The 57671-nt window shown below is 42.1% G+C and carries 58 protein-coding genes and 1 pseudogene (1 of these 59 running past the window's edge); 24 read left to right on the forward strand and 35 right to left on the reverse strand.

The features are described 5' to 3' along the window. A partial coding sequence (locus M595_RS07255) for an endonuclease dU (RefSeq protein ID WP_023065507.1) occupies window positions 1-238 on the forward strand: 238 nt, incomplete at its 5' end. 29 nt (window positions 239-267) lie between these two features. On the opposite strand, the gene M595_RS07260 is transcribed toward M595_RS07255, so the two are convergent. From M595_RS07260 to M595_RS07270, 3 genes are all read right to left on the reverse strand, one after another. Then, window positions 268-561, reverse strand: coding sequence for a hypothetical protein (locus tag M595_RS07260; protein WP_023065569.1), 294 nt, complete (start codon window positions 559-561; stop codon window positions 268-270). A 168-nt stretch (window positions 562-729) separates the two neighbouring features. Further along, window positions 730-1854, reverse strand: coding sequence for a cupin-like domain-containing protein (locus M595_RS07265; protein ID WP_023065542.1), 1125 nt, complete (start codon window positions 1852-1854; stop codon window positions 730-732). 187 nt (window positions 1855-2041) lie between these two features. Continuing rightward, on the reverse strand, window positions 2042-2902 hold the full coding sequence (locus tag M595_RS07270) for a sugar kinase (protein WP_023065573.1): 861 nt from the start codon (window positions 2900-2902) through the stop codon (window positions 2042-2044). Window positions 2903-3026: 124 nt separating this feature from the next. On the opposite strand from M595_RS07270, the gene rsmI reads away from it, so the two are divergent. Then, entirely contained in the window at window positions 3027-3884 is an 858-nt protein-coding gene (gene rsmI / locus M595_RS07275; RefSeq protein WP_023065518.1) for a 16S rRNA (cytidine(1402)-2'-O)-methyltransferase, read from the forward strand. A gap of 58 nt (window positions 3885-3942) precedes the next feature. Here the strand turns inward: rsmI and M595_RS07280 are convergent, their stop codons facing one another. Both M595_RS07280 and M595_RS07285 read right to left on the reverse strand, forming a co-directional pair. Then, entirely contained in the window at window positions 3943-4446 is a 504-nt protein-coding gene (locus tag M595_RS07280) for a hypothetical protein (RefSeq protein ID WP_023065577.1), read from the reverse strand. 488 nt (window positions 4447-4934) lie between these two features. After that, complete coding sequence (locus M595_RS07285; protein ID WP_023065527.1) at window positions 4935-8252, reverse strand: HEAT repeat domain-containing protein; 3318 nt, start codon at window positions 8250-8252, stop codon at window positions 4935-4937. Between the two features lie 151 nt (window positions 8253-8403). Between M595_RS07285 and M595_RS07290 the strand changes: the two genes are divergently transcribed. Next, window positions 8404-10260, forward strand: coding sequence for a pentapeptide repeat-containing protein (locus tag M595_RS07290; RefSeq protein WP_023065510.1), 1857 nt, complete (start codon window positions 8404-8406; stop codon window positions 10258-10260). A gap of 10 nt (window positions 10261-10270) precedes the next feature. Here M595_RS07290 and M595_RS07295 read toward each other — a convergent pair whose 3' ends face one another. The 3 genes from M595_RS07295 to M595_RS07305 form a co-directional block, all read right to left on the reverse strand. Beyond that, entirely contained in the window at window positions 10271-10729 is a 459-nt protein-coding gene (locus tag M595_RS07295) for a hypothetical protein (RefSeq protein WP_023065535.1), read from the reverse strand. A gap of 105 nt (window positions 10730-10834) precedes the next feature. Next, window positions 10835-11299 (reverse strand): hypothetical protein, encoded by a 465-nt coding sequence (locus M595_RS07300; RefSeq protein WP_023065545.1) that lies wholly within the window; start codon window positions 11297-11299, stop codon window positions 10835-10837. Between the two features lie 181 nt (window positions 11300-11480). Continuing rightward, a complete protein-coding gene (locus M595_RS07305; RefSeq protein WP_023065502.1) occupies window positions 11481-12155 on the reverse strand; it encodes an MBL fold hydrolase in 675 nt (224 codons plus the stop codon). A gap of 324 nt (window positions 12156-12479) precedes the next feature. Between M595_RS07305 and M595_RS07310 the strand changes: the two genes are divergently transcribed. Next, a complete protein-coding gene (locus M595_RS07310) occupies window positions 12480-13961 on the forward strand; it encodes a site-2 protease family protein (protein ID WP_023065506.1) in 1482 nt (493 codons plus the stop codon). Window positions 13962-14026: 65 nt separating this feature from the next. On the opposite strand, the gene M595_RS31065 is transcribed toward M595_RS07310, so the two are convergent. The 3 genes from M595_RS31065 to M595_RS07315 form a co-directional block, all read right to left on the reverse strand. Next, on the reverse strand, window positions 14027-14176 hold the full coding sequence (locus tag M595_RS31065) for a serine/threonine protein kinase (protein WP_023065489.1): 150 nt from the start codon (window positions 14174-14176) through the stop codon (window positions 14027-14029). Between the two features lie 15 nt (window positions 14177-14191). Next, complete coding sequence (locus M595_RS31070) at window positions 14192-14350, reverse strand: putative serine/threonine kinase (RefSeq protein WP_023065532.1); 159 nt, start codon at window positions 14348-14350, stop codon at window positions 14192-14194. A gap of 72 nt (window positions 14351-14422) precedes the next feature. Further along, window positions 14423-14899, reverse strand: coding sequence for a DNA phosphorothioation-associated protein 4 (locus tag M595_RS07315; RefSeq protein ID WP_023065540.1), 477 nt, complete (start codon window positions 14897-14899; stop codon window positions 14423-14425). A 170-nt stretch (window positions 14900-15069) separates the two neighbouring features. Between M595_RS07315 and lhgD the strand changes: the two genes are divergently transcribed. Then, window positions 15070-16257, forward strand: a complete 1188-nt coding sequence (gene lhgD, locus M595_RS07320) for an L-2-hydroxyglutarate dehydrogenase (protein ID WP_023065492.1) — start codon at window positions 15070-15072, stop codon at window positions 16255-16257. 77 nt (window positions 16258-16334) lie between these two features. After that, window positions 16335-16436, forward strand: coding sequence for a cytochrome b6-f complex subunit PetM (gene petM / locus M595_RS07325; protein WP_009783294.1), 102 nt, complete (start codon window positions 16335-16337; stop codon window positions 16434-16436). A gap of 256 nt (window positions 16437-16692) precedes the next feature. On the opposite strand, the gene M595_RS07330 is transcribed toward petM, so the two are convergent. Then, on the reverse strand, window positions 16693-18087 hold the full coding sequence (locus M595_RS07330) for an NACHT domain-containing protein (RefSeq protein ID WP_040483741.1): 1395 nt from the start codon (window positions 18085-18087) through the stop codon (window positions 16693-16695). A gap of 221 nt (window positions 18088-18308) precedes the next feature. Between M595_RS07330 and M595_RS07335 the strand changes: the two genes are divergently transcribed. Then, window positions 18309-19058: an SH3 domain-containing protein gene (locus M595_RS07335; RefSeq protein WP_023065557.1), complete on the forward strand. Its 750-nt coding sequence runs from the start codon at window positions 18309-18311 to the stop codon at window positions 19056-19058. 126 nt (window positions 19059-19184) lie between these two features. Then, window positions 19185-19811 carry a 4Fe-4S single cluster domain-containing protein gene (locus tag M595_RS07340; protein ID WP_023065525.1) on the forward strand — a complete coding sequence of 209 codons (627 nt, stop codon included), beginning with the start codon at window positions 19185-19187 and terminating at the stop codon, window positions 19809-19811. Window positions 19812-19831: 20 nt separating this feature from the next. Here M595_RS07340 and M595_RS07345 read toward each other — a convergent pair whose 3' ends face one another. After that, a complete protein-coding gene (locus M595_RS07345) occupies window positions 19832-20557 on the reverse strand; it encodes a M15 family metallopeptidase (RefSeq protein WP_023065560.1) in 726 nt (241 codons plus the stop codon). A gap of 126 nt (window positions 20558-20683) precedes the next feature. After that, window positions 20684-21979 carry an adenylosuccinate lyase gene (gene purB / locus M595_RS07350; RefSeq protein WP_023065516.1) on the reverse strand — a complete coding sequence of 432 codons (1296 nt, stop codon included), beginning with the start codon at window positions 21977-21979 and terminating at the stop codon, window positions 20684-20686. Window positions 21980-22394: 415 nt separating this feature from the next. On the opposite strand from purB, the gene M595_RS07360 reads away from it, so the two are divergent. Then, window positions 22395-23396: a bestrophin family protein gene (locus M595_RS07360; RefSeq protein WP_161809810.1), complete on the forward strand. Its 1002-nt coding sequence runs from the start codon at window positions 22395-22397 to the stop codon at window positions 23394-23396. Here M595_RS07360 and M595_RS07365 read toward each other — a convergent pair. The 4 genes from M595_RS07365 to M595_RS07380 all read right to left on the reverse strand — a co-directional run bounded on the left by M595_RS07365 (window position 23376) and on the right by M595_RS07380 (window position 26467). Beyond that, window positions 23376-24092, reverse strand: coding sequence for an ROK family protein (locus tag M595_RS07365; protein ID WP_023065488.1), 717 nt, complete (start codon window positions 24090-24092; stop codon window positions 23376-23378). The genes M595_RS07360 and M595_RS07365 overlap by 21 nt on opposite strands. A 66-nt stretch (window positions 24093-24158) precedes the next feature. Next, entirely contained in the window at window positions 24159-24797 is a 639-nt protein-coding gene (locus tag M595_RS07370) for a YqiA/YcfP family alpha/beta fold hydrolase (RefSeq protein ID WP_023065530.1), read from the reverse strand. Then, window positions 24790-25590 carry an endonuclease/exonuclease/phosphatase family protein gene (locus tag M595_RS07375; protein WP_040483743.1) on the reverse strand — a complete coding sequence of 267 codons (801 nt, stop codon included), beginning with the start codon at window positions 25588-25590 and terminating at the stop codon, window positions 24790-24792. Before M595_RS07375 ends, M595_RS07370 begins: the two co-directional genes overlap by 8 nt. Before the next feature lie 115 nt (window positions 25591-25705). Next, entirely contained in the window at window positions 25706-26467 is a 762-nt protein-coding gene (locus M595_RS07380; RefSeq protein WP_023065564.1) for a pentapeptide repeat-containing protein, read from the reverse strand. Window positions 26468-27040: 573 nt separating this feature from the next. Between M595_RS07380 and M595_RS07385 the strand changes: the two genes are divergently transcribed. Together M595_RS07385 and M595_RS07390 are read left to right on the forward strand one after the other, a co-directional pair. Further along, window positions 27041-27844 (forward strand): hypothetical protein, encoded by an 804-nt coding sequence (locus M595_RS07385; protein ID WP_023065543.1) that lies wholly within the window; start codon window positions 27041-27043, stop codon window positions 27842-27844. Between the two features lie 36 nt (window positions 27845-27880). Further along, on the forward strand, window positions 27881-29236 hold the full coding sequence (locus tag M595_RS07390; protein ID WP_023065541.1) for a flippase: 1356 nt from the start codon (window positions 27881-27883) through the stop codon (window positions 29234-29236). A gap of 111 nt (window positions 29237-29347) precedes the next feature. Here M595_RS07390 and M595_RS07395 read toward each other — a convergent pair whose 3' ends face one another. Then, complete coding sequence (locus M595_RS07395) at window positions 29348-29590, reverse strand: DNA-directed RNA polymerase subunit omega (RefSeq protein WP_023065549.1); 243 nt, start codon at window positions 29588-29590, stop codon at window positions 29348-29350. A 73-nt stretch (window positions 29591-29663) separates the two neighbouring features. Between M595_RS07395 and M595_RS07400 the strand changes: the two genes are divergently transcribed. Next, window positions 29664-29927, forward strand: a complete 264-nt coding sequence (locus tag M595_RS07400; RefSeq protein WP_023065501.1) for a hypothetical protein — start codon at window positions 29664-29666, stop codon at window positions 29925-29927. Window positions 29928-29996: 69 nt separating this feature from the next. On the opposite strand, the gene gcvP is transcribed toward M595_RS07400, so the two are convergent. Next, complete coding sequence (gcvP, locus tag M595_RS07405; protein WP_023065539.1) at window positions 29997-32975, reverse strand: aminomethyl-transferring glycine dehydrogenase; 2979 nt, start codon at window positions 32973-32975, stop codon at window positions 29997-29999. Between the two features lie 361 nt (window positions 32976-33336). After that, on the reverse strand, window positions 33337-33726 hold the full coding sequence (gene gcvH / locus M595_RS07410) for a glycine cleavage system protein GcvH (RefSeq protein ID WP_023065517.1): 390 nt from the start codon (window positions 33724-33726) through the stop codon (window positions 33337-33339). An 83-nt stretch (window positions 33727-33809) separates the two neighbouring features. Here gcvH and M595_RS07415 point away from each other — a divergent pair, with 83 nt between their 5' ends. The 4 genes from M595_RS07415 (at window position 33810) to M595_RS07430 (ending at window position 37096) form a co-directional block, all read left to right on the forward strand. Further along, complete coding sequence (locus tag M595_RS07415) at window positions 33810-34643, forward strand: alpha/beta hydrolase (protein WP_040483745.1); 834 nt, start codon at window positions 33810-33812, stop codon at window positions 34641-34643. Window positions 34644-34725: 82 nt separating this feature from the next. After that, on the forward strand, window positions 34726-35088 hold the full coding sequence (locus M595_RS30075) for an SH3 domain-containing protein (protein WP_023065559.1): 363 nt from the start codon (window positions 34726-34728) through the stop codon (window positions 35086-35088). A 151-nt stretch (window positions 35089-35239) separates the two neighbouring features. After that, the gene (locus tag M595_RS07425; RefSeq protein WP_023065508.1) at window positions 35240-36241 is read left to right on the forward strand and encodes an ABC transporter ATP-binding protein; all 1002 of its coding nucleotides are present in this window, start codon (window positions 35240-35242) and stop codon (window positions 36239-36241) included. A 249-nt stretch (window positions 36242-36490) separates the two neighbouring features. Continuing rightward, window positions 36491-37096: a superoxide dismutase family protein gene (locus M595_RS07430; RefSeq protein WP_023065553.1), complete on the forward strand. Its 606-nt coding sequence runs from the start codon at window positions 36491-36493 to the stop codon at window positions 37094-37096. A 70-nt stretch (window positions 37097-37166) separates the two neighbouring features. Here the strand turns inward: M595_RS07430 and M595_RS07435 are convergent, their stop codons facing one another. The 4 genes from M595_RS07435 to bioB all read right to left on the reverse strand — a co-directional run bounded on the left by M595_RS07435 (window position 37167) and on the right by bioB (window position 41832). Further along, on the reverse strand, window positions 37167-39428 hold the full coding sequence (locus M595_RS07435; RefSeq protein WP_023065485.1) for a PBP1A family penicillin-binding protein: 2262 nt from the start codon (window positions 39426-39428) through the stop codon (window positions 37167-37169). A gap of 86 nt (window positions 39429-39514) precedes the next feature. Beyond that, window positions 39515-40024 (reverse strand): signal peptidase II, encoded by a 510-nt coding sequence (gene lspA, locus M595_RS07440; protein WP_023065496.1) that lies wholly within the window; start codon window positions 40022-40024, stop codon window positions 39515-39517. A gap of 48 nt (window positions 40025-40072) precedes the next feature. Next, the gene (locus M595_RS07445) at window positions 40073-40657 is read right to left on the reverse strand and encodes a biotin transporter BioY (protein WP_023065481.1); all 585 of its coding nucleotides are present in this window, start codon (window positions 40655-40657) and stop codon (window positions 40073-40075) included. Between the two features lie 29 nt (window positions 40658-40686). Then, a complete protein-coding gene (gene bioB, locus M595_RS07450; protein ID WP_338041639.1) occupies window positions 40687-41832 on the reverse strand; it encodes a biotin synthase BioB in 1146 nt (381 codons plus the stop codon). A 256-nt stretch (window positions 41833-42088) separates the two neighbouring features. Here bioB and pstS point away from each other — a divergent pair, with 256 nt between their 5' ends. The 5 genes from pstS (at window position 42089) to pstB (ending at window position 46846) form a co-directional block, all read left to right on the forward strand. Beyond that, window positions 42089-43237 carry a phosphate ABC transporter substrate-binding protein PstS gene (pstS, locus tag M595_RS07455; RefSeq protein WP_023065482.1) on the forward strand — a complete coding sequence of 383 codons (1149 nt, stop codon included), beginning with the start codon at window positions 42089-42091 and terminating at the stop codon, window positions 43235-43237. After that, window positions 43233-43418, forward strand: a complete 186-nt coding sequence (locus M595_RS29140; RefSeq protein ID WP_445974337.1) for a zinc ribbon domain-containing protein — start codon at window positions 43233-43235, stop codon at window positions 43416-43418. Before pstS ends, M595_RS29140 begins: the two co-directional genes overlap by 5 nt. Window positions 43419-44017: 599 nt before the next feature. Continuing rightward, window positions 44018-44974, forward strand: a complete 957-nt coding sequence (gene pstC / locus M595_RS07460) for a phosphate ABC transporter permease subunit PstC (RefSeq protein WP_023065514.1) — start codon at window positions 44018-44020, stop codon at window positions 44972-44974. 78 nt (window positions 44975-45052) lie between these two features. Further along, on the forward strand, window positions 45053-45943 hold the full coding sequence (gene pstA, locus M595_RS07465; protein ID WP_023065491.1) for a phosphate ABC transporter permease PstA: 891 nt from the start codon (window positions 45053-45055) through the stop codon (window positions 45941-45943). 84 nt (window positions 45944-46027) lie between these two features. Further along, window positions 46028-46846: a phosphate ABC transporter ATP-binding protein PstB gene (gene pstB, locus M595_RS07470; protein WP_152983544.1), complete on the forward strand. Its 819-nt coding sequence runs from the start codon at window positions 46028-46030 to the stop codon at window positions 46844-46846. Window positions 46847-46951: 105 nt separating this feature from the next. Here pstB and M595_RS07475 read toward each other — a convergent pair whose 3' ends face one another. After that, window positions 46952-47122, reverse strand: coding sequence for an NblA/ycf18 family protein (locus M595_RS07475; protein WP_023065520.1), 171 nt, complete (start codon window positions 47120-47122; stop codon window positions 46952-46954). Window positions 47123-47349: 227 nt separating this feature from the next. On the opposite strand from M595_RS07475, the gene M595_RS07480 reads away from it, so the two are divergent. Together M595_RS07480 and M595_RS07485 are read left to right on the forward strand one after the other, a co-directional pair. After that, entirely contained in the window at window positions 47350-47943 is a 594-nt protein-coding gene (locus M595_RS07480) for a phycobiliprotein lyase (RefSeq protein WP_023065548.1), read from the forward strand. A 543-nt stretch (window positions 47944-48486) separates the two neighbouring features. Next, window positions 48487-49248 carry a phycobilisome rod-core linker polypeptide gene (locus M595_RS07485; RefSeq protein WP_023065547.1) on the forward strand — a complete coding sequence of 254 codons (762 nt, stop codon included), beginning with the start codon at window positions 48487-48489 and terminating at the stop codon, window positions 49246-49248. A 167-nt stretch (window positions 49249-49415) separates the two neighbouring features. Here M595_RS07485 and M595_RS07490 read toward each other — a convergent pair whose 3' ends face one another. From M595_RS07490 to M595_RS07515, 6 genes are all read right to left on the reverse strand, one after another. Further along, window positions 49416-50015 carry a TerD family protein gene (locus M595_RS07490; protein WP_023065528.1) on the reverse strand — a complete coding sequence of 200 codons (600 nt, stop codon included), beginning with the start codon at window positions 50013-50015 and terminating at the stop codon, window positions 49416-49418. Window positions 50016-50158: 143 nt separating this feature from the next. Next, the gene (locus M595_RS07495) at window positions 50159-50728 is read right to left on the reverse strand and encodes a TerD family protein (protein WP_023065503.1); all 570 of its coding nucleotides are present in this window, start codon (window positions 50726-50728) and stop codon (window positions 50159-50161) included. A 44-nt stretch (window positions 50729-50772) separates the two neighbouring features. Next, window positions 50773-51342, reverse strand: coding sequence for a TerD family protein (locus M595_RS07500; RefSeq protein ID WP_023065565.1), 570 nt, complete (start codon window positions 51340-51342; stop codon window positions 50773-50775). Between the two features lie 302 nt (window positions 51343-51644). Then, complete coding sequence (gene def / locus M595_RS07505) at window positions 51645-52172, reverse strand: peptide deformylase (protein WP_023065505.1); 528 nt, start codon at window positions 52170-52172, stop codon at window positions 51645-51647. Window positions 52173-52177: 5 nt separating this feature from the next. Then, window positions 52178-53446 (reverse strand): HhoA/HhoB/HtrA family serine endopeptidase, encoded by a 1269-nt coding sequence (locus M595_RS07510; protein ID WP_040483747.1) that lies wholly within the window; start codon window positions 53444-53446, stop codon window positions 52178-52180. 15 nt (window positions 53447-53461) lie between these two features. Continuing rightward, window positions 53462-53683, reverse strand: a complete 222-nt coding sequence (locus M595_RS07515) for a hypothetical protein (protein WP_023065537.1) — start codon at window positions 53681-53683, stop codon at window positions 53462-53464. Between the two features lie 230 nt (window positions 53684-53913). On the opposite strand from M595_RS07515, the pseudogene dnaA reads away from it, so the two are divergent. Further along, window positions 53914-55273, forward strand: a pseudogene (gene dnaA / locus M595_RS07520) (chromosomal replication initiator protein DnaA). Window positions 55274-55660: 387 nt separating this feature from the next. On the opposite strand, the gene M595_RS07525 reads toward dnaA, so the two are convergent. The 3 genes from M595_RS07525 to cysS all read right to left on the reverse strand — a co-directional run. Beyond that, the gene (locus tag M595_RS07525) at window positions 55661-56650 is read right to left on the reverse strand and encodes a hypothetical protein (protein ID WP_023065556.1); all 990 of its coding nucleotides are present in this window, start codon (window positions 56648-56650) and stop codon (window positions 55661-55663) included. Between the two features lie 362 nt (window positions 56651-57012). After that, window positions 57013-57195 (reverse strand): hypothetical protein, encoded by a 183-nt coding sequence (locus M595_RS07530; RefSeq protein WP_023065568.1) that lies wholly within the window; start codon window positions 57193-57195, stop codon window positions 57013-57015. Window positions 57196-57348: 153 nt separating this feature from the next. After that, window positions 57349-57671: the 3' end of a cysteine--tRNA ligase gene (gene cysS / locus M595_RS07535; protein WP_023065566.1), read on the reverse strand. 1123 nt of this gene lie beyond the right edge of the window; only the last 323 of its 1446 coding nucleotides appear in the window; its start codon lies beyond the right edge, outside the window; its stop codon occupies window positions 57349-57351.

The following is a 57671-nucleotide window of genomic DNA, read 5'->3' on the forward strand; positions in this document are numbered from 1 at the left end:
GATAGAACAGGCGCTACGACGTTTACCTGATGCAGACAAACGACTGCAAATTTTGCGCCGTGCGGGTCAAATTCATGCTTATCCGCCCTTTTTTTTTCAGGTTTGCGGTGAAGAACCGTTGGTGATCGCTCACGCTTTAGAGCGGTTGACAGATTGTGGTAAAGTTCCAGAAGCTCTGCGTTTGGCTCATTTAATTGGTGCGGCTGTGATCACAGGAGAAAGCGGCAGCCAAGCTTAATTGATAGAGACTCAACTGAGGTCAAAAACTTATCCTTTTTCGATAGGTAAATAATTCCGCACATATTGCCAGTGCTGATCTCCACAATGGGCTTTCAAAATATCTCGGGTTTTGACACCAATTACTAATTCTCCTTCAGGGGTATAAGAAAAGTCTTCGCCTGCTTGAATGCCGTTATTTGGGGTTTGGTTGAGAAGATTGAGAGTTTCGGCAACACAAGCTAGGGAATGATGTTCCTGTATCCAGTCGCAAGGGTCAGGAATATCATCGACAGGGGATTTGTACTCGTAGGTATTATTTTTTTGAGAAGATGGTGAAAACATTGCGATTATAAACCTCAGATTTGCAAAATGGCTTACAGTTGACCATAGAATGCCTATTAATCATAATGACTAAAATCTGATCAAATCATCCGTGATTTAATGCCCCTTATGTCTTGATCTTAGCTGAATATTTTATTGATCGAGATCACAACTGTTAGGGGGTTTCAACTAAGTTCGACCAAAGTTAGGATTTTGCCAGTTGTAATAATTAGGAAAAACAAAATTGGTGAATGATACGGAAATACTCACATCTAATGCTCTGACATGATGCCACCAACCAACCGGAATAAAAATGACTTCTCCGGGTTTTAAAATCAGTTCAATGGGTTTAATATTTCGGTAGAGAGGATATTTGTTAAAGTCGGGATTTTCGGGATCAACTTGACTAAACACACCCACATGATTGTAGAGAAAGGGAGTTTGACGAGGGGGAATCAATAAAACCCGTTTTCGACCCAATACTTGAGCTAACATTAAATTAACAGGATCGTGATGTAAGGGGGTAATCGTTCCGGCTGAACCAAACCAAAAAAAGACTCGCCGTGAAGTGTCTTCGGGGTTGAGATATTCGGGGAAAACTTCGAGATCATTCATTAACCCTTTTAAATCTTCTCGATCTAAATTCTGATTATTCGCAACCATATAACAATCATTACTTTCTCCTTTCTCGACTATCCAATCTATATAATCTTTAAGTAATACTTTTTGCCGATGTTTTTGGACATTGAGTTCATACTCAGGATCACTATTGCGATTGGCTTGAACTTCTACTGTTGCCGTGCCATAATGTTGTTTGAGATACTGGGGATTCCAGAGATTTAAAGCTTTCCAGTTGTTCATTATTCCTGTAAAAACTACAGGTTTGTTTTGAGAATAAAACTCATCTAAAAATTCATCTCTATAAAGACTCACTCGACGTTCAACCGTTTCCGCTTGACTGGAAAGCATCGAGAGTTGCTGCTGAATTTGTAGAATAGATTCCAACTTTCGCAACTGTTGAACAAATTGATCTCCGGCTTGATAATAAGGATGATTGGGGGCTTGCGCGACTTCTTCGAGGGCTAACTTCACATCAATCCCATGTTCCACCATTCGCTGCACTAAAACTTCATCAGGTTGATTTAATAACTTATTAATCACCACCCAGGTTTTCCAGGAGTCAGACACTTGAGGCTGAGGTTCAGCGGGTAAATTTAATTGTTGGGCTAACCATTGAAGACTGACTTGTTGTTCATCTTCTAGGGTGATTTGCAAAGGCGGGAGCGTAATTCGCAGAGGTTTAGAATCTGTCATTTTGGCTAAAAAATTATCAATTTTAAAAGGACTAACTGTATTAATTTACTGAATTTTAGTCTAATTGTTTATCATTATTTTTCTATTTTGTCAATCTATTTTCAGTCCGGGTATCAATCCTCTACTTTAGAGGTTACACCCAGAAGAACCCTTTGTGATCAACGGGAAAAAATTTTTCACACAACTGCTAAGACGATTTGATCCATTGACGAGTTCCAAAAGATTGACAAGAACAAGCAGCAATTTCAGCCGCAGCTTTTAATGATTTCACAAAAGAACTTTGCAAAATAAAATGACAAAACGCCCCATGAAACACATCACCAGCCCCTAACGTATCCACCGCCAGAATCGGCGGAATTTGAATTTCACCCTCTCGGTTTGGGCTACGATACTGAATGGGTTGATTTCCTTGGGTGCGGGCAATAAACAAAATATCCATGTCATAGAGATAGGCAAAAACATCAGCCGCAGTTTGACAATCAGGAGGATAAAAATTAGCCGAACAAATGGCATAATCGACATAGGGTAAAACCATTTCAAACCCCGGTTTCCAACTGCCACCATCAATAACAACCGGGATTTCCTGTTCTCGGGCTAGTTTCGCAATTTGTTGACTGACTTCCATTTGATGCCCGTCAATTAAGACAATATCAACCCCATCTAAACAATTTTGAGGTAAACTCTCAACAGAGACTTGTGATTTAACGGCGTTAATTGAAACAACCGTGCGATCGCCTGTTTTTGGAGTCACTAAAATAGAAGAAACCGTTGGCGGTTCGCTGCGAGTTGGGTCTAAATCTGTTAAAATCACATTTTGTTGGGTTAAATCCGCTCGAATCAGTTCGCTGATTGGATGAGTTCCTAGCACGGCTAAAAGTTGAGCCTGATTTTTAAGAAAACTAAATGTAACTGCCGCATTAGTTGCAGGCCCCCCTGCTGCTACCGTATAATCAGAAGCGACAACTTTTTGATTTTGAGCTGGATATTCACTGACCCCATAGAGGAAGTCTAGCGTCACTAATCCAACAAATAGTCCGTTGTGAGTCATATTAACACCCAGAAATATTTTCCCTATCTCAGTGTTTAGCACTTTTGTCGGAATTTAGCTGTTTATGGGTTACTAATTGTGATTAATTGAAAATTTTTGTCTGTCCTTTGTGGGTTGGAAATAAATGGAAGTTAAACCAGGAACGCTTTATGTGGTGGGAACACCGATTGGTAATTTAGGTGATCTAACCTTTCGAGCGGTTCAAACCCTAAAAACTGTAGATTTAATCGCCGCAGAAGATACCCGACACACGGGTAAACTATTACAACATTTTCAAATTCAAACTCCACAAATAAGTTACTATGAACACAATCAACATCGCCGCATTCCTGAAGTCTTAGAAAAGTTGCATCAGGGAAAAGCGATCGCCATTGTTACTGATGCGGGAATACCGGGAATTTCTGATCCAGGATATGAACTGGTGAAAGCTTGTATTGAAGCAGAAATTGCGGTGATTCCGATTCCGGGGGTGAGCGCTTGTTTGACGGCGTTGAGTGTTTCGGGTTTAGAAACAGATCGATTTGTATTTGAAGGATTTTTACCGACAAAAAACAAACTTCGACAGCAACGTTTGCAAGATTTGCGATCGCAATCTCATACTATTATTTTATATGAATCTCCTCATCGTGTACGACAAACGTTACAAGATTTAGCAGAAACTTTAGGAAGCGATCGCCAGATTGTATTTGGGAGAGAGTTAACCAAACTCCATGAAGAATTTTGGCGAGGAAGTCTAGAAGAAGCGATCAAGCATTATGAAAATCGTGAACCCAAAGGTGAATTTACTCTCGTTGTCGCCGGAAAAATTCAAGAAACACCAAAACTATCAGAAAGTGCAATCAAAGCCGAATTAGAGGCATTACTGCGTCAGGGATTAACGCGATCGCAAGCCAGCCGTCAACTGGCTCAAAATATCTCCCTTCCCCGTCGTGAAATTTACCAACTTGCACTCACTTTAGAAGAAGAAAATACTGAGTTATAGGTGAGGTTAAACTGGAGTCAACTGATCCTAAAATTGAGGGTTTAAAGTTAACGATTCTTTATTTTCCCACCATCTGACGATAACCCAGATATCCAATCCCTAAAATCACCGCAATAATCACAAGAAAAGTTGAAAAGGGAAAAGCCGAGAAAAAAATGATTCTAATCCGTGATAAAATCCAAGATAGGGCGAGAAAAGATCCGGCTAAGAAAATAAATCCTTCTAAAGTTCTAAATGCAGGAATAAAGTCTAAAGGCATTCTTTGTTTAGAGATCCACAAAGAAGTAAACAGATAATAAGGAGGAACAATTAGCAATACAAAATCCGCCTGTTTCACCACTAAAGACCATCCTCCGGTATTCGTCGCATAGGCTAAATATCCGACCCAAAATAACATCGTAGTTAATGCCAGCCACAGGTTAAAACTCAAGAGATAGGGTTCTTCCCAATACCCAGGAATGATAAAACAAATTAGCCACGTTAACCAGGGGGCAATCAGGATCAAAAAGATGATCAAATCGCGGTAATTAACGATTTGGGAGAATAAAGCTTCGAGAGTCATTGTTATGGTTATTTTACCCAGTATTTCTATTCTATCCTCTCAAATTCAAGGTCGCTAATCTTACCCGTTCAAGCCTGTTTCAGTTTTCTGGAGGGTTAAATGTTCTCATCCGCATATGATTGATAGGGAGGTGGGGAGGTGGGGAGGTGGGGAGAAAGATGTGTAGCATTATTTTCCGTATTTGATATAACATGAAAGACTTCAATCAACGTAAAAATGGGGATTATAGCAATAAGAAATCATTTGTAAACGACATTGCCCCCCCTTCCCCCCAACATTGGGGGGTGATCTTGATTACTTTTTTACAAATCAGCTAACATTGCTATAGCAGTGTGAAATGATTCGCAAAACTCCAACTCGTTCAAAGCCCCCAGAATTGGGGGTTTGGGGGCGAGATAATTTGAAAATTATTTCCGATTGCTATATATTTAACGATTAACTTCTTTAGAATTGTTATCGGGAATGGGGATGAACATAAATTTGACAATTCATTCACTCAACAAATTCCACAACGCATCAATTCCACTGCCAATAGATTCAGAATCTTGGTGTTGTTCTAGCCAGTCAATAACAGCAGGAAAAACAGCATCGGATTTTTTACCCAACTCACCCAAAGCAGACGCAGCACTCCTACGCGGATAAGAATCTTCATCGGTGAGTGTTTTCAGCAGGGCATCGACCACCGTTTGTGAACTGTTGCCCAACTGACCCAAAGCAGACGCAGCCCCGCCACGCACATCAGAATCTTCATCGGAGAGTTTTTGCAGCAGGGCATCGACCACCGTTTGTGAACTATCGCCCAAATCGCCCAAAGCATAGGCAGCCCACTCACGCACATGAGAATCTTCATCGGTGAGTGTTTGCAGCAGGGCATTTATAACCATTTGTGAACTGTTGCCCAACTCGCCTAACGCAATGGCAGCACTCCTACGCACATCAGAAGCCTCATCGGAGAGCGTTTTCAGTAGGGCATCCACCACCATTTGTGAACTGTTGCCCAACTCACCCAAAGCAATGGCAGCACTCCCACGCACAAAAGAATCTTCATCGGAGAGTGTTTGCAGTAGGGCATCGACCACCGTTTGTGAACCCTTACCCAAAAAACCCAAAGCAAAGGCAGCACTCCTACGCACATCAGAAGCCTCATCGGAGAGCGTTTTCAGTAGGGCATCCACCACCATTTGTGAACTGTTGCCCAACTCACCCAAAGCAATGGCAGCACTCCCACGCATATCAGAAACTTCATCGGAGAGTGTTTGCAGTAGGGCATCTAACACCGTTTGTGAACTGTTGCCCAAGATACCCAAAGCATAGGCAGCCCATCCACGCACATCAGAATTCTCATCAGAGAGTCGTTGAAGCAGAGTATCTACTAACGTTTGTGAACCTATGCCTAATTTGCTCACAGCATTGGCAGCTTTCCAACACATATTATAATTCTCATCAGTCAATCTTAGTAGTAAGGCATCTACTACAATTTCTGAACGATTTCCTAATTCGCCTAAAATTTCTGCGGCTGTCGCCCGCACATCAGAATCTTCATCGGTGAGTTGTTGCAGTAGAGTTTGAATAACTTCCTCTCGTTCTCCTAACTCGACTTGATATTTCTGCAAACGATATTCATCAATTTGATCACTGTGTTCTTTCAACAGTTGCAACGCCTGGGTTTCAAACTCAGTTTCGTAGAGACTGCACAGAATTTTAAAAACTTGCTCACTGACTCGGTTTCCAACTAGCTTTTCATGTTTAATTTCCAACCCTACTAACCGTTCTAAAACGTCTTCAACCAAACCACCATCCGCCACTTTTAAACCCTTCGGATATTCAGCCAAACAACACCCCGCAAATAATAAATCCCGATGCAGCCATTGTTCATACTCACTTCCCCGATTTAAAATTGCCCGAATTGCTTTGGCGGCTTTCTTCGGTTTTTGTTGAGAAATTAACAACAGCAAAACTTCTCGCCAATGGGCATCGTGAAGACAGTCTTTAATCGCATTTAAAACAATCTCAAAATCGTCCTCATTATCGGCTTGATAGTTAACGTCTTGGGCGCAGAGATATTCTTGAAACGTCTTGTGAACAAAAGCATAACAATCTTGACCCTGTTCATTTAACAGTCCGGTTCTATCCCGAATAAACTCAATAAATCGTTCCGCTTCTTGCTTCGCCTGATACCGTTCAATTTGTTTGAGGGTTTTGATTTCTCGACTCAACTGTTCGATCAATTCCTCCCGATCAATAACAGTACCGCCTTCGTTATCCCCGGTATTTCCCTGAGTATGTATCCAAAACGCCAACCCTTCCATCAACCGTTGCAAATCATCTAATTCGAGATAGTTCAGAACGGTATGATTCGAGAGTTCTTTGTTCGCATCCCAAGAGGTTAATAGGGTGTCAACCGCTCGTTGATAAAGTTTGTAGCGTTCTTTCGGTAAAACCGCCTGGTAGCGATGAATCAATGCAATTATCGTTAATAATAGGGGATTTCGTGCCAAGAGTTTAATCCTGTCGTTACCATCGAGCGCTTTTCTGAGGCTATCTTTGCGGCGTTCGGCTTCGGTTTGATCTTTGAATCTGCTCTCATACCAGTTGTTAATAAACTGCTCAATTTTCTCATCATCAAATCGTTTAAGTTCGTAGTGGGGAAACTCCTCAGTTCGGAAAAAGTCGCGCCGATAACCCGCCGGACGAGAGGTAATAATGGCGATATTTTTATCGTACTGTCCGAGAAAGTTTTCAATCCGCCTAACGATGTCAGACCGTTTACTTTCGTCGGCAATTTCATCCAGTCCATCTAATAAAATTAAAGTTCGTCCGTCTTCTAGCCAATATTCAAAAAATCCAGGTGAGAGCGTTTTTACAGACATTCTCTTTTCTGCAAATTGTTTCGCAAAATCGAGAATACCGAGATTCGGGTGTTGGGAAAAATCCCGCATCCGAATTAAAATCGGCAGCCAGTCAACGTTAACATCCAGGCCCAAAAGTTCGGGTCGGTTTTGAGCTAACATCACCGCAAAATAACTCACTAAAGTTGTTTTTCCTGAACCGGGCGCACCCAATAAAACGGCTTTTTTTGAAGAAAATTCTGTTAACAGTTCGGAGGCTAATAATTTTCGACCTGATGAATTTTCAAACAAGACTCGTTCGCGCTGTTCTTGGATTAATTCGGCTTGACGGCTACCTGAAATTAACCACTCCCCTAAGTTTTTTTGAGTCGAAATGTCTTCAACCACATCCGGCATCACAAAAATTTGCGCCAATTTTTCTGATTGATCAACCTCTTGTCCAGGAACAGAAATGCCCGCAAATTTAACATCATCAAACCAATTTTCGAGTTGTTTAAAATAGTTCTCTTTGGCAACTTGAAACTTTAAATAAGTTGAAGTTTTCTCAAAATAAGCCTTGACAAATTGCTCGATCCAAGGTAAAATATCAGATGAATTGAGAGGTATTTTCGAGGTTGTTGCTTCTTGTTCAAAGACTTTAGCTAAAAACGCGATATCGGGTTGACCTTTCTGACTCAAAGGTTTTTGTAATTCCGCCTGTACACCCGAATCAGCCAATACCCGTTCTAGAAATTTAGAAACTCCATTTATTCCGTCAGGACTGACTCGATAAAATAACCCCTTTTGGGCAAGATTTTGCTTTTTTTCCCAATCTTCGGCTACTTTTAAACCGGACGCGATCGCTTTTTCTATATCTGTTTTATTGAGTGTCTTTTTAACCTGTTCTGTTGCTCCTTTCCAGAGGAGATCTCCGACTTTTGGGACAACCCATCCAGCGACAGTAGTGATCGGTTCCATCTGATTAACTTTTAGCGACCTACTTCTACTTTACTCAAATCATCACTGATTTCTGAGATAAATAGATTCAAGTTGATCCGCTATTGTTGTTGAAGAAGGGAGTATCGCCCTCCTGACTGATCGCCCAACTTTAGAAATCAAGCACAGCCCCATGAAAGGCCAACAGGTGTCGCAACTCTATGCTCAAGGTCGCAGAGACTTTCGAGGTCAAAACCTCCGCCATCAATCTTTTCAAGGTCAAAATTTGTCGGGTGCAGACTTTAGCTATGCCGATATCCAAGGAACAAACTTTAAAGGCACCGCCCTGTTGGAAGTGAAGTTTCGAGGGGCAAAAGCTGGACTTCCCAAGGCTTGGGTTGTCATCCTCTCCGGGACAGCCTGGTTGTTATCAGTTTTCTTGGGACTGTCTTTGGTGTTGGTGGGTTATTTTGTGTTGTTGTTTTTCAATATGTCCACTCCTGAAGACGCGAACACGGGTTGGGCTGCACTGGCTTTAATGCTGATCCTGGTTTTTATAGGTGGACGTCGGGGAATTGAACGGGGTTGGGGAGCGTTTATCGATACGATTGAAATTGCGATTGTCGGGATTATTATCGGGGTGATATCTGGACTGGCGAATGTTGTCACGTTGCTCGGTACTTTAGCCATTGCGGGGGTGTTAGCGGGGTTTGCAGGAGCGATCCTGTTTGCATCAGCCGTGGCTTTTGGGGTGATTTTTGCGGTGACTAAGCGTCTGGCTTGGGTGATGAGTCTGACAAAGGTGTTAACGGTGGCGGTGACTGCGAGTGCGATCGCGGGTTATATTTCTGGTGGGGTGAGTGCAATGGCGATCGCAAGTGCTGTTTTTGTGACGTTTTGGTTTGATTATATTGGTTGGCAGGCGATTCAAGGCAACAAAAAATATGTTTTAGTTCACAATTTAGCGGTTAATTTAGCGGCGATGGGAGGAACAAGTTTTCGTCAAGCTGATTTAACAGATGCTAATTTTATTAATGCTAATCTTAAAGGAACTGATTTTCGTCAAGCTAAACTGATCCGAACTCGTTGGCGAGGAGCGAAACAACTCGATCAAGTCCGAGGCGGTAATACTTATTTAGAGAATGCACAAATTCGGGAATTATTACAAACAGGTCAAGGTCAAAACCAGAATTATGATTTTCAAGATTTGCGGGGACTTAGCTTACAAAATGCGAATTTAGCCGGGGCGAGTTTTATCAGTGCCAATCTCAGTTTTACGAATTTACGCGGGGCTGATTTATCGAAAGCAAAATTGATTCAAACTAAATTAAGTCAAGCTAATCTGAATGGGGCTACTTTAACGGGGGCTTTTATTCAAGATTGGGGAATTACCCTCACGACTCAACTGAGAAATATTACCTGTGATTATTTGTTTTTACGGCTTCCGTCTGAAAAGAGTAATGATCCGAATCCCTATCGTCAGCCGTCGGATTGGAATCGAACTTTAAATCCTCAAGAATTTACGGCTTTAATTCGTTCATTTTTGCAAAGTAAACAAAGTTGGTATTCTACTATTTTAGATTCGGCTAATGATAACGGTTCGGAGTTTTCGGGAAAAATTTCTCAAGTTTCTCTCAAAGGAGAAGAAGAATATGAGGAAATTGAAAAACAAAAAAAATCTCAAAGTTTATCGGTGGAAAGGGTTAATCTGGAAACGTCTTTACAACGGGATTTACCTCAAAGTTTAACCGTTTCTGAATCTATTTTAGCACAACAACCTTTACCTCAAAACTTAGCTGCTATTATTTCAGTGATTGAACAGTTTATCCAAGAAATAGAAGCAGTTTATCCGATTAATACAACGTCGGAACAGATGAAAGCCGCAGCAGAAATTGTCGAACAACTGGAAAGTGATCCGATTTTAAAACAGAGTTTAATTGAGACTTTAACGCCTAAAAATGCTGAACAAATTCAACAAGTGATTAATCGTCCTATTGGTTATTTTATTATAAAAGCGATTCAATCTTGGCGAGATAATACAGGTCTATAAACTCAGCTTTTTAACTCCAGTATCCTCGAATGAGTTGGGTAATAGCCAAGGTTTCAAGCATCAGATAAGTAAAAAGATTAGCCTTGAAAAAGGATTGATGAATTCTTGTTTTTTCTACTTCTTTCAACACAATATAGCCAAGGGCTAATTCTAATAAAAAAGAGACGAAAAACATGGGGATGAGTGTAACGATCAGTTCTAAGGGTAATAAGGGAAAATAAAAAGGCAAACAACAATAGATTGAACCCGCAATTAACAGCAACAAAACTCCGATAAAAGTCGAGATTAAGTTGGTACTAAAAGCAATAGAGATGGAACGATAAATTTTGAGTTTGAGTATTTTTCTATGAATAAAAGCTTCAATAAAAATAATTGGAATCAGTAGAAGAACTTGATAGAAAATACTCTGAGTAAAAAGCGGAACTCCAGAATTTGCGAGATAAACCGATGGGAGTGTAAGATACATCATCGAGTGTATAGCTCAAAACAGTAGGGCGCATCAAATCGGGTAAATATTAATCGAAATTAACTTAAGATAACCCACTGATACACCCGACCAATCCCCTAAAAAAGCTTAAAGAACTTGATGAGTATAACTGTGTTGTTTAACATTATCCTCTGCGCTAACAATTCGCTCAGAATTTAAAATTCGTTTCCGTTCTAAGGAATAGTTAAACTCTTGAAAAACTGTCCCTAAAGCAATATGAGATTGAGCATTGGGGCGACTTTTATAAGTTCGGGTGGCGGAGATCAACCTTTCTTTGAACTCATCGGCTAATTGAACTTCGGGTGGAAATTCCGGGGGAATTTGTACAGTATCGCCCGTGAGAACCGCTCCTATTGTTGTTGCACAAGCTTTTTGATAAGAGGTGGGAATTCCTTTGAGTATGGCTTCTAGGGCGGCTGAGGGAATGGGTTCAATAATTTCGACTTGATGAACTTCCCCTTCTTCTTTGAGAAAGCAGGTGGCTAAACCGATAATCACGTAGTCATCTGTGGAAATATCTGGAGCGTTAGGATAGGTTGTCGTTGAAGTCATAGGGTTTGGTCAGATTTCAGAGAAATATTATCGAGGTAAATTTATTTAATCGTGTGATCGCTAAACTCACAAACTGTATTTTACCAAAGTTTGGATCAGATCAAGCGAAAGAGGAGACAGAAATACACTGAAAAATATTGATAAATCTTAACAAAAGTCCAGAGAACAAAGATGAATCAAATTACAATAATATTTCTGTCTGTAACAACGCCTCTAAATCCAAACTCGCAAGTTGATCGTAGGCTTGGTCAATCACCCGTTTACCGCGTAAGGCGCCAGTATTAGCCCCAGGACAGATAAATTGCAGGGTAGACTGTGAAAATTGCTCAATTAAGCGTTTAACACTCTGAATTTGTCGTGGCCAATGAAAGGTTTTCGCGGTGCGTAGCGGGACAGGTAAACCCTGAAGATTGGGTAACAAGTGACGGCCACTAAACAAGATCCCGACCTGGGAGTTAGAGTATAAACAGGACGAACCGGGAGAGTGGCCGGGAGTCCAAATCATTTGGCTGTGAGGAGTAAGGGTAAATTCCTGTTGAAACGAAGTAACAGTGGCTTCGGGAATCAGATAAGCCTCTTGTTCTTGGATGAGGAGATGACATTCTGTGGCTTGCTGAATTTTGCGGGCGTTACCGATGCTTTCGCGATGAGTAATCACTAACCAGTCAAGTCCACCCTGTTGTTCAATAAAATTCCGGTTAACCTCATCCCAAGCGGGAGTATCGATTAAAATATTTGTCTGATCTTCGATCAAAAAGTACGCTGTTCCCCCTAACGTCTCTCGGTTGGGAGAAAAAGCCCAAACATTATCCAAGATAGGCTGTGGGGGTTTAGAAACGGGTCGGGACTCTACCATAAAAATCAATGCTTCGCTAAACTCAAATGATGGGATGAAACTGTGGGTCTCCAAGCCAGAGTGATAGTATCTGGCACTCAACACGCTAATCTAGAAACAGGCAATCGTCATCCCAAGCTAGAATAATCAACTTATGGATTGTATTTACAGGCATTGTATCTGTTTCCCCCTTGATCTCTAACTGATGAACTCAAGTGGGATAATAGCATAGCAGAGAATTTAGTCTAAGCATCAGTTTGAGTTAATGGCTGCTGGTATTTGTTCAGTCTACTCATTTTAATTGTTGATTTTAGACTAGGTAATTAGTCGCAGTAAAATTAGATCATGCTTCTTTGGTTGTGGTTACTCCTTTTAGGGTTGATAACGTACTGGATTTTGCGACGGGGTGTGGCTCGCATTACCCGTACACCGATTTGGATTTTGTGGCTGGTGATGATGACACCTGCGCTGATTTGGAGTACCTGGCAGCTTGTCTATGGTGAACAGAAGCGCATTCCCCCGGAATTGATCATCATCCCCTTTATTGTTTGTCCTTGTGTTTACTGGTTCCTGGTTAAACTCGGACGCCAAAGCCCACCTCCAACTGATTCGTCAACGACATCGACTTCAGCAATGACTTCTGAACCGACACCAAAATCACCACCGCCTCGTGTGATCACACCCGCCGAAGAAAGTCAACTCCGTGAATGCTTTCCCTGGTCAGTTTTTCCCCTACAAAAACTAGAACATCGGCCCCAAGCGGTCATTTGTCGTGGTCAAATCCGCTCTAACCCTGAACTGGTCTACCAAACGATTCGAGATCAAATTAAGGCTCGGTTTGGCGATCGCTTTATCGTCGTCTTTCAAACGGATTTGAATGATCAGCCGTTTTTTGCCCTCGTTCCCAATCCTTTCCTCGAAAAATCCAAAACAATTACTCGCAATGACTTCTTAAATCGACCGATTCTGGCTTTGGCGTTGTTGGTGATTACAGTTTTTACCACAACAATGGTGGGAGTGAAAATGACAGAGATCTCTCCAGAAATTTGGCGATCTGATCCGAGTTGGTTACTGAAAGGATTACCTTATGCTTTGGCGTTGATGGCAATTTTAGGGATTCACAAATCTGTTCACTATTTGGCGGCTCGATATTATCAAATTCGCCCCACCTTACCTTATTTTATTCCCGTGCCGTTCTTTCCCGGGACGTTTGGGGCGTTTATGCAAATACGATCACCCCTTCCCCACCGTCGAGCTTTATTTGATGTCAGTATTGCTGGCCCTTGGGCTGGATTTATCGCCACGTTACCGATTTTGATTTGGGGATTAGCGCATTCAACTGTGGTTCCAATCCCACCCGATGGTACAGGAATTTTTAACGTTAATGCCATTGATCCGCGTTTTTCGCTGTTGTTAACGGTATTGAGTAAGTTAATTCTGGGAACACAATTGACGGCGACTCATGCGATCGATCTTCATCCGGTGGCGATCGCGGGTTATCTGGGTTTAATCCTCACCGCGTTTCATTTCCTTCCCATTGGTCTTTGTGATGGGGGTCACATGATTCATGCGATGATGGGTCAACGAACCAGTATGGCGATTGGTCAAGTTTCTCGCATCTTAATTCTCGTTTTGGGATTCACTCGTCAGGAGTTTTTATACTTAGCCATTATCCTGTTTTTATTACCGCTTAATGATGAACCTGCGTTGAATGATGTTAGCGAATTGAATAATATTCGAGACTTTATCGGTTTGCTGACGCTGGCTTTATTATTGGTTATTCTTTTACCTGTTCCTCAAACAATTGCTCAATGGTTGAATTATTAACTCGCAGAAAAAGCACCAACCCTAGTCAGGTTTATATTCAATTTCATCTCGTTAGCTGTTTTTCCCTATTTGCCATAAGTTTGTGCTAAATGTTCTAACAGTAAGCGATGAATAAAAATATAACCCCCTCCCACTTGTTTAAAATGAGCGTATAGACGAGGAATTTGATCAGAATGACCTAATTTATCTAAAACTTCTGCTTCTCGCTGAAACAATTGTTGTGCCTGTTTTCAGGCTGCGGGTTGATGAAATTGCGGTTGAAACTGTTTAACAACACAAAAGGGATTTCCGGGTAAATCGTGATCGCGTGCTAAGTAGGTTTTCCCAAAGCCGCCACTTCCTAAGAAACGAATAATTTCAGATCGTTCTCGCAGTTGTTTTCCCAGCATTCTAATAAGATGTAAGACGGTATTTTAATTTTGACATAGAAAAACTTGAATTGAAATCGTTGAATTCAAATTTTAATTCAAAAATCGAGTTAAATCAAATTCTTGAGCGGGTGCTGATTGAGTATCACGATCACGTTCTGACATCAGCAACAATAATAATCGATCTGAATAATCCACCGCCCCGCGACATTCTTCTCGCAAGACTTCTAATCCCCCATTGGCATATTCTTCAAAAATTGCCGCCCGTTTTTCTTCAGAGTCTGTATCAAAAGGAGAAAGGATTTGTGGATCATTAATTTCTAAAAAGGCGATGAGTTTAATCACCAAATCATAGCCGCGAGAAATAAAAACCTCTAAAGAAATGGGTGACGGTTCTCGCTTAGAAACTGCTTCTAGAGGAATTCGTTTTTTGTGGCGTATTCCTAATGTTGCTGCAAATACCATCACATCGGCGTAGGTTTGAAATGGGCCTGTTTTGCCCTCAGATTCAGTTAAGGCTTTGACAAAATCTGCTTTATCCTTTGCTACTCGAATTCGATTAAATGCCATGACATTTACATTTAATTGAGCATTGACCGTTTGATCTTCCTCTAATATTATAAGTGACCTGAACTTGACCCGCAATAGATTATTAAATTTTACGCCGACAACTTGTTAAAAACTAGATTAAACGGTAAGATAAAGTTTAAAATTGTCAACCTGATTAAGTTTGTTAATTTATGTATGATTTTGTAATTATTGGAGGCGGAATTGTTGGTTTATCAACGGCAATGGCTTTAGGTCAACGTTATCCTCAAGCTCAAATTCTGCTGTTAGAAAAAGAAAACCATTTTGCTCCTCATCAAACGGGAAATAATAGCGGTGTCATTCATTCAGGAATTTATTATAAACCTGGAAGCTTAAGAGCCAAGCTTTGTCGAGAAGGCTGTCAGTCGATGGTAGAGTTTTGTCAAAAATATAATATTGAGTATGATGTTTGTGGTAAAGTTATTGTTGCCACCGAACCGGAAGAATTACCTCTCCTCGAAAATCTCTATCAACGAGGTTTAGAAAATGGTCTTGAAATCCAAAAAATCACGGCAGAACAGGTCAAAGAAGTTGAACCCTACGTCCAGTGTTTAGCCGGAATTAAAGTCAATTCAACGGGAATTGTTAACTATACTCAAGTTGCCCAAAAATACGCAGAAATCATTGCAGAACGAGGGGCAAAACTCCAACTTTCGACAAAAGTAGAGACTATTAAAAATACCTCAGAAGGGGCAATAATTCAAACCAATAAAGGCGAATTTAAAGCTAAATTTTTAATTAATTGTGCGGGACTCTATAGTGATAGAATTACTCAGTTAGGTGGAGTCAAACCCCAAGCTAAAATTATTCCCTTCCGAGGTGAATACTATGAACTCATTCCTGAAAAACGCCATTTAGTTAAAACTCTAATTTATCCAGTTCCAAATCCCAATTTTCCCTTCTTAGGGGTTCATTTTACCCGGATGATTGACGGGAATGTTCATGCTGGGCCTAATGCTGTTTTAAGTCTGAAACGAGAAGGCTATAAAAAGACTGATTTTGACTTTGCAGATACCGTTGATACACTGACTTATCCGGGGTTTTGGAAACTCGCCACCAAACACGCCAAAGATGGCATTGAAGAAATTATTCGCTCTTTTAATAAAGCGGCATTTGTTCAGAGTTTACAACGTTTAATCCCTGAAGTTCAATCAGAAGATTTAATTCCAACTCATGCAGGAGTGCGGGCGCAAGCGTTGAAAAATGATGGCAAACTGGTGGATGATTTTTTAATTGTAGAAGGACGTAACGCCATGCACGTTTGTAACGCTCCCTCTCCGGCTGCTACCGCTTCCCTAGAAATTGGGAAAGCTATTGTCGAGAAAGTCGCAAATGTATAATGAGGAAAAAAGCTTGACCAAAGGGACACTAAAATACTAGATTTAAAAAGGATAACATCAAGGAGAGATCAAAATCTATGGCTGGTGAAATCATTTATGTTTCAGTCTTGTGCTTTTCTATCGTTTTAGTCGGTTTAGCAGGTGGCTTTCTGTTACTCAAGCTTCAAGGCGGAGAATAAGTCTAGTAACTTAGCTTAAAACTGAATAAAAAACCGAGGGCGATCGCACTTTTAATCAAAGCGATCGCTTAATTTTTGATATTCACTATAGAGGGGATCATCTGTCACTTTTTAACCCTCTTTTTACCGCATTGTCAAATCGATATTTTGCCGACATAATACGACTAACTCTAGCTTTTCTGGATATTTTAGGATAGACATTCGCTTGATTTATATCGGTATTAAACCCTCTGTATCTTTATTCAAACAATCAAAATTACAGTTGAGAAAAATGATGTTGAAGTAGACGATGAATAAACCGATAACGACGACCTACTTTCTGTAAAAGTAAGCGTTTAGTTGCTGTATCTAAAAACTGATTAGTTTGCCAAGGAAGATAACCTTTTAAAGACAAAAAGCTTCGTAAAACAAACTGTTTTATCCAGTCATTAATCGCAAATCGCTTATAGATAGCCGCCCAAATTATACCTAAAATCATTCCGCCTAAAACCACCCAAATTGAACGAACAATTACCCCGATTGCAATGAAAGCCACAATTCCCCACCAAATCAACCCCGAAATAAATTTAACCCCAATCTTATATTTTTTTTCTTGCTCAAAATCTTGTAACCAACTGGGGGAAATTTCTTGAATCGAAAACTCAGATTTATTTTCTTCTTCTAAACGTTTTGCTAACCACTCCAAACCCTGCCTAACTGTTTCTAAATTTCGTTCTTCCCAGTTCTTTCTAGAGGTTGACTGTTCTCGGTGAGGTGCGATTTGAGATCTAATATAAGCATTAAATAAATATTGTCGTTGTTCTTTGAAAGTTTCTAAACGCTTCCAAGAAGAGATTAAAATTTCTTCATAGGCTAAAGTCATCATACTCAGCAGTAGCGGTTTTTTCGCTAACTTCAATAAGCTTTCATCCTCAGCAATATTATTCCACAGTTCTCGGCTACGAGCATTCATCAAATAATCTCTAATTTGTTTTTTGGTGAGTGGACGCAGTAAAATTGCTCCATTGAGTTGTAAAACTGCTTCACAATGATGATAAACTTCTACACTGCTACAAACTACCAAATGTAGAGGACAAACATCACTCGACAAAAATTCATTGAGTTTGAGAATACATTGATTGTGTTGATTGTTTCCCACTTCATCCAAACTATCTAATAGAGGTAAAATTTGTAAGTTTTCAAGCCAATCTTTACCGATCTCGGCGGGAATGTTATACTTAATCTTAAGTTGGTCAATAATCCAATTTTCAATTGATTGTTCACTATCGGTCCAAGTTGCTAAATTTAATAATATCGGTACGGGTTCTCCATTATCCTTAATCGCCCGTTTTACCAAGACCTTCGCTAACCCCATTAATGTTGTTGTTTTTCCCGCCCCTGTTCCCCCGAGAATCAACAGCTTTCCCCCAATTCGATCAAAAACGGGGATAATTCCACAGTTGGAGGAGAGTCGAAAACTAGGACGATTTCCCACCTTGGCTTCGATATCCCAAATTCGCCGCATTCGTAAGGGGGGAGTTTCCTGGGCTAACTGGGTTAAAACCGCTCTGTGAGGTGATTGTAGCCGAGATTGCTTGACTTCATTTTTCACCTGCTGAAGCAGTTGATAACGTTTCTGATAGGGCAATCGATGGGAATTGAATCGTAACATAGAAGTATAAGATAGTGGCGATCAATATAAAGCCAGCTCAAGTTTAATTGGATTTAATTTAAAATATACAGGGTAGACGATGATTTAAAATCTCAAGATCAAATTTTAAGAGAAAATCCTGAATTTTCAGGCGTAATCTCGAAACTCATAACACAGACTCAACAGCTTTTCAGACTAAATTGGTTCAATAAATTTTCCTGGAGAAACGAGGCTTATATAAGATGTCCTTCAAACCTAGCCAGTTGATGATTGCAGGTGCAGCCGGACTCACGACAGCCGTGATTGTAGCTTATCTGACGGTATCGACCCATTCTTCTCAATCTCCTACCGCATCGACTTTAAACTCTGTGAGTCAACCCCAAACGACTCCTTCTCCCACCGCCGCAGCGCCCGCGAACCCTCCGATTTCCTCTCCTTCTTCACAAACAAACCCCGTCGTTATTCGACCCCCGGTCGAAAATTGTCGCATCAGTATGGCAGTGGTTGATGACCCGGAACCGCCTTTAAATGTTCGTTCCTCCCCAGAAGTTCAAGACGGTAATATTGTCGGTCAACTCGATAATGATACATTTATTTCTGTGGTGAATGAAGATCAAGGTTGGCTACAAATTAGTAGTCCAGTAGAAGGATGGGTTGCCAAAAATCGCACGAATAGTAGTTGTGCAAATGTAGAAACACCCATTAACTTTTTACAAGGGGGAAGTTCCGCTATTATTCGAGGGGAAATTATCGGTGGAGGCAGCCATCGTTATACTCTCAATGCCGGATCGGGTCAAATTTTAACGGTGGAAAGTCGTCAACAAGTTTTTCCACGGATTGTCACCCCAGATGGAGAACTTTTAGCCGGAGATCCCTATACTGAAAATCTGACTGAATGGACGGGTGAACTTCCCCAAACCGGAGAATATACCCTAGAACTTGATTCTAACTTTCGCGGATATGAATATGAATTTTTGGTGAAAGTTGAATAAGCGGTAAAATCTTAAATAAAAATTCAGATGTAGAGACGTAGCATCCAACCTATCTACAATAAATTAAAATTAAAGATATCCAAAATAGAGAAGTAGGCATCAACCGAGTTGCTAAACGGATTTGATATGAACAAGTTAATTTTTAATCCTCCTGCTTTGCTAGCAGAAATTCCCCCCGGATATCTCAATATCATGGGTTATGTTGATGAGTCTGAAGTCAATGGCCCCGGTTGTCGGGCGGTGATTTGGGTTCAAGGGTGTCAGCGAGAATGTGGGGGATGTTTCAATCCTCCTTCTTGGTCTTTTGAAGCCAATCAGTTGATCAAAGTTGAAGAATTAGCTGATAAAATTGTTAGTCATTCTTCTAATCAAGGTGTCACCTTTTCAGGCGGAGAACCCTTTTGGCAAGCCCCCGCTTTAACCCAATTGGCAAAACGTTTAAAAGCCAAGGGTTTAAATGTGATGTCATTTACGGGGTTTACCTTAGAAGAATTACACTCACCTCACGCCCCGGTCGGTTCTCAAGACTTGTTAGATGAATTAGATCTTTTAATTGATGGGCCGTTTGTCGAATCTTTAGCGATTCATTCACCGGAATCTTTAGTGTCTTCTCGCAATCAAAAAGTTAGGGTTTTTAATCCCGAATTTGCGGATAAACTGACTTGGGCCAGCGATCAAATTGAAATTCACGTTCTCAAAGATGGCCGGCGAATTGTGACTGGATTTTTGGGTCAGATGAATTTAGGAGAGTGAAATTTTAAATAATTTTAATGTTAAGGAACCTGATCGAGTTGTACATTGAGGAGGGAATATTGATTCCAATCGACTGCATCAAAATGCCACCATTCGGTAATCAAAGAATCAAAGCCATATTGTTTCATTTTGTATTCCAATAAGTTGCTATTGCGGCGAACTTCTGGAGGATGAGAATAATAATCTCGGGCGGCTTTATCGGTAAAATCATCAAAATCAGTCGGCATTTTTAATTCCTCACCGGTGCGGAGATCCACTAACGTTAAATCAACCGCCGCCCCCCGATTATGACGAGAACCTCTTGCGGGGTTAGCCACATAACGACCATCGGGTAAAATCTCCCACATTTGTTTCGTCACAGACCAAGGTCGATAACAATCAAAAACTTTGAGTCCTAAGCCCATTTCTTCTAAGTCTTGCTGGACGTTGGACAGAGATTGGGCAACATCAGCCCGCAGCAAACACCGAGGAACAGAATAGAGTTTTCGTTGTAAAAAATTGTTAGTCGTGGCGTAACGAATATCTAGTTTAATATTCGGATTAATCTCCTGAATATCAATAAGCTTTTCTCCATCTTGAACTTGAGAATAGACTTGAATTGAAGGAGAATTAGACGAAGTTTGTGCCATTTCTACCGCCATTGCGGGTTCATAATTCACCTGAAGTTCAGTCGGAGGAACTGTCGTGAGATGACATCCAACGACCGAGAGTAATACCGTAAAAAATAAGAAAAATTTTCGAGTCATGTTCTCAGTCTTAGAACTCGATAAAAGTTTAAATCAAATTAGCGAACAGGGGTCAGACGAAAGACCGGGAACTTAAAACCGCAGTTTACTTTCAAACCTAGCCGAACTAACCCCACCTATTCTGTATCAAATGCCTAAGCGTTGATACACTTGGTCTAAATGCCTCAAATGATATTGAGGATCAAAACACGCTTCAATTTCTGAGGTTGAAAGCTTAGTCGTTACCCGTTCATCTTTGATAATCAAATCGTGAAAATTTCCTCCCGGTTTGTTCCAAGCTTCATGGGCGCAAGACTGGACAATACTGTAAGCTTCTTCACGACCTAACCCCTTTTCAACTAATGCCAACAAAACACGCTGACTAAACACAACACCTCCATAGAGATTCATGTTGCGCTTCATATTTTCAGGATAAACTAACAGGTTTTTGACTAAATCTGTCGTTTCCACTAACATAAAATGGGCAACAGTGGAGGAATCGGGTAAAATCATCCGTTCTACAGAACTATGAGAAATATCCCGTTCATGCCACAACGCTACATTTTCCAAAGCTACAACGGCATGACCTCGTAAAATTCGCGCCAATCCGGTTAACCGTTCACTGCGGATTGGGTTGCGTTTGTGAGGCATTGCTGAAGATCCTTTTTGACCTTTAGAAAAGAATTCTTCGACTTCTAAAACATCAGTCCGTTGTAGGTTACGAATTTCTACCGCAAATCGTTCGATAGATGCGCCCAATAATGCTAAAGTTTGGGAATATTCGGCATGGCGATCTCTCGAAATCACCTGAGTCGAAGCGGTATCGGGTTGGAGTCCTAAATTTTGACAGGCTTGAGCTTCTACACGCGGATCAATATTGGCATAAGTTCCTACCGCCCCGGAGATTTTACCCACGGCGATACTGTCACGCAAACGCACTAAACGTTCTCGGTTACGACAGACTTCAGCTAACCATCCGGCGAGTTTGAAGCCAAAGGTAATGGGTTCGGCGTGAATTCCATGCGATCGCCCCACCATCACAGTATTGCGGTGTTGTTGGGCTTGATAACGCAGGGCTTGACTCAAACATTCCACCCGTTCTAAAAGCAGATCGGTACTGGCGACTAATTGTAAGGCTAAAGCGGTATCCAAGACATCGGAACTGGTTAACCCCAGGTGAATATAACGTCCGGCGTCGCCCACATATTCGTTAACGTTAGTGAGAAAAGCAATCACATCATGGCGGACTTCGGCTTCTATTTCTTGGACTCGTTTGAGATCAAAATTGGCTTTGGCTTTGATCTGTTCGACGGCTTCGCGGGGAATGTATCCGAGTTCGGCTTGGGCTTCACAGACGGCGATTTCCACCTGAAGCCAAGTTTTCAGTTTATATTCATCTGTCCAAAGATTGCCCATTTCAGGCAGTGTGTATCGTTCAATCATCTTGATTTTTTTGAATTTGACCTAATTTTTAGGGATTCAGTCACTCTACAAGTGCCGCGGCGCAAATAACACGTTGGGTATTTGCAAGCATAACCGTTTTATTGTAGCGGTCAGTGGCAATTTGAGCGATTGTCAATGGAGATTCAATGTCATTTTACCCGTTGATCTTCTTGGATGTATTTTCAACGCTGATATTGTCCCTGGAAACTTGACGAAAGAATTCGAGTCTTTGTCTAATATTTTTGATTTTTGTAAATCTGTGATTGATCCAGTTATATTTTTATTAAAATTAAATCAAACTCGCATCAAATGATACAGCATCCAATTTTTTATATTTTATACTTGAGCTAGAATCTTATCTATAGTTACTTGTCTCAATAGAGAAAATATCAATGTGTTGTTCAATATTAATCAATTGAATTGGTTTTGGCAAACCCTGACCTCAGAAAGCCAGATTTTTAGGGCAATTTTACCGCGAACAATCCTGTTTGCAAGTTTGGCAATGGGTGTCGCTTTTTTTCATCAATTTAAACCCATATTAGAATTAAATGTCGTGGGTAGTTTAACGACAAATGTGGCTTGTAACTTGGTGTTAGGACTATTATTAGTTTTTCGGACGAATGCGGCTTATGAACGGTTTTGTCAGGGTCGTCAAGCTTGGGGGATTTTAACGGTTGAAATTCGCAACTTATCCCGAGAAATTCAGATCACAATTTGGGAGACGGATGAAGAATATCCCTCTAAAAAAACGACTTTATTAAAACTCCTCGTTGGGTTTGCAATTGCCACAAAACTCCATCTCAAACAACAAAAAATTACCACCGAGTTAGATGAATGGCTTTCACCCCAAATCTTAGATCAATGTCGTCAAGCTAAAAATCCACCTCTGCAAATTTCATTATGGATTAGAAATGATCTCCAACAAATTACCCAACATCAAACCGTTACACCTGTAGAACAAATGATCATGCTGAATCAACTGAATCGGTTGATTGAAGGGTTGACTTGTTGTGAACGAATTCTCACCACCCCGACTCCTCCTGCTTATGTCAATTTTTTGAGAAAATTAATTATGATTTACTGTTGTTTATTACCCTTTAGTTTGATTGATCAATTAAACTGGTGGGTAGGATTTGCAGTCGCGGTAATTGCTTCGGTTTTACTGGGGGTTGATGAAATTGGCAGTCAAATGGATAGTCCTTTTGGAAATGATTCCACGGATCTCCCTTTAGATGAAATTTGTGGTAGAATTATGAAAGGAGTAGAAAGTACAATTTCTTTTGTTTCAGAGAATCAAACTTCAACGGAGACGAATAGTTCTGATTTTGTGGAGACGGCTTTAAGAACACATTTTAACCCCAATCCGAATCCGACTCCATCGACTCCTTTTAATTCATCACAGATCGATTTCCCATAAACGAATGCCGCCTAAAATTCCGGTAATATTGGGAACAACTTCAATAAAATTAGGCAACTCAAATTTAACTTTTTTCGTGTTGCCCCCTCCTAAATAAATTCGGTCACAATTTAACACTCGTTTAAGCGTTTTTAAGGCTTTTTCTAGGCGACGGTTCCATTTTTTTGAACCAATTTTATCTAAGGTTGCATGACTGAGTTGTTCTTCGTAGGTTTCTCCTTTCCGAAACGGATGATGTCCGCCTTCTAAATTCGGAACAAGCTGACCATTTAAAAATAAAGCGGTACCAATTCCAGTTCCTAAAGTCAGAACTAATTCGACACCTTGACCAGAAATTGCACCCAGTCCTTGAATATCGGCATCATTAGCAACTCGCACCGGTTTTCCAAACTGTTGAGAGAGGGTTTGGGCGAAGTTTAATTCTTCCCAGTCTGGATGTAAATTCACTGCTGTTTTTGTGACTCCTCGGACAACAACCCCCGGAAAACCCACGGAAACTCGGTCAAATTCTCCCTGTTTATGGGCTAATTCACTTAGAGTGGCGATCACTAATTTGGGTGTTGCGGGTTGAGGTGTTTCGACTCGAACTCGTTCGGTTATCGGTTCACCTGCGAGGTTCAACACCATCATTTTAATACCACTTCCCCCAATATCAATTGCTAAAGTTTGGGGAGATTCAGGATTAGATTCAAGCATTTAAGTATGACTGAAATCAGATTTTATTCTTAATTTTACAATAGATTTTATTAGAAACATCTAAAATCAATCTAAATTAAGTTTAATCGCTTGCCAAATTTCTGGTAAAACATTCCCTAAAGTATGATCGCTCTCCACTTCTATCAGTTTCACCCAAGGACGTGAGGCACTGTAGTGACGACTGGCTTGGACCGGGATAATTTCATCCTGTCTTCCATGTACAATTAATGTGGGCAGAGAACGATTTAACTGAGCATCAGAGTATTGAGAGAGGTCTTCTATGAAGTGATAGTTTAAAGGAACATCCCGTTGTTCACCGTGATGATAAACAGATAAATCTCGTTCAATTTGCCATTGTTGTAGCTTTTCATTGCCGAGAAGCGGTAACACATGAGTGAGAAAATCAAAGGCAGGTGCAAGCAAAAATAACTGTTCAACTGAGGGATTTCGTTGTGCTAACCAAGTCGCTGTTAATCCGCCAAAACTCGAACCAATAATTACTTTTTTTTGCTCAGATTTAAGATTATATTCCGTTTCGATTTGGTGGAGTTGTCGAGTTAGAGTAAGATTATAGAAATCCCCCTGATTCAAATTGGGAATTTGTAAGTTAATCTGTTGTTCTCGAAAGCGATCGCGCAAAAAATCGGCTTTGGCTGATTTTGGACTAGAAGCAAACCCATGTAAATAAATATAAGATTTATCCATTAAACTGAGCAATAACAGGAAAATGATCAGACGGCCAAACGTGATCAATTTGAGTACGATCAACGCTCACTTGATGCAAGTTTAAACGGCTATCATAATAAATAGTATCGACCGCCGCAAACCCTTTTCCGGTAAATTCGTGATAGGTCATTTGCTCGTCTAAGTCGATAGAGGCGAGTGCATCACGTAACACAACCCCATTTGTGAGGGGTTTTAACAGGGTTTTACGGGGAAAACTGTCGGGTTCGGCGTTAAAATCACCTGTGACAATAAACCGATATTCATCGGCGTTGAATTGGCTTAAGCGATCGCTAATTAACTGAGCGCTCAACTCTCTAGCCCGTGGACTATGATAGTCGAAATGGGTATTAAAAATAATAATCGGTTTGTCTTGACCCACTCCCTCAAAAACTCCCCAACTCACCATCCGAGGAACAGGATTTTCCCACTCCCTCGTTACGCTTCCGACTAATTTGGGAGTCTGACTCAGCCAAAACTCTCCGGTTTTGAGACAACGCCATCGCTGCTGATGATAGAAAATTGCACAATATTCACTCAAACCGTTTCCCAACCGATCAACCCCGACACTTTGATAGTCGTTGAGACGTCGATGGAGATCCAGTAACTGATGTGCTTTTCCTTCTTGAGTCCCGATCAAATCTGCACCAGATTGAGCTATCAGTTGAGCGATGATCCCTCGCCGCCAAACCCAGGCGCTGTTACCCGGATCGGGCTTATCAAAACGAACGTTAAATGTAACAATTTTCATATCAACACCGAAAAAGCTGAACATCAGAGCGTTATTCGTATCATATTCATTAATGAGTCAAGACACTCATTTAAAATGTCTTAATTTCCAATAACTTTGTCTTCCGAGTCAGCTTTTTACAGGAAAGAAATTCTAGACCTTAAAATAAAGGAGCCGCCGGAGAAGTCGGTGCAACTAAGCAATTAACCACCTGATCAAGAATACAGACAACCGGGCCAACTTCTGTTCCTTGTAGCAAGGCATTTGTTAAGTCAGTATTCGACAATTCCGCTTGAGCGATGTTCGTATTCACTAAGATAGCCGCCTGTAAATTGGCGTTGGAGAAATCTGCACCTTTGAGGTTAGCAAGGCGAAGATCCGCTGCAAACATATTGGCATCTGTAAAGTTGGCATCGGCTAAGTTCGCTTTGAAGAAAGTCACCTGACGCAGATCGGCGTTCTCAAAATTGGCTTCTGAGAGGTAGGCTTCGCTGAAGTTGGCTTCAAACAAATTAGCATCTTGAAAATCAGCTTTGCGAAGGTTAGCTCTAGCGAAGGATGCTCCCGATAAATCAGCTTGTCGCAGATCAGCACCTTGGAGATCCGTATATCGAAGATTCGCCTCGTAAAGATTGGCATCTGCGAGGTTGGCTCGAAATAAATCGGCTACATAGAGATTGGCTCCGTACAAGTTGGCACTCCGCAAGTCAGCATCCCGTAGAATTGCCCCTTGTAGTTTTGCATTGAACAAGTTCGCCCCTCTCAAGTCCAGTCCACTGAGGTTCGCTCCCCGTAAATCGCATCCTGGACAGCGATTTGTTGCTCGTAATTGAGCGATCGCATCGTCATCGGCTGCCAAAGTTTCCATTGCCAACCCCAGTGGAGAGAGTAAAATTGTGGTGACTAAAGCTAGCAGTTTCATTATCCTTTTCCCCAATCAGCCAACAAAAAACAGAAATGAACGCATCTACGGCTTGTGCAATCGATTCTATCACGGGTTATCCCCATTGCCAGGATGAAACAACTTTTGTTAAGACTTTAGGGGGGTAAGTTGAGGGTGATCTTTCATTGTTTGCAGTTTTATCGTTTTCTTAAGAAAGACAAAAATCAATTTCTTACGCTCGCGCCCCCAGTAATTGGATAACAGAAGTGAATCGAGCAATTTTTTGAGAGCCGATTGACAGAGGAGCATTTTCTACAGTATGTTAAGCCAAACTAGCTATAAAAGAATCTCATGTGATCGCGATTGAAAAGAGTCCAATTCACTCAAAAGCTGGACACCTCTAGAGTTTAATCCCGCCTATCCTGGAAATAGGAGTTCAGATTTGAGAAATTTAAGTCTGCTTCTCTAGTCGATAGAGACTTTGATGAACTATACTTGCTCATTGAGTCTCTGTTCTCGTTCAAAGGATAGAACGGGACAAACCAATCAAGCATTGCATTGAGATTCAAGTTGATATTGTCATAGTGGAATTGTGGCGTGAAGCAGAAGGGAATGAGTCAAACGACAGCATTTATGGGGGGGTGTATGTTCACCGTAATGACCGCCCTCCTCCTGCTCATTGGGTGGCTATTATTTGGCGACCTGCCTTCTAGTAACTCAAAGGATGCTTCAGAATCTGATCGCAACAATCAGCCCTACGGAGTTTTACCTTTTAATCCTTCTCAACCCAATCAGCCTTTTGGTATTCTTCCGTTTGGCCCTCCTCAACCGGGTCAATCTTATGGTTCGCTGCAACTGCCGCCTCCCCCTCCTCTGACGGCGGCGCCGAGTAGTCCTTCCAATCCCCCCAATAGCTCCGACTCCCAACTCCAAAACCAAGTTCAGCAGCAGCAGAATATAACGCAACAGCTTACAACTCAGTTGGAGCGGCATCGGATGCAAATTGAGCAGTTGACAACGCAGACGGAACGCCAGCGAATGCAAATCGAACAACTGACTTCTCAAACTGAGCAGCAACGCATCAAAAATGAGCAGCTCTTGATGCAACTCAATGAACAACAACGGATGATTACTTGGTCGGGGGGTTCCTCTAAACCTTTTGCGAATCAGTCCGGAAACAACTCGATGATTCAAACGGCTGTTCTTTGGGTTTTAGTCGGAGTTGTGGTGGCTCTGTTTGTAGGCGGAAGTATTTTTGTTCTCAGTTTGATTTTTGTCCTCACTCAACCTCAGCGGCGTTCATCAAGTCCGAAAAAGTATCCCATGCAACCGATTGATTTTGCTTGGCCTTATGCTTTTTATGATGAGCAAACTGACTTTCTTCCTCCGCAACCAAGAAGCAGACGCAATCGTTAAGATAAGATCTGACTGATTCTAATTTGCCAGTTTTCAATGGGCATTCGACAACTTTTGACTCAATGGGGTCTATCTTTTTTTGACTCTCCTTTACTGGTGAATTTGGCTAGAGGTGCGGGAACTGCTTTTTTAGTCCAGGTTTCAGGTGTTGGATTGACTTATATGGTCCAGATTTTTCTGGCTCGTTGGCTGGGAACGGCTGAGTTTGGAATTTATGAATATGTTGTTTCCTGCACGTTGTTACTCGCCATTTTCGGTGGACTTGGTTTGCCGACTGCTGTATTGCGGTTTATTAGTCAATATAAAGTGACCCAACAATGGCAACAATTAACGGGCTTAATTCAAGGGACTTGGCAGTTAACGGGTGTGATTAGTTTTGCCCTCACTTTAGGCACAACGGCTTTAATTTTAATCTTTACTGATTCTAGTTGGATCTATTATACGCCACTCTTAATTGGAGTTTGGATGGTGCCTTTAATTGCTTTAGCCCAACTCCAGGCAGAAATGGCTCGGGCTTTTAATAAAATTATCTTAGCCTATGCTCCGTTTCGTTTAATTCAACCACTCTTGGTATTAGGGGCAGCTTTTTCTGCTGGGCAAATTCAATCTCCCCTCCAGAGTGAAATTGTCTTAGGAGTCTCGATTTTATCTTTGATTCTTGTAGTCGTCAGTCAGTGGCAATTCTTACAACATCAACTCAAGATTGAATATCAGTTAGCTACTCCAGATTACCAGACAACTGAATGGTTAAAAGTGGCTTTTCCATTATTATTGCAAGGAGTATTTTTTATTGTTCTTAATCAAACTGATATTTTGATGATTGGAACAATTATTAGCCCCGAATCAGTGGGAATTTACAGCGCTGCTGCTAAAACTTCGGTTTGGGTTACGTTTGTTTTACAAGCGGTGAATACTGTGGCTGCTCCGGTATTTACCACACTTTACACTCAAAATGACCGCTCAGGTTTACAATCGTTAGTGGCGACTGTTGCCCATTGGATTTTCTGGCCGTCTTTAATTCTTGCTATTGCGATTATTACCTTTGCTGACCCCATTTTAGGCTTATTTGGTTCAGAGTTTGTTGCCGCCCGTCTACCCATGACTATTCTAATTTTTGGACAGTTAGTGAATGTTGGTTCGGGTTCGGTTGGGTATCTCATGGTGATGACCGGACATCAAAATCAATCCGCTATCATCTTTGGATGTAGTGCAATCACCAATATTATTTTAAATGCGCTCACCATTCCCACTTTAGGCATTTTAGGTGCAGCTCTGTCTACCGCTTTAACAATGGCGATGTGGAATATTTTACTACACGTTTTAGTCGTTCGCTATCTAAACGTTTATCCTTCTATTCTCTATGCCATTTTACCCAAATCTCATCCTAACTAAACCTCAATATTCACTTCTTTTTTACCCAATCATTCATATCGTTGGGGTTGAGGGCGCAGAGAAGAACGCAATACAAACCGCCCCAACAATAATACTATAGTGTTGGTAATGTTAGCTGATCTCATCAATAATTAATTCCGGCTGGTTCACTTCATCAGACATCTCTACAATCGCCCGTACAACAGGTTTAACTTCAGAAGCATTAGGATTGTCAAAATCTTCATAACGAAATCGTTTTGCCCGTTTTGCTACTTGTACTATAATCTGATAACGGCTACTTGATCCGCTCTTGATTAATTGTTCACTCAAACGGTTGATTTCATGGCTATTCACTGAGGAGATAGTGTTATACATGACTACTTGATTTACTCTACAGTTCTATCTTAGAAAACGGAGGTAAAATCATTGTTAACGGTAGGATAAATTCATGTTATCTTTGGGAAAGGATAAATTGCTGTCACGGCAAACCGTCAGACTAATCAGCGGACATGATTTAATTGAAATTCTCTCAATTGGATTGTGTCAATTCCTCGGTTCAAATAATTCAAAAGATGTAGAAGCTGAACAAATAGAGAAAATTCTGCGACTGGCTTATGAATCTTCTTATTTTCGTAAAACACAACTCTATTCTCTCATTCAACAGTGGGAAAGTTTAAATACACCGTTTGTGATTCTCCATCAAGAAGAATAGAATTAGGGCGGGTTGATAGAGTTTATTGATGACTGAAAAAACCCGCCCCGACAATTGTTTTAGACGATTCTAGTTCTCAGAATAAGCCTCCATTGGTAGACAAGAACAAACAAAATTGCGATCGCCATAAGCGTTATCAATTCGTCCCACAGAAGGCCAAAACTTATGATCTCGCAACCAAGGTGCCGGGTAAGCCGCCTGTTCGCGGGAATAGGGATGATTCCACTCACCGACAATTAGCGATTCTGCGGTGTGTGGTGCGTTCTTTAAGGGGTTGTTTTCGCCGTCGATGTCTCCCGACTCAATCGCCGAAATTTCGCGCCGAATCGCTATCATCGCGTCGCAGAAACGGTCTAACTCTGCTTTCGACTCGCTTTCTGTCGGTTCAACCATCACGGTTCCCGGTACCGGCCAAGAAACGGTAGGCGCGTGGAAGCCATAATCCATCAACCGTTTAGCGATATCATCGACTTCAATATTGGCTGATTTTTTCACGCCTCGCAAGTCTAAAATACATTCATGGGCAATCAAACCATTTTTACCCTTATATAAAATCGGGTAAGATTCTTTCAGACGATGAGCCATATAATTAGCATTTAAAATCGCTACTTTTGTGGCTTCGGTTAACCCTTCGGCGCCCATCATGGCAATATACATCCAAGAAATTACCAAAATACTCGGACTTCCCCAAGGCGCCGCCGAAATAGCGCCCAAAGATTGAGGATTATCATCTTGCATTGTCACAACTGAATGCCCCGGTAAAAAGGGAATTAAATGAGATTTAACCCCAATTGGCCCCATTCCTGGCCCACCGCCACCGTGAGGAATACAGAAGGTTTTGTGTAAGTTTAAATGACAAACATCGGCGCCAAAATCAGCCGGACGACACAAACCAACTTGGGCGTTCATATTCGCCCCATCCATATAAACTTGACCGCCATTGTTGTGAATAATATCACAAATTTCCTGAATTCCTTCTTCAAAAACCCCGTGAGTGGAAGGATAAGTAATCATCAACGCCGCCAAATTTCGACCGTGTTTTTCGGCTTTAGTTTTGAGGTCATCAATGTCAATATTTCCCTCAGAATCACATTTGACAGCAACAACTTTTAAGCCGCACATCACCGCACTTGCGGGGTTGGTTCCGTGTGCAGATTCAGGAATTAAACAGATATTACGGTTGGTTTCGCCTCGTTCTTCGTGGTAGCGACGAATCACTAATAAACCGGTATATTCCCCTTGAGAACCTGCATTCGGTTGCAGAGAAATTCCATCAAATCCTGTTATTTCTGCTAACCAATGTTCTAACTGTTGGAACAGAACTTGATAACCGACGGTTTGAGATTTGGGGGCAAAGGGATGAATTTTACCAAATTCCGGCCAAGTTACGGGTAACATTTCTGCTGCCGCGTTTAACTTCATTGTACAGGAACCCAACGGAATCATCGAAGTTGTTAATGATAAATCTTTGTTTTCCAAGCGATGCAAATACCGCAATAATTCCGTTTCCGAATGATACTGATTGAAAGCGGGATGAGTCAGATAGTCGCTAGTTCGTTTAAAAGCATCTAGCAGTGTAGAATTTCCGGAGAGTTCATCCAGTCGGAAAGGCAGTTCATCGGTATCGGAGAAGATTTGCCACAAATCAATTAAATCTTGAATTGTTGTGGTTTCATCTAAACTGATACCCACAGTATTTTTATCTAGAGTTCGTAGATTAATATGATGAACTTTGGCTGCATCGAGAATTTCTTGTAACGGTTGGGAACCTAAATTCACTCCGAGGGTATCAAAATAGGATTCATTGCTAATTTCATACCCCAATCGTTGTAATCCTTGTGCTAATATTGTCGTTAACTGATGGATTTTTTCGGCAATTTGTTTTAACCCTTTTGGCCCGTGATAAACTGCATACATTCCCGAAATTACAGCTAAAAGAACCTGGGCGGTACAAATATTGCTGGTGGCTTTATCCCGACGAATATGTTGTTCACGTGTTTGTAAAGCTAAACGCAAAGCTGGGTTTCCGTTTGAGTCTTTTGAAACCCCAACTAAACGTCCTGGAACTTGTCGTTTGTAGGTTTCTTGGGTGGCAAAATAAGCCGCATGGGGGCCGCCATAACCGAGGGGAACCCCAAACCGTTGAGTATTTCCGACCACAATATCCGCCCCAAATTCACCAGGGGGCGTTAACAACGTTAAACTTAAAATATCAGCCGCAACGGTAACTAATGCTTTGTGTTTGTGGGCAGTTTCGATCAAGTCTCGGTAGTCGTAAATTGCCCCGTCGGTTGCGGGATATTGTAGCAACGCCCCAAAAATTGGGGTATCAAACTTAAAGGTTTTAAAATCTCCGACAATGATTTCAATTCCCAACGGTAAAGCCCGCGTTTTAACTACATCAATTGTTTGGGGATGACAATCTTGAGACACAAAAAACGCATCCGCTTTTTTCGCCTTAGAAACGCCATAACTCATACTCATTGCTTCAGCCGCAGCAGTTGCTTCATCGAGTAAAGAAGCATTGGCAATTTCCATCCCCGTTAGATCAATAATCATCGTTTGAAAGTTTAACAACGCTTCCAAACGACCTTGGGCAATTTCGGCTTGGTAGGGAGTATAAGCCGTGTACCAACCGGGATTTTCTAACAGATTGCGTTGAATAACTGGAGGCGTGATACAATTAGAATAGCCCATCCCAATAAATGAGCGAAAGATTTGGTTTTTTGAGGCAATTTCTTTTAATTGGGCGAGGGCGGCATATTCACTTTTAGCGATCGGTAATTTCAGGGAACGGTTGAGGCGAATTGAAGCCGGAATGGTGCGATCAATGAGTTCATTGAGATCGGAAAATCCCAAAGTTTCTAACATTTCTTGGATGGCCTCCAAGTTCGGGCCAATATGTCGCTTTAAAAAAGAATCTGTTATAGTAGTCAATTGGGGTTCATCCTCAGAAGTTGGAGAACTTGAATAAAATTGATGGGTTTTTGTAACGGTAGATCGAGTGTTGGCTTTTTCTGGATTGGACGTTGAATGAAAATCTAACATGAAACTTTAATTAAAACTCCAAAATGTGAATAGTATGGACTTGAGAACTACAGAACAGCCACATTGACTATAAAATGACTTCTCATTAACAGAATAGAGTAAACCTTCCCCTCTGTTCCTCAACCTGACGACAGGTCATGAAATCATTCCGATGAAATCTACAGCGTCCTTATTTATTTGTAACAAATTTTCTCACAAAGGAACTAGGAACTGTGGCTTGTGATACACTTAATACATTTACTGGACAAATTCATACTCAAAAACAACTTTTGGGGTCGCTGTTATTGAAAAACCGTTTTCCCTCATTAGTTCAGAGTTGTGAATCCTAGATTTTTTGTTCCTAGTTCCAATGACTTAAATTCTACTCACCTTCGACAAGCTGTCGATACTCCTCTGCCGTCAGTGAATCATCCAAGTCATTAATTTCATCAATGCGAACTTTGATCAACCATCCCTCACCATAGGGATCGTCGGCAAGCTGTTCGGGCGATTCTACCACAGCATCGTTACATTCGACTACAGTACCACTAATGGGCGCTTTCAAATCTTCTACTGCTTTGACCGATTCTATTGTCCCAAAAGATTCGCCTTTCTCAATCGCATCGTTGAGCGAGGGCAATTCTAAAAACACAATATCCCCAAGCTGTTCAACGGCGAAAGCACTCACTCCAACCGTGGCAATTTCACCATCAAGTCGGACATATTCATGGGTGTCAGTGTATTTTATATCTTCAGGATATTCTATCGTCATAATCATTCCTCACAAATTGCAAAAATTCAGCCTAACACTGCAAACTTAGCTACAGAATAATCCCAGCATCATCGGCTAGAATTATGAACAAAGTAACCCTCAAACGCCTCATTATAGGAGAATTTTCACTCCATCGCTTGCTGATCTCAACAATAATCATTTATGCGTGCGTGGGAATCTGGGCCTATTTTGGGAGTGATCGCCTAATTTTTCTCCCACCCCCGTCGAGTTACACGCAGACTAACGAGTTGATCCAACTCAAAGCCGCAAATGGCGACGATATTACCGCCCTCTACTTACCCAACCCCGAAAGTCAGTATACAATTCTCTACAGTCATGGCAATGCAGAAGACATCGGACAGACTCGCTTCCACTTACAAAAGCTACAAGAAATAGGCTTTTCAGTTTTGGTTTATGACTATCCGGGATATGGGACTAGCAGTGGAAAACCGACGGTAAAAGGCACCTATCACGCCATTAACGCTGCCTACAACTACCTCACCCAAGACTTAAATATACCGCCCCATGAAATTCTCGTCTATGGTCGTTCTGTGGGGGGAGGGCCGTCTGTTGATTTAGCTTCCCGTAAACCCATTGGGGGGTTAATCATTGAAAGTTCGTTTGTCAGTATTTTTCGAGTCGTTACCCGCATTCCTCTATTTCCCTTTGACAAATTTTCCAATCTGGCTAAAATCCCAAAAGTTAACAGTCCCATCTTAATCCTGCATGGAAATCAGGATCAAGTGATTCCTTTTTGGCATGGAGAAAAGCTCTACGCCAAAGCCAACGAACCAAAAATGTCTTTCTGGGTAGACGGCGCCGACCATAACGATGTGTTAGATGTCGCCGGACAGCGTTATCTAGAAACCCTAAAAAAGTTTACCGAATTAGTCGAAAATCATCATAGCTCAACTTAGCTCGTTCAGTGTATAATCAGTCAATCCAGAATTTGTGTGGGGTGCATTTACCGTGTTCACATAACACGAGGACGTTTACCCGATGAAACTCACTAAATTTTTGGGAAAATCTCTATTAGTTGTGACTGGAATTAGCTTCACTTGGGTTCCCCAATTTTCCGCAATTGCTAGCCTAACTCCGGTTAACCCCACTTCTGAAACTGGACTCAACCCGATACATCTACCTCAAGCCGAATTTCAACTTGCAAATATTCGCAGTTGTTCCGTTGCTGACCCGACAGATACCCCGCTGAATGTGCGTTCAACTCCCAACGGTAAAATTATCGGCAGTTTACCTGATGGCGTAAAAGTCGAATGGCTGAAAACTTCCAGTAATAATAAATGGGCGTTTATTCGCACTTCTATTATGGAAGGTTACGTTTGGGCCGCTTATCTCAAATGTTAATTCATAGCTAAACCCCGATCAACGGAGACTCAAAATACCTCAAAGACACAGAGAAAACCCAAAAACAAATCTTTGTGTCTTTTTCTCTTGGTGTTCGATCTCTATTCAGACTAAAAACTCTGTTTTCTGCATCTACTTACCCTAACCGCATATGTCAATTATTATCGCCCAACAGTTAAGTAAAGTCTATCCCGTCGCCGTCAAAGAACCGGGGTTAAAAGGAACCCTTCGTCACTTTTTTAATCGAACCTATCGCCAAGTTCAAGCGGTGCGTGAAGTATCTTTTACCCTAGAAGCTGGAGAAATGGTGGGATTTTTGGGTGCAAATGGGGCGGGAAAAACCACAACTTTAAAAATGCTGACTGGACTCATTCATCCCTCTAGTGGTCTTGTTAAAGTTGCAGGCTATACCCCTTTTGAGCGCCAATCTTCCTTCTTACATCAGATTACCCTAATTATGGGTCAAAAGCAACAGTTAATTTGGGATTTGCCTGCGTTAGACTCTCTGCGAATTAATGCAGCCGTTTATGGGATTTATGACTCAGAATTTCGCTCTCGTTTAGGGGAGTTAAGCGAGATGCTTTTTATCAAAGAACAGTTAAAACAACCCGTTAGAAAGCTGTCTTTAGGTGAACGAATGAAAGCGGAATTATTGGCAGCTTTGTTACATCGTCCGCAAGTGTTATTTTTAGATGAACCCACATTAGGTTTAGATGTTAATGCTCAAGTTGCTGTCCGACAATTTTTAGCCGAATATAATCAACGTTATCATGCAACAATTCTACTCACCAGTCATTATATGGCAGATATTACCGCTTTGTGTAAACGGGTGATTTTAATTCATCAGGGCGAGTTGATTTATGATGGGAATTTGGAGGGATTACTCGAACGTTTTTCCCCCTATCGAGAAGTTAAAATTGAGTTAGCCAATTCTCCCCAAGAACAACCCCAATCCGTCAATAATATCTTCGCAAAATATGGGGAAATCGAATCGATTCAAGGACAATCTGTGCGGTTGTTAGTGCAGCGAGAAACCCTCACCAACACGATTGCTGAAATTTTAGCTCAAATGGAAGTATTAGATTTAACGATTAGTGATCCTCCGATTGAAGAAGTGATTGGTCGAGTGTTTAGCGCTGGAACAGTTCAGTAAGTAATATAGCAGTTATCGCGCCTTGTGAGGTACAAAACTTTATGCTTTGGGCAAGAGGCAAAAGGCAAAAGGCAAGAGGCAGAAGGCAAGAGGCAAAAGGTAAAAGGTAAGAGGACAAATCTGTACCTCATGGCTCTGAAAAACGCTATATAATGATTTTCATTCTAAATTTTGACTCTCAATTCTTCTACAATCGATGTACAATAAAGAGGAAATTATTAGAAATGATACGTTATAGGAAATTGTCCCATGAATATATTCAGAAGAATTTTTTCACTTTTCTTTGGATTGTTGTTAATGATCGCTGTTGTCAGTTGTGATCAAGTTAATAATACTCAATCAACAGCACCCACCGATAACGGCGATCAAATTGTTGCGGTTGCGGATATCGAAGGCGCACCCGATTCTAATGTATCAGGAACCGTCACGTTAACAGAAAATCCACCTTCGGAAACCTCAGAAATCTTACCAACGGTAGGAGTCAAAGCCGAAGTGAGTGGCTTACCTCCGAATACCAGACATGGATTTCATATTCATCAAACTGCAAAATGTGAACCCGATTTCGGGGCAGCAGGTGGACATTTTGATCCCGGCCCTTATGGAGAAACAAACCCCGACGCCAATCATCCGTTTCACATGGGAGACTTACCCAATTTAGTTGCAGATGCCCAAGGTAATGCTGTTTTAACCCATCGTACCAACCGCGTCACCCTTTCACCCGGGCCGTTAAGCATCTTTGATGAAGATGGCAGTGCTTTTATCGTACACATCGATGAAGATCAAGGCACAACAGGTGTTCAAGGCGGTGCAGGCGGGGGTCGTTTAGGTTGCGGTATTATCGAGAAACAAGCCTAGAACTACAATAGGTATCGGGTGTTAAAAGTCTGGGAACATTGATTATTGATCTCTTTTCCCAATTCCCAAATTACTGAATCCCTAACACCTGACTCATATAATCTTTCCACAATTGAGCCGCATTTGCACTACTTCCATTCGTGGGTGAATTATCATCATTTCCCAACCAAACCCCTGTTGTCAACTTATATTCCGGTACAAACCCAATAAACCATAAATCCACATTATCATCAGTGGTTCCCGTTTTCCCCGCTTCTCCGACTCCGAGAGACGCACTTTGTCCGGTTCCATTTCTGACGACACCCTGTAATAATTGAGTCATGGTACTAGCAACTAAGGGCGGTAAAACTTGAGGGCGAACCGGATTTTCGCGATCATAAGAATAAATCACGCGACAGGTGGTAATATCATTAAAATCAGTACAATCGCTGCTATCTAAAATCCGTTTAACGGCATGGGGGCGATTAAATGATCCCCCGTTAGCAATGGTTGCAAACGCCCCAGTCATTTCCAACAACGTCACTTCGCTTTGACCAATCACTAACCCCGGCACCGCTTTGAGGGAAGAACGAACCCCCAAACGTTGCGCCATCCGAATTACTGCATCTAAACCCACTTGTTGAGCAATTCGCAAAGCCGTAACATTTTCCGAAACCGCCATCCCTCGATACATATCGACACTCCCGGCCGAGCGATCACACCCTCGAAAACTTTGACCTCGCCAAGTTAGAGGCGCACAGGAATAGCTACTTCCGGGGGGAATACCTTGCTCTAAAGCGGCGGCATAGGTAAAAATCTTAAAGGTCGAACCCGGTTGACGTAGGGCTTGAGTCCCCCGGTTAAACTGACTTTGTTGGTAGTCTTGTCCGCCCACCATCGAAACCACTTCCCCGGTGATCGAGTCTAAAGTGACAATCGCGCCTTGAGAAAAGTCAGCCGTCGCCCCTGTGGAATTTAAAGTATTACGAAGGGAATTTTCCGCCTGTTTTTGTAAGTTGGAGTCTAAAGCTGTTTCAACAATAAAGTTTCCTTCTCGAGCCAGTTGTTCGCCTAAAAGTTGCTCAATTTCCGTGAAGATATAATCATAGAAATAGGGTGCAATCGTGCTTTGTAAAAGTTCTTTCGCTCTGGGGTTAATCTCAATCCGCGATCGCCTAGCTCGATCGGCTTCTTCTTCGCTGACCATTCTCAACTCTAACATCCGGCTAATGACGCGATCGCGATATTGTACTGCTAACTGATAATTTTGAATCGGGTTAAAGGTGTTGGGAGCGGGTAAAATTCCAGCAAGGGTTGCGGCTTCAGAGAGCGTTAACTCTTTGGCGGATTTGTTAAAATAAAACTGAGCAGCATCTTCAAAACCGTATAAATCTAAGCCTAAATAAACCTGATTAAGATAAGTCAATAAAAGCTTTTCTTTGCTGTAAATTGTTTCTAACTTTAACGCAACAATTGCTTCTCGTAGCTTCCGAGTCGCTGAATCTTCTGTTCCGACATAATCGCGAAACAAAGTTCTGGCTAATTGTTGGGAAATCGTACTTCCCCCTTCTCGAATCGTACCCCCTTCCACGTTCGTCAAAAAAGCCCGAGTAATCCCAATCGGATCAATTCCTAAATGCCAATAAAAACGACTATCCTCAGAAGCAATCACAGCTTTAGGGAGATATTTAGAAACATCTGAAAGTTGTTGAACTTCTAAATGAGCGTTATTACTGGGTTGACGCAAAGGACGGTTATCCTCAGAAAACACAATCACAGGGCCAGTCACGGTTTTAGGAAGGGGGCGCACCGTGAATTTTTGCCACTCCACCAACACCAACAAAGTCGCCGAAGCCGTCATCCCACACAGACTGATAAACCCATACCACAACAAACGACTGTACCAAGGGGGCGGATCAACATACTGGAGTCTGACTCCATTAGCGAGTTCAGGTGGCCCTAAGGTGATTGTATCTCCGTGACGTAGGGGAAGTTGACCAATCCGCCGCCGCCTTAGATAGATGCCGTTGGTGGAATCTTCATCTTGAATAAAAAATTTTCGGGATCTTGATCGTCCATAACTGACTAAACACAGATGGACTTGACTGACAACCGGATTTCGCACCACGATATCACAAGAACGAGATGAACGTCCTAAGATATAGCGATCGCCAAGTAAAGGATATACATCGGCGGTATCGGCATCTGCGTTTTGTACCCAAAGTTCAGGGACTTTGGCATTGGGTTTGAGAATCAGCCGAGAAAAGTTGACCTTCGCATGAAGGGTCTGAACAGCTTGAGTGATTGCACCCAGAAGGGTTTTCGGCTTCTGTGGAGGCTTCGTTGATGTCATACTGAGCGATCGGCAAGCAGGACAAGGCGTTTCACTCATTTTACTCACAAGTGCGAGAAGTTGTGGAGTTTTGCCCCTCTCCACCCTTAAAGGTTTCCGGAGGAGGGGTCACTGGGGGGATGCCTTGGGTGTTCGTGAATAAACATGGCGATCAGTAAACAAATAATCCCGATATTAATCGAGACATCGGCTAAATTAAAGATGGGAAATTGAATCAGGCGAAAATCTAAAAAGTCAACGACATGACCGGAGATAAATCGATCAATTCCATTTCCTAATGCTCCCCCTAAAATTAAACCATATCCGGTTTGTTCCCATCGAATAAATCGTGGCCCCCACCAAGCCAGTGCCATTAAACCGAGACTGACCCCAAGCGATAACCACCGCAACCAAAAGACTCCGCCATTACTAAATAAGCTAAATGCTGCCCCAGTATTGATGACATAAGTGAAGTGAAAAACGTCCGGCCAGAGTGGAATGGTTTGTGGAGGGCTGGTCAATTCTAAGGTTTGAACGACCCAAAATTTAGTGAGATGATCGACAATTAAACTAAGAATTGCAGCGATCCAAAAAATCCGATTTTTTTGAAATTTCATAAAAGGGGAACCCGGAACAAAAAGCAAAAATTCAGTCTATATTTTGATTCAATAAAACATTAATCCACGCAACACATAGGATAACACGCTAATTGCACAGGTGACACCGAGTTGACCGGGAAGGGGATAAAGGGAATATTTTTGAATCGCTTCTGTTAAAACTAGATTTTGAGTGGCAAATCCTTCCAATAAATAATTTACAATTAAATAGGTTAATCCCACTCCATGAATCATCAGTAAACCACAAAAACAGCTAAAGGCTAAAAGTTCGAGTTTGGGGGCGGCTTTAAATGCCAGCATTCCACAGATCCAACCCCCAGGAATAAAACCGAGTAAATAACCAAAAGTTGGTTCTTGTAAGTAACCAATTCCTCCGCCTTCAGAAAACACAGGTAATACCGTTAAACCGAGTACCACATAGGCAATTTGTGAGATGGCGGCTGCATTTTTTCCGCCCATACAACCGACTAATAAAACCGCCCCAATTTGATAGGTCACTCCCAAAGAATAGACGGAGATTTCTTGTTGTTCCCATAGCCAAGACGGATCGGCGGCAAAGGCTTCTAAAAATGTGCCACCAATCGTTAAAAGAACACCAATAATTGCCCATAGCAATTCTAAGGGAGGAGTCATTACAGTTAACAGTGAACAGTTAACAGTGATCAGCTTTGAGAGTGAACAGGGGCTTCTCCTCCCTCCAATCCTAAAGACTCTAGCATGGCTTGATCTTGTTCGGGAGACTGACCGAGCGTGGTTAAATAATGTCCGATTAACATGGCATTTAGCCCGGATTTTAGTCCCAGGCTTTGGAGTTCTCCCATGACGGCTTCTCGTCCTCCGGCGTAGCGCAGAATTTGTTTGGGGAGAATCAGGCGAAAAATGGCGATCGCTTTTAAGGCTTCGTAGGGATCGAGTTTGGGTTGATCGCCGAGGGGGGTTCCTTCTCTGGGGTTTAATAGGTTGAGAGGAACAGACTCAACTTCGAGTTCCCGCAGGGCTAGGGCGAGATCAACTCGATCTTCCCAGGTTTCTCCCATTCCCAGAATTCCCCCTGTACAGGCTTGAATTCCTGCATTTTTGAGGGTTTTGACAGTTTCGATGCGATCGCGCCAACTGTGGCTACTGACGATCTGGGGATAGAAGTTTTCTGAGGCTTCTAAGTTGTGGTTGTAGCGAGTTACGCCTGCTTCGGCTAAAGCTGTCGCTTGTTCGGGTGTGACTTCTCCCAGGGCGCAGCAGGGTTTAATTTGGGTTTCACTTAGAATCTGCTTGACGGTTGCTAAAATTTGTTCAAATTCGCCGGACTTCGGGCTACTATATTTGGGGCCTCGTCCTTGAGAAACTAAACAGAACCGTTTTGCACCTGCGGCTTCGGCTGCTTTGGCTTGGGCTAAAATGTCTTCAGGGGATTTTAAGCCATAAACCGGAGAATTTTCGCCGGGATGATGAGAGGACTGAGAACAAAAGCTACAGTTTTCTGAACAGTTTCCGGACTTGACGTTGATGATGCTACACAGGTCTACGATGTTACCACAACAGGCTTGACGAACGCGATCGGCCGCCTGACACAGGAGCATAATCTCGTCTTGAGTGTTGACTTGTTGAGTCAGAGCGAGTGCTTCTGAGCGACTGATGGGATCACCTGCAATGATTTGATCGGCTAAATCATTGAGCCAGATTTGAAAATCGGGTAATGTTCCCCGCACTGGAACCTGATCGTGATCGGGGACATTGATCTCGTGAGAATGGGTTGAGAGTGGGATTTGAACCACGTTACACTTTACACTTTTGTAGTTTGCAATTTTCATTCAAATTTTACCATCGTACCATCTTCTCAGGGATTACTCGTCAATATATTCGTGATTCAATGTCTTATTTCTGATTTCTTCTAAATATCTCCTGGAAAACCATAGAATATGGCTTCTAAGTTCAGATTACTTATTGAAGATGCGATCCTCGATTAGTCATTCTAATTAATATTTAACCTTGTCTTTACCTTGATTGGGAAGGGAGACGCTATCCTCTATGGTATTCGTGCAGTCATACAAAATAATCCCGATCCTTATGATTTTTCGTCTCAATCCAATTAATTTATCCAATGTAATCACCAAAATTTCGGCAGCGGCTCTCGTTGTGAGTCTCGGGGCTTGTGGAGGCGGTACTGATACTGCAACCGACACAATGGGTGGTGATACAGGTTCTACAGGCGGTTCGGGCGGTGAAGTTAAACTGGTTCTCAACGAACAAGTCAACCTCGTCGGTGCAGGAGCGTCTTTCCCCGCTCCCTTGTATCAGCGTTGGTTCCAAGAATTTTCTCAAGATACTCAGAATTTACAAATTGACTATCAGTCTGTCGGTAGTGGTGCGGGAGTTGAGCGGTTTACCCAAGGGTTAGTACAGTTTGGCGCCAGTGATGTGGCAATGAGCGATGAAGAAATTGCCAAAGTTGACAGAGGCGTTTTAATGCTGCCGATGACCGCAGGAAGCATCGTTCTTGCCTATAATTTGCCCGGTTTAGACGGAGAACTGAAGCTGTCTCGCGATACCTACGTTGATATCCTTCTGGGTAATATTAGCAACTGGAACGATCCGGCGATCGCTGAAGACAACCCCGACTTACAACTCCCCGATCAGCCGATCACTGTTGTTTATCGTTCAGACGGGAGTGGAACCACAGGAGTCTTTACCAAGCACTTAAGCGCCATCAGCCCTGAGTGGGAAGAACAAGTCGGAGAAGGAAAAACAGTACAGTGGCCCACAGGAATTGGCGGCGCTAAAAATGATGGTGTAGCCGCTCAACTCACTCAAACTCCCGGTGCAATTGGTTATGTGGAATTTGGTTTTGCTGAAAGTGCTGGCTTACCGATGGCTTCTTTAGAAAACCAATCGGGGAACTACATCAAACCCACCAATGATGCCGCTTCCAAGACCCTTGAAGCCGTGGAATTACCGGGTGATTTGCGAGCCTTTATCACTGATCCCACCGGAGAAGACTCCTATCCAGTCGTTACCTATACTTGGTTATTGACTTACAAAGAATATCCCGATCCAGAAATCGCCAAATCCGTTGAAGCGATGGTCGAGTATGGTTTAACCGCAGGTCAAGAAATCTCTCCCCAATTGGGTTACGTCAAGCTCCCTCAGAACGTTAGAGAGAAAGTTGCACAACAAGCCGATCAACTGACTCCTGATTACCAGATTAATGTAAATTAATAGTGAATGGTACGGCTCACAGTTAGTGTTTGCTGACCGATTCTATCCATCAACTAAGACTTGTTCAAGTTGTGGACATATTCAAGAAATGCTCCTCAAGCAAAGGATCTTTAATTGTGAAGCTTGCGGTCAAGTTCAAGACCGTGATTTGAATGCCAGCCTCAATGCGCGAACATCGTAGCCGTTGGCTATTCGGTTTAAGCCTGTGGAATAGGAAGTGCCGACACCCTATGAAACCCAGATCACCTGGAAAGAAGCAGGAACGAAACGTTAATACGGGTTATACCGCGTTATATCAGTTTTCGATAGCAGTAATCCCAGGATTGGGTAGTATTGAATCGGGTCAGTCTAGACTCGGCTACCTCATAAAGACTGAAAACAAATAGCCTTACTTTCGCAGACCCACTGTCCTCACATTCATTTAGCTGATAGGGAACCCTTCACTTAACCGTGAATGCCAGGTTCCACCTCACTGATGTTCAAGATGCTTAATCGTTTCGCTTGAACACTCGTATAATAACGAAGATGCTGGAGAAGCAAGGCTTGTTCTGAAGCAACAAGTCAACTTAGTGAGTGCGGGTGCATTTTTTTCAGCATTGTGATTATATCCAGCTTCCCCAAAATGTTAGAGAAAGTTGTAGAAGTCGCAGATCCAATCATCCTAGACTTTGAGATTTAAGTTCAATAATCAAGCGATTTAGAGGATGAAAAACCTCTCAGTCGTAACTTTTTTCGTGAAACTAGAAAACAAACGCACAACCCTGAAGTAAATACTGAATTATGGTTGCACCTGCTGGTAATATTCCAAATGTTGGACGATCTCGCTCGAAAGCCGAGAAGCAGTTTGACACGGGTTTTATTTGGCTAACGCGCATTTTTGCCTGGGGTATTGCAGCAATTTTGCTTTTAATTGCATTGCCTATTGCTCAACAAGCCCTTCCTGCTTTGCAAAAGTTTGGGTTAGGGTTTCTGTTTACCAGTGCTTGGGACCCTCCTAATGAAAATTATGGGGCTTTTCCCATGATTTATGGAACCATCGTGAGTTCCTTGATTGCCCTCTTGATTGCTGTTCCTTTAGGTTTAGGAACTGCGATTTTTCTGAGTGAGGATTTTCTCCCTCCCGGTGTTCGCCGGATTTTAACTTTCCTCGTCGAACTCCTAGCCGCAATTCCGAGTGTGGTTTATGGTTTGTGGGGAATCTTTGTTTTGATTCCTTTCCTCCGACCCATTCAGATGTTCTTCTACAACACCTTGGGCTGGATTCCGTTCTTTAGTACCCCTCCGGCGGGGCCAGGGATGTTTCCGGCGGGTGTGATTTTGGCGATTATGACTTTGCCGATTATCACCGTAATTGCTCGGGATTCTCTGGCGAGTTTACCTCCAGATTTACGACAAGCTTCGATTGGACTCGGGGCGACTCGTTGGATTACGATTTTCCAGATTTTAATTCCAGCGGCTTTTTCTGGGATTGTTGGGGGAGTGATGCTCGGACTCGGGCGAGCCATGGGAGAAACGATGGCAGCAACAATGATTATTGGGAACTCCAACCGAGTCAATATTTCTCTATTTGCACCGGGAAATACGATTGCTTCTTTGATGGCAAACCAGTTCCCTGAAGCGTCGGGTTTGCAAGTTTCAGCTTTAATGTATGCCGGAATTGTACTTTTTCTCCTGACTTTATTGGTTAATGTTTTGGCTCAGTTGATTGTCAGCCGAGTTCAATCTAAATACCAATAATTCAAATCAAAGTGGGTAATCTATCCCTGACTTTTTGAGGCTCAAAGTTGTTTATCGGAAGAAATTCTCATTGTTGTTATGTCAAATTATGATCAAGCTTATACTGATTCTGGCGCGAAAGCTTTAATTCGCAATCGCAGTCGTCCCCGAGATATTTTAGACATCATCATGACAGGTATTTCTGGGGCTTGTATCGCTTTGACGGTGATTCCGTTATTTGCGGTACTGTTCTATGTTTTACTGAAGGGAGCTGCTCGTTTTAATTTGGCTTTATTTACTCAGTTACCTCCCGTTGCGGGTCAAGAGACAGGGGGAATTGCCAGTGCAATTTTAGGGACAATTATGGTGGTCTTAATTGCGACTTTGATTGCTGTTCCCTTTGGAGTGTTAGCGGCTATCTTCCTCTCGGAGTTTAGTGGGGGAAAGGTTGCTCAGTCGATTCGGTTTGCGACGAATGTGATGAGTGGAGTTCCTTCAATTATTGCCGGAGTTTTTGCCTATAGTTTAATTGTTCTGACCGTTGGACAATTTTCTGTGATGGCAGGAGCAATTGCTTTGGCTGTTTTGATGTTACCCACGATTGTCCGAACCACAGATGAAGCCCTACAAATTATTCCTCAAGATATTCGAGCAGCATCTGTCGGTATTGGGGCATCTAACTATCAAACGGTTTTACAAGTGGTGCTTCCGGCAGCGATTCCGGCAATTTTAACGGGTGTCACTCTAGCAATTGCTCGGGCGGCCGGAGAAACGGCTCCTTTGTTATTTACTGTGGTTTATACGAACAACTGGCCTAGAGGCCCTTTTGCCCCGACTCTACCTTCGATGGCTTATCTAATTTACGAATTTGCCAGAGGCTTCGATAAGACGTTACAGGAATTTGCTTGGGCAGCTTCTCTCGTCTTGGTATTGTTGGTTTTATTGACGAGTGTCCTATCTCGCTGGGCTTCTGGCCAAAGTGATTATTAAGGTCGAAAAATCAATAATTCTCAAAATTTTACATCGGGATGCACGACCATTAAACCCTCAACAATTTATAGGAATTAAAATGCGATGATGGATTATAGCAAGCCAACAACAAACGATACAGAAACGGTTCTACAAGCTGAGAATTTAGACGTTTTCTACGGTGATTTTAAAGCAGTTCGGGGTGTTTCTCTAAATATTCCCAAAAATAAAGTGACTGCATTTATTGGCCCTTCTGGATGTGGTAAAAGTACAATTCTTCGCTGCTTTAATCGCCTCAATGATTTGATTCCGATTTTTCATTTAGATGGGAAGATTTACTATCAAAATAAAAACCTCTATGACCCCGATGTTGACCCCGTAGAAGTCAGACGTCGTATTGGGATGGTTTTTCAAAAGCCAAATCCGTTCCCGAAGTCAATTTATGAGAATATTGCCTATGGGGTGAGGGTGAATGGACTGGCGAAAACCAAAGAACAAATGGATGAAGTTGTAGAGCGCTCGCTCCGTCAAGCGGTGCTTTGGGATGAAGTTAAAGATAAACTGGGTCAAAGTGGTTTTGCTCTTTCTGGAGGTCAGCAGCAACGTCTTTGTATTGCTCGTACTGTTGCGGTGAACCCCGATGTTGTCTTGATGGATGAACCTTGTGCTTCTCTTGACCCGATTTCTACTCTTTCGATTGAGGACTTGATTCACGAACTCAAGGAAAATTATACGATTATTATCGTCACTCACAATATGCAACAAGCATCACGGGTTGCAGATATGACGGCTTTCTATAATGCTAAAGCGATTGAAGGCGGTAAGCGTTTTGGGTATTTAGTCGAGTTTAATGACACCCAGAGTATTTTCCAAAATCCCCAAGAAGAATCTACACAACAATATGTCAGTGGTCGTTTCGGATAAAACCGCAAACTACAATTTTACTCTCTCTGCCTCTACCTTGAGGTGGGTTAATAGAAGTCAGAAGCACGATGTCCTCTGACTTCTTTTTTGTGTTGTTTTTCAATTCTATTCAGGATTTTTCATCCAGTGACGCATCAAATTATCTTTAACCATACTTTGGCGTAAGACTTCTAGCAAATAGTCTTGAGCTTCTTCTAAACTAAGGTCTTTAACTTGCTCCCGTAGAACTTGGAGTTTGAATTGTTGCTCTAAACTAAGATTTCCAGGTGCTGTCATTGTTTTCTCCTCTTTCGGTCAACTTGAACCTACGATTATCAGCAGATAACGTGCTGCCGTCTACTCTGCTCATCTCTTATTGTAAATTATCGTAACAACTGCTTGACAATCTGTCCATTATGCACAATTTGTCACTAATATTGTTTGCAAAACTTTATGTATGAGCTTGTACAGCTTTATCATAGAAAAGGTATCAGCCTAAAAAATCAATCAAAGGGACTATCTGCATGGATGCAATGCAATTCTTTCGACAGAGTGCCGGACAGTGGCAGTCACTACGAACTACTCATCATCTCGCCTTTAGACAAGCCGAAAAAGGCAATTCTAAAATTAACGTTGAAGCCCTCGATGCCGATGATCCCAAAGTGATCGAAATCTGCAAAATGCACGAAGTTGATCCAGCGATCGCCGCAGGCGGTGCTTATGTCACTTGGAATGGAGAGATGGCTTGGGATAAAGAAGATGAAAATCACTCCGGTTCGACGGTTTTCGCAATTGTTCCTGATGCGGATAACCCCCGTAAAGGCCGAATGTTGAGAGAACGGGGTTATGCGGAAATTGTTCCGGTGGTCGGACAGTTTGAGATGGATGAAGATGATGCTTTAATCTTGGTAACTGAATATGAAACCATGAGTTCAATTGAACGCTTTTGGTTTGCCAGTCCAAATGTGAGAATGCGAACCAGTGCCGTCAAACGGTTTGGTGGGTTTAATACTTCTACATTCTGTACAGAAATTCGCCTTGAGGAGACTGATTCAAGCGCTGCTTCTGAGTCTGAAAATACAGAAAATACAGCCTTTTATTCTACTTTGGGTTGGTAATTGACAGTTGACCATCAATAGTGGTCTGTGAACCATCAATAGTAAACGTAGGGGCGGGTTATAACAAAATCTATAGTTTCTCAAAAACAACTTATATAAACCTGCCCTTACAGTTTTTTCTCTGATTTGTCCTCAAATTTTTATCTTAACGTTGACATTAATTAATATTTCGGGGTTGGCGTCGAATACCTATTTTTGTGGGGTGATAACCGACTAAAATAACCTCACCTTTCAAACTTTTATCTATTGAAACGGTCTTAATTTTTCCGTGATTAATCTCATTCTGTCAAGTCGCTATTTTGCAGTATATTTTGTCTTCCAATTCCAAATTCTAGGGAGATAGAACAAAGAAATATCAATACTGGGATTTGTCCCGTAATATTACAGATTGTTGCATTTCTTCACAAAAATGAGACGTAAACCCCGTGATCCCCTAATCTGAAGGATGGTATAGTGATGCCAATATAATCCCTTGTGATCAAGGGAAGGCTTAACAGCCACATGAAGTTATCAACGTTAACTTTGAGATTAAGGAGATTTTAAGTGGCGCTTCCTTTATTAGACTACACACCCGTCAGCCAAAATGTACGGGTTGCCGGATACGAAGTCGGGGGTGATGAGCAACCCAGAATCTATTCGTCTGAAGATTTACCCTCTGGGACTGAATGGGACGATTTAATTTGGGCGGCTTATCGCCAAATTTTCAGCGAACACCAGATGCTCAAGAGCAACCGTCAAAAGTTCTTGGAGTCTCAGCTTAAGTTTGGTCAAATTACCGTCAGAGATTTTATCCGAGGTTTAGCAACTTCTGATCCCTTCTTGCGGTTCAACTACCAAACTAACAGCAACTACCGTTTTGTGGAAATGTGTGTTCAGCGCATTTTAGGACGCGATGTTTACAGCGAACGGGAAAAAATCGCCTGGTCTATCGTTGTTGCAACCAAAGGACCTCTGGGCTTTATCAACGCCTTAGTTGATAGCGATGAATATTTAGAAAACTTCGGGTATGATAAGGTTCCCTATCAGCGTCGTCGGGTTCTCCCCCAACGCAACCAGGGATCGGCACCTTTTAACCTGAAAACTCCTCGTTATGGCGAGTACCATCGGAACCAGCTGGGTTTCCCTCAAATCATTTGGCAAACTTCTGTTCGTCGTTTTGTTCCTCAAGAGAAGCAAGTCAAAGCGGGCGATCCTTCTATGTTCTTGGGTATGGCTAAGGATGTTACTCCGGCAACTAATACTATTACCCGAGTTGCTGTCGGTGATATCAATATTGCCACGATGGTTCCCTATCGTAAGAAGTAAAGCTTTAATAATGGATTTATAGAGTCTTTTTGCTCTGTTGATCTATTGCTTTTTCTGTCGCTGTCAGGAGTTAGACTTAGGGGTTAATTGTTAAGTTCAAAACAAAAAACACTTAAGGTTTAGCACTGGACAGCGACTATTTTAAACTCTTTTACAAATTGATAGATCTACAAAAAAGTTTTGACAATACCATTGAGATCAGACTGAATAGGATTTCCTAAAGCTTTAAATCTCCACTGTCCACTATCTTTATACACTTCTCCCATCAACATTGAAATTTTGCCTTCATAGGAGGCTTCCCCAGACAAACTATAACGGGCAATTTCTATCCCCGACGCATCAACCGCCCGCACAAAGGCATTTTCAACCATTCCAAAATTTTGTTTTCTGGCGAGTCCTTCATAAATATTCACGCCTAAAACAATTCGTTCATAAGCTTCAGAAAGACTGTTGAGATAGAGCAAAATTTGTTCATCATCCCCCTGTCCTTCGCCTGTGAGGTTATCTCCAGAATGAACAACGGTTTGATCTTTAGATTCTAAATGAGCGTAATAAATAACATCTTCTTTGTAGTTTTTTAACTTACCGCTTCGGTTGAGTAAAAGGGCATATCCATCTAAATCAAAATCGACGGTTTTTCCGAGAAATCCTTCAATTAATCCTTTAGGTTTTGCCACATCCCAACCTAATCCCATTGTTAACTTCGATAAATCATATTCACTTTTATCGAGAACAATACTTTGTCCTTTTTTGAGGTTAATCGTCATTTTTTTTTTAGTATTATGTTGACCAATAAAGACTAATTAATCAGGAGAAAACTTCTTTTTTATTGACAAGTTACTCACTTTTTATTCTCGTTAGACTTCTCCTGATCTCGATCCAAATGTTCCTGAAAATCTCTCAACTGAGATCACACATACTTGTCTACAAAGCTTTGTAAACCTGTGTTATAACCTTGTCCCACGGCTTGAAATCGCCATTCTCCATCTTTTTTATAGAGTCGGCTAAATTCAACTGATGTTTCTCTCGAAAAATCCTCCTCTAGATCATAGCGAGTCACTTCTGTATCTGTTTCTCGATCATAAATCCGAATAAAAGAATTACGAATCTGTCCGAAATTTTGGCGGCGCTGATCAGCTTCGTGAATTGTCACTACAAAAATTAATTCTTGAATGGTAGGATTAATTTGAGTTAAATCAATTTCAATGGTTTCATCATCTCCACTTCCTTCCCCAGTACGACTATCTCCTAAATGTTTAACAGCCCGATCTGGAGACAGTAAATTGTTGTAAAAAACAAAGTATTCATCCTGGGGAATTTTGCCATCTTCACCTAACATAAAGACAGAAGCATCCAAGTCAAAGGCAGCCCCGGTATCGGTCAAGTTAGCATCCCATCCTAACCCCACTGCTGCTTTTCTCAGTCCAGGTGCTTCTTTAGCGAGGTTAATTCGTTCTCCCTTTTTGATATTAATTGACATAGTTATAACTCAATCTTAACCCTCAACTTAAAACTCTATAATTATCATGCGTACTGAGTAACAAAACTCTCTAAATCACTATTATACCCCTGTCCAACTGCTTTAAATTGCCATTCATTTCCGGCTTTAGACAGACGACCTATTTCTATGGCTGTTTCTCGGGCAAAGTCTTCTTCTAACTCATAGCGAGTGATTTCGGTTTGAGTCGCTTCATCGTAAATACGGATGAAGGAATTTCTGACTTGTCCGAAATTTTGACGACGGGCTTCGGCTTGAAATATCGTCACAATAAACACGATTTCTTGAATAGAACCCTCGACTTTTTCTAGGTCTATTCTAATCGTTTCATCGTCTCCACCTCCTTTTCCGGTGCGGCTATCTCCCGATGACATTACCGCCCCATCAGCAGATTCTAAGTTATTGTAAAATACAAAAAACTTCTCACTCGGGATTTTACCATTTGCCGCTAACATAAACACCGAAACATCTAAATCAAATTGATCGCCCGTATCAGAAGCATTAACATCCCACCCGAGTCCAACTCCTGCTGTTTTTAAGCCGGGTGATTCTTTAGAGAGATTAATTCCTTCGCCTTTTTTTAGATTAATCGTCATTTTTTCTGACTCCACTTAATTTAAGGATAAACATTCTGTTCAATTACAATTTCCCAGCATCGGCAGAAAACACGACCTCAAGCTTTGACATCATTTTTGACCTGACAATCAACTCAAAAATGAGTCATTCCACTTAAGTATAAATCGCGGTTCTCCTGGATGCAGTCGGATCAAAACGTTCTAGTAATTGAATTTAAAATTGATCGGCAAGTTCTCTTTTAGTTTATCTCTTTTAGTTACTCTACAAGCACTTAAATTGTTATTTCGGATCAAAATATCTTAACAGATTGAATCATCAACCCCTAACGACTATACAAAGCCTGATATTCGGCTTCGCTGATCAAATCCTGTTCACTGTTGACTCGATCTAAAAAGACAATTCCTTCAAGATGGTCATATTCATGCTGAAAAATACGAGCGACAAAATCTTGAAGTTGCTGTCGCTGAAGTTGGCCGTCTCGATCGGTGTATTCCACCTCAATCGTTTGATATCGCCGAACCAATCCCCGCACTCCCGGAACACTCAGACAGCCTTCCCATCCCTTTTCTTGTGTCGTAGAGTGATCGACAATTTTGGGGTTAATCATCGCAGTAGGAGCCATCCGAGGAGCCTGGGGATAGCGACGGTTAGGACGAGAAGCCACAATCAACAGGCGATCGCTACGAGAGACTTGAGGTGCAGCGATACCCACTCCATTAGTTTTGACGACAGTGGCAATCAAATTATCGATCAGCGTTTGAAGACCCTGATCGGCAATTTCAGTAATCGGTTGAGCATGACGGCGCAACACTGGATTTCCGAGTTGAGCCACGGGTAAAATCTCAGTCATAACAATTAAAACTCAGGAGGTAAATTCCCCGTCATCACATCCAGGGTGACATTTTGTCCGTTGCGGTTGACTTCAACTTGCAGCGAACTACCAACAGTTTGATTTTGAACAATTTGTTGAACCGCTTCCGACTTCCGCACCAATTGGCTATCAATTTTTTGAATCACATCTCCGGGTTGTAGCCCCGACTGTTCAGCCGGAGAACCGGGAACAATATTGACAACCAAAACCCCTTCATCGCTAGCAATGGGAGACGTTAATTCTGGGTTGAGGCGGCGTTTTACCTCTGGAGAGAGTGTCACCATCTCAATTCCCAAATAGGCGTGTTCAGCACGACCTGTCGCGATTAACTGTTGGGCGATTTGTTGCGCTTTCTTAATCGGAATGGCAAATCCTAAGCCTTGAGCGCCGCTAATAATGGCGGTATTCATCCCGACCACTTCTCCTTCGGCGTTCAACAATGGGCCACCGGAGTTGCCTGGGTTAATGGCGGCATCTGTTTGAATAAAACCAATACGCTTATCGGGAACCCCAACATCGGTACTGGAGCGACCTGTGGCGCTAATAATTCCCACTGTGACCGAGTTATCCAAACCCAAAGGATTACCAATGGCGATCGCCCATTCTCCGGGGGCAAGCTGTTCAGAATCGCCGATGCGAACGCTCGGTAGGTTATTGGCATCAATTTTAATCACAGCGACATCTGTGACTGAATCTGTCCCCAAAACCCGACCTTCAAACAAACGACCATCTTTGAGAACGACCTGAACCGTGTCCGTATCCTCAACCACATGGCTATTGGTCAAAATATGACCTTCGGAGCTAATAATAAATCCCGATCCGGTGCCTTGTTCTGTGGGAGATTCATCAGGGAAGTCACGCGGCCCTCCAAATCCAAAAAAGTCTTCAGGAAATTGCTCATCAAAGCGATCTAATCCTCGACGTCCGATCCGTCTAGAAGCGTTAATCCGCACGACAGCAGGCCCTACCTGTTCAACCGCAGAAACAATAAAGTTAGCGTTTGCTGTTTTGGGGAGGGGAAGGGAAGGTTTTTGGGCAAACCAGGACGGTGAACTTGCTTGATCAACTTCTTTTTCTGTTTTCGGGGGAATCGGAACTTGAGTGAGCGCCTCCTGAGTGCTTTCTTTTGAGGAGAGAAGGGCTTGGTTTTCTATCCACCGTTCGCCGAGTAAAGCACCTCCTGCTCCGGTGAGCAGAAGCATAAGATAGATTATGGGTTGCTTCCAAAAAACTTTTTCCGTTGTACCACTCATCGCCAGATTGTCCGGTTAACTAATAGGATTCGTACTGGTTTCGGGTTTTCCCGAAGTTAGACCGTTTGAGCCATCATAAAGGAACAGGTGTTCAATTGCTTCTCTCAACTGTAACATTATCGATGCTGGAACAAGCAGTTTTTCCGGTTCTAGTTTTGATACATCCTCTGCTTTTAAATCGATTTGCGGGAGATTCCCAAACCTGACAATTTGAGTTTCTGCTTCTTTTGGCGGCAATTCTTGAGGGGCTGTCTGCGCTCTATTGAGATGATCGTGATGGAAAGATTCGTTAGACTTGTAATTTAGACCATTGAGGTGGATGGACGCATTTCTCGTTGAAGATGGAAGCTCTGCTCTCTATTAGGCCGGGTAGTTCACACTGGTATTTTTTGTAGGCTCGAATGTTAGCTGGTGTATGGGTCTATTGTCCCATAGTGTCTCAACTCTATTAAAATCGGAAGGAAGCCGTGGAAATTTCCCTTGAAAGTTTATGGCATCAGGTCTTAGACCGTCTCCAGGTACAACTCGGTGAGCCGACATTCGACACGTGGATCAAAACGGCGAGTGCGGAACGACTCGAAAATCATTGTTTGGTAATTCGCACGCCTAATCCTTTTGCTCGCAATTGGTTGCAAAAACACTACAAGGAAATTATCGCCGAAGCGGCGCAAGATATTTTGGGCTATCCGGTGGAAATTTACGTGACGACTGAAACACAAACAACGCTTGATCAGGCGAAATCACAACGGGTTTGGCCGTCTACTGTAGCGGAAACGCCTTCAAATCAACGCCTGAAACCGCCTAATCTTAATTCTAAATATGTGTTTTCTCGGTTTGTGGTTGGGGCAAATAGTCGTTTGGCTCATGCTGCGGCGTTGGCGGTGGCGGAGTATCCTGGACGAGAGTTTAATCCGTTGTTTTTGTGTGGTGGTGTCGGGTTGGGAAAAACCCATTTAATGCAAGCAATTGGACATTATCGGATTGAAATTAATCCTGATGCTAAGGAGATCGGAAGTTTCTACCGAAAAGTTTACAAATGATTTAATTGCGGCGATTCGTAAAGATAGTATGCAAAGTTTCCGCGATCATTATCGGGCGGCTGATGTGTTGTTGGTCGATGATATTCAGTTTATTGAAGGAAAAGAATACACTCAAGAGGAATTTTTTCATACGTTTAATACGTTGCATGAAGCGGGAAAACAAGTGGTTCTCGCGTCTGACCGTCCTCCGAATCAAATTCCTCGGTTACAAGAACGGTTGTGTTCTCGCTTTTCGATGGGGTTAGTGGCTGATATTCAACCGCCTGACTTGGAAACGCGGATGGCAATTTTGCAGAAAAAAGCCGAGTATGAAAATGTTCGTCTTTCTGAAGGGGTGGTTGAATATATTGCAACTCGTTACACGTCTAATATTCGAGAATTGGAAGGGGCATTAATTCGGGCGGTTGCTTATACTTCGATTTCGGGTTTACCGATGACAGTCGAAAGTATTGCCCCGGTTTTGAGTCCGGCTGAACAACCTCAAGAATCTTCCCCGGAAGCGGTGATTCAAATTGTTGCTGAAACGTTTAAAGTCTCTGTTGAGGATTTGAAAGGGACGTCTAGACGGCGAGAAATTAGTCTAGCCCGTCAGGTGGCAATGTATTTGATGCGACAACATACGGATTTGAGTTTGCCGAAAATTGGGGAATTATTTGGGGGAAAAGACCACACCACGGTTATGTATTCCTGTGAAAAAATTACTCAATTACGCAATAAGGATTTAGAGTTAGCCCAAACGCTCCGACAGTTAAGCGATCAAATTAATTATACCAGTCGCTATCATTAGCACCACAAAGACAGGGAACAGGCAATAGGCAACCCGCTCTTTAGTTGAATAAAAAGTCAAGCGCGTAGCCGAATTACCCCTAATACATCCTCTTCCATCTTACCGAAAATTCCCCCAATTGTCAATATGTTTGATGGCGCCGGGAGCGAACACTGGAACACCGGAACAGGGGACTCGCTCTTTAGTTGAATAAAAAGTCAAACGCGTAGCCGAATTACCCCTAATACATCCTCTTCCATCTTACCGAAAATTCCCCCAATTGTCAATATGTTTGATGGCGCCGCCAGTCGTTGTAGGGGCTGGTTTATAGTCAATCGATCATCTCCCAGAGACAAATTCTATAAACCCGCCCCAGTCGGTTTTTCTCGGGGGAAATCTTCTCAAAAACTACTGAGGAGGCTTCACTTCTAAAATTCCAGAAGTTGAAAATACTACTTCAAATTGGGCAGCCGGGTCAGTCGAGGCAGCGTCAGACTTCACTAACTCAGGAAGGGGTGTATTCTCAACGTTATTCTTTGCCACTTGAGATTTTGGTTCGTATCCGATAATCTCACCCTCGCTGTTGAGTTTCACCACATAAGCAGACTCTCCATCAACCGGCGAAGTCCAAGTGGAGTCAATTTGATTATAGAGACTCTGGCTTAACTGGGTTGTATCGACTTCTTCTGGGGCTGCTGCGGTCATTGTCTCTTCTGGGGTTGCTGTTTCGGGAGTCGATGCAGCAATTTCACTGTCTGGTGTTTCAGCAACGGGGTTAAGGGTATCCGGTTGAGTCGGTGGGGTTGCTACGGGGTCAGTCTCTACCGGGGGTTGAGTTTCCTCTACGCTGGGTGAAGAAGTTACAGCAGGTAGCCCTGATGGTGAGGTTGATGCTTCGGGGGGAGAAACGGTTGCATCGGTTGTCGGTGCGGTTGTTTCTATTTCTATTTCTGTTTCTGGGGTTAGGGTTGAAGTCGTTGAACCTGCTGTGGGATCGGTAATATCGGGTTCGCTGATTTCCATTTCAGAGTCTGGAGTGGCAATCTCACTGTCTGTCTCAGAGTCTGGGGTTGGAATGACAATCTCGCTGTCTGTCTCTGTTGTCGGTGTTACTGGAGTTTCAGTCTCTAGATCTTCGACAACAACGATAGAACTGGTATCGGTTGATGTTGGGGTGAGTGATTCTATCTCCTCACTTTGGCTGGCGATTTCTTCGGGTGAAGGACTCGCTAACAAAGAACCGACTAAGGTTGCGAATATGATGGCAACTAAAGCAACCAGTGAGGAGGTTTTAACTGCGGGAGGGAGTTCAGATGTGCCGATTGATTTCACTGGAGATAAATGACTTGAGTGTTGGGCTTCGGTCGGATTAGAGGAGGATTCATATTTTGTCTGCATACTTGATACCTCTGCGGTTCTAACATAAGAATTGGATAATATTCTTACATAAAACTGGCCCCATTCTAATCTGTTTTTGGACTGGTTTTCTGCGATTTTAATTTTTGATGTTCTGATTGTTTATCAAATCGATGATTGTTAAAGTTATCTATGATACAAATTATGGCAACATGGCGTTCGTTGCGATCGCTGTTTCCAGATCGTTAAGATGCTTATATTGAGCTAATTTCGCTCTATTACTCGGAGTCTGGCTTTCCTGAAAGTTGAAAACAATTTACCCCCAGACTCTCGATATTACAGATCAACTTTGTCTGTTTGACACCCGGCTTTGCCCAGATAACACTTTAAGGAATTATTTATTTTTAGTCTTTCCACAAACTCGCTTCGTGGGGAATGAAGTCAGTAGAAATCACAGACATCGGTAGTATCGCAATCGGAAGTAATCCCATCGACAAAGAATTTAACACGATGATGATCACCAGGCTGAGGCGATCACCCCGCTTGGACTCAATTCGATAACACTTTAACTGTTCTTGAGTATTCATGCCTCGATCCCCTTGCTGCTGTCATCTATGACTCTTTACTTAGTTTATCAATTTTTTGTAGCTTAGAATACAGAATTTAAAATCTGTTACAAAAGATACTTTTTGACAAAATAAAGAGACAGAAGTGATCACAACTGTCTCCCGATCCTCAACTCATCGATGCCAGACTGTTTCTCCCCCCGGACGATCAATTAAAGTAATTCCGGCTTCTTTTAAGCGATCGCGAATTTGATCGCCTTCGGCATAATTTTTAGCTTTGCGGGCAGCCAGACGCTGTTGAACTAAGTCTTCGATCTCCTGATCGCTTAACCCTGGTGTGGTATCTGTTGAAGTTTCTTCCGCGTCAACTTCCAACCCCAACACCGAAGCGAGTTGTACCAAAGTCCACCAGGTTTGTTGAATTTGTTTGAGGGGAGTTTCGGTTTTACCTTCGTGAGTAAGAACGTTACCTTCTTTGCGTAACTCCTTCGCCAATT

Source organism: Lyngbya aestuarii BL J (genome assembly GCF_000478195.2).
GTDB lineage: Bacteria > Cyanobacteriota > Cyanobacteriia > Cyanobacteriales > Microcoleaceae > Capilliphycus > Capilliphycus aestuarii.

Excerpts from the sequence above, each read along its gene's own strand:
- M595_RS07260 (WP_023065569.1), bottom strand. The coding sequence starts at position 561 with ATGTTTTCACCATCTTCTCAAAAAAATAATACCTACGAGTACAAATCC.
- M595_RS07265 (WP_023065542.1), bottom strand. The coding sequence starts at position 1,854 with ATGACAGATTCTAAACCTCTGCGAATTACGCTCCCGCCTTTGCAAATC.
- M595_RS07270 (WP_023065573.1), bottom strand. The coding sequence starts at position 2,902 with ATGACTCACAACGGACTATTTGTTGGATTAGTGACGCTAGACTTCCTC.
- rsmI (WP_023065518.1), top strand. The coding sequence starts at position 3,027 with ATGGAAGTTAAACCAGGAACGCTTTATGTGGTGGGAACACCGATTGGT.
- M595_RS07280 (WP_023065577.1), bottom strand. The coding sequence starts at position 4,446 with ATGACTCTCGAAGCTTTATTCTCCCAAATCGTTAATTACCGCGATTTG.
- M595_RS07285 (WP_023065527.1), bottom strand. The coding sequence starts at position 8,252 with ATGGAACCGATCACTACTGTCGCTGGATGGGTTGTCCCAAAAGTCGGA.
- M595_RS07290 (WP_023065510.1), top strand. The coding sequence starts at position 8,404 with ATGAAAGGCCAACAGGTGTCGCAACTCTATGCTCAAGGTCGCAGAGAC.
- M595_RS07295 (WP_023065535.1), bottom strand. The coding sequence starts at position 10,729 with ATGATGTATCTTACACTCCCATCGGTTTATCTCGCAAATTCTGGAGTT.
- M595_RS07300 (WP_023065545.1), bottom strand. The coding sequence starts at position 11,299 with ATGACTTCAACGACAACCTATCCTAACGCTCCAGATATTTCCACAGAT.
- M595_RS07305 (WP_023065502.1), bottom strand. The coding sequence starts at position 12,155 with ATGGTAGAGTCCCGACCCGTTTCTAAACCCCCACAGCCTATCTTGGAT.
- M595_RS07310 (WP_023065506.1), top strand. The coding sequence starts at position 12,480 with ATGCTTCTTTGGTTGTGGTTACTCCTTTTAGGGTTGATAACGTACTGG.
- M595_RS31070 (WP_023065532.1), bottom strand. The coding sequence starts at position 14,350 with ATGCTGGGAAAACAACTGCGAGAACGATCTGAAATTATTCGTTTCTTA.
- M595_RS07315 (WP_023065540.1), bottom strand. The coding sequence starts at position 14,899 with ATGGCATTTAATCGAATTCGAGTAGCAAAGGATAAAGCAGATTTTGTC.
- lhgD (WP_023065492.1), top strand. The coding sequence starts at position 15,070 with ATGTATGATTTTGTAATTATTGGAGGCGGAATTGTTGGTTTATCAACG.
- petM (WP_009783294.1), top strand. The coding sequence starts at position 16,335 with ATGGCTGGTGAAATCATTTATGTTTCAGTCTTGTGCTTTTCTATCGTT.
- M595_RS07330 (WP_040483741.1), bottom strand. The coding sequence starts at position 18,087 with ATGTTACGATTCAATTCCCATCGATTGCCCTATCAGAAACGTTATCAA.
- M595_RS07335 (WP_023065557.1), top strand. The coding sequence starts at position 18,309 with ATGTCCTTCAAACCTAGCCAGTTGATGATTGCAGGTGCAGCCGGACTC.
- M595_RS07340 (WP_023065525.1), top strand. The coding sequence starts at position 19,185 with ATGAACAAGTTAATTTTTAATCCTCCTGCTTTGCTAGCAGAAATTCCC.
- M595_RS07345 (WP_023065560.1), bottom strand. The coding sequence starts at position 20,557 with ATGACTCGAAAATTTTTCTTATTTTTTACGGTATTACTCTCGGTCGTT.
- purB (WP_023065516.1), bottom strand. The coding sequence starts at position 21,979 with ATGATTGAACGATACACACTGCCTGAAATGGGCAATCTTTGGACAGAT.
- M595_RS07365 (WP_023065488.1), bottom strand. The coding sequence starts at position 24,092 with ATGCTTGAATCTAATCCTGAATCTCCCCAAACTTTAGCAATTGATATT.
- M595_RS07370 (WP_023065530.1), bottom strand. The coding sequence starts at position 24,797 with ATGGATAAATCTTATATTTATTTACATGGGTTTGCTTCTAGTCCAAAA.
- M595_RS07375 (WP_040483743.1), bottom strand. The coding sequence starts at position 25,590 with ATGTTCAGCTTTTTCGGTGTTGATATGAAAATTGTTACATTTAACGTT.
- M595_RS07380 (WP_023065564.1), bottom strand. The coding sequence starts at position 26,467 with ATGAAACTGCTAGCTTTAGTCACCACAATTTTACTCTCTCCACTGGGG.
- M595_RS07385 (WP_023065543.1), top strand. The coding sequence starts at position 27,041 with ATGAGTCAAACGACAGCATTTATGGGGGGGTGTATGTTCACCGTAATG.
- M595_RS07390 (WP_023065541.1), top strand. The coding sequence starts at position 27,881 with ATGGGCATTCGACAACTTTTGACTCAATGGGGTCTATCTTTTTTTGAC.
- M595_RS07395 (WP_023065549.1), bottom strand. The coding sequence starts at position 29,590 with ATGTATAACACTATCTCCTCAGTGAATAGCCATGAAATCAACCGTTTG.
- M595_RS07400 (WP_023065501.1), top strand. The coding sequence starts at position 29,664 with ATGTTATCTTTGGGAAAGGATAAATTGCTGTCACGGCAAACCGTCAGA.
- gcvP (WP_023065539.1), bottom strand. The coding sequence starts at position 32,975 with ATGTTAGATTTTCATTCAACGTCCAATCCAGAAAAAGCCAACACTCGA.
- gcvH (WP_023065517.1), bottom strand. The coding sequence starts at position 33,726 with ATGACGATAGAATATCCTGAAGATATAAAATACACTGACACCCATGAA.
- M595_RS07415 (WP_040483745.1), top strand. The coding sequence starts at position 33,810 with ATGAACAAAGTAACCCTCAAACGCCTCATTATAGGAGAATTTTCACTC.
- M595_RS30075 (WP_023065559.1), top strand. The coding sequence starts at position 34,726 with ATGAAACTCACTAAATTTTTGGGAAAATCTCTATTAGTTGTGACTGGA.
- M595_RS07425 (WP_023065508.1), top strand. The coding sequence starts at position 35,240 with ATGTCAATTATTATCGCCCAACAGTTAAGTAAAGTCTATCCCGTCGCC.
- M595_RS07430 (WP_023065553.1), top strand. The coding sequence starts at position 36,491 with ATGAATATATTCAGAAGAATTTTTTCACTTTTCTTTGGATTGTTGTTA.
- M595_RS07435 (WP_023065485.1), bottom strand. The coding sequence starts at position 39,428 with ATGACATCAACGAAGCCTCCACAGAAGCCGAAAACCCTTCTGGGTGCA.
- lspA (WP_023065496.1), bottom strand. The coding sequence starts at position 40,024 with ATGAAATTTCAAAAAAATCGGATTTTTTGGATCGCTGCAATTCTTAGT.
- M595_RS07445 (WP_023065481.1), bottom strand. The coding sequence starts at position 40,657 with ATGACTCCTCCCTTAGAATTGCTATGGGCAATTATTGGTGTTCTTTTA.
- bioB (WP_338041639.1), bottom strand. The coding sequence starts at position 41,832 with ATGAAAATTGCAAACTACAAAAGTGTAAAGTGTAACGTGGTTCAAATC.
- pstS (WP_023065482.1), top strand. The coding sequence starts at position 42,089 with ATGATTTTTCGTCTCAATCCAATTAATTTATCCAATGTAATCACCAAA.
- pstC (WP_023065514.1), top strand. The coding sequence starts at position 44,018 with ATGGTTGCACCTGCTGGTAATATTCCAAATGTTGGACGATCTCGCTCG.
- pstA (WP_023065491.1), top strand. The coding sequence starts at position 45,053 with ATGTCAAATTATGATCAAGCTTATACTGATTCTGGCGCGAAAGCTTTA.
- pstB (WP_152983544.1), top strand. The coding sequence starts at position 46,028 with ATGATGGATTATAGCAAGCCAACAACAAACGATACAGAAACGGTTCTA.
- M595_RS07475 (WP_023065520.1), bottom strand. The coding sequence starts at position 47,122 with ATGACAGCACCTGGAAATCTTAGTTTAGAGCAACAATTCAAACTCCAA.
- M595_RS07480 (WP_023065548.1), top strand. The coding sequence starts at position 47,350 with ATGGATGCAATGCAATTCTTTCGACAGAGTGCCGGACAGTGGCAGTCA.
- M595_RS07490 (WP_023065528.1), bottom strand. The coding sequence starts at position 50,015 with ATGACGATTAACCTCAAAAAAGGACAAAGTATTGTTCTCGATAAAAGT.
- M595_RS07495 (WP_023065503.1), bottom strand. The coding sequence starts at position 50,728 with ATGTCAATTAATATCAAAAAGGGAGAACGAATTAACCTCGCTAAAGAA.
- M595_RS07500 (WP_023065565.1), bottom strand. The coding sequence starts at position 51,342 with ATGACGATTAATCTAAAAAAAGGCGAAGGAATTAATCTCTCTAAAGAA.
- def (WP_023065505.1), bottom strand. The coding sequence starts at position 52,172 with ATGACTGAGATTTTACCCGTGGCTCAACTCGGAAATCCAGTGTTGCGC.
- M595_RS07510 (WP_040483747.1), bottom strand. The coding sequence starts at position 53,446 with ATGAGTGGTACAACGGAAAAAGTTTTTTGGAAGCAACCCATAATCTAT.
- M595_RS07525 (WP_023065556.1), bottom strand. The coding sequence starts at position 56,650 with ATGCAGACAAAATATGAATCCTCCTCTAATCCGACCGAAGCCCAACAC.
- M595_RS07530 (WP_023065568.1), bottom strand. The coding sequence starts at position 57,195 with ATGAATACTCAAGAACAGTTAAAGTGTTATCGAATTGAGTCCAAGCGG.